The following is a 57671-nucleotide window of genomic DNA, read 5'->3' as shown; positions in this document are numbered from 1 at the left end:
CGAGCGGAAGGGTGGTCAGGGGCCCCACGTCCACCTTGGCGTTGGGCGTCAACGGGAACCGTGCCAGGGCCACGGCGCGCGAGGGGACCACGGGGCCGGGCAGCCAGGCCCGGCTGCGCCGCACGGCCTCCGCCGCGGCGGCCGGGGCCGCCGTCGTGAACGCCACCAGTCGCGGTTGGCCGGGAAGGTCCTCGCGGACGACCACGCGGACGTCGTCGACCTCGCCGGAGCGCCGGACGGCGGCCTCCACCTCGCCTAGTTCGACGCGGTGGCCGCGCAGCTTCACCTGCCGGTCGGCGCGGCCGAGCAGCACCATCTCGCCGTCGGCGGACCAGCGGGCCAGGTCGCCGGTGCGGTAGAGGCGTCCGCCGCCGAGGGGGTCGCGGACGAAGCGGTCGGCGGTGAGGTCCGGCCTGCCCCGGTAGCCGCGGGCGACGCCGTCGCCGCCGATCAGGAGTTCGCCGACCGCGCCGAACGGCACCGGGGCCAGGTCGGGGCCGACGGTGCGGAAGACGGTGTTGGCGAGCGGGGTCCCGACCGTGACCGGCCGGTCGCGGCGCACGCGCTGCGCGGAGGACCAGATGGTCGTCTCGGTCGGGCCGTACATGTTCCACAGTTCGCCGCACCGGTCCAGGAGCCGGTCCGCCAGTTCGCCGGTGAGCGCCTCCCCGCCGCACAGCAGCCGGTGCACCCGCCCGGCCCAGCCCGCGTGCAGCAGCATCCGCCAGGTGGCGGGCGTGGCCTGGACGATCGTCGCCCCGGACTCGTCGAGGAGGTCGGCGAGGGCGAAGGCGTCGCGCGTCACCTTGGTGGGGGCGATGCGGACGGTGGCGCCGCGGGTGAGCGGCAGCAGCAGTTCCAGGCCGGAGATGTCGAACCCGGCGGTGGTCACCGCGAGCAGCGTGTCGTCCTCCCCGCAGCCGGGACGGACCGCCGTCGCGGTGAGCAGGTTGACCAGGTTCCCGTGGGTGACCTCGACGCCCTTGGGTTCGCCCGTCGAGCCGGAGGTGTAGAGGACGTACGCGAGATCGGTGTCGCGGCGGGCGACGGGGGCGGCCGGCGTCGCGGCGTCGAGGCCGGTCAGCGGGATGCGGACGCCCGGCGCCCCGGCGGGCAGCCGGTCGGTCAGGCCGGGGTCGACGACCACGGCCGCGAGGTCCGCGTCGCCGGCGATGTGGGCGAGCCGGGCGGCGGGGAAGTCGGGGTCGAGCGGCACGTAGGCGGCCCCCGCGGCCTGTACGGCGAGCAGGGCGACGACGAGGGCGGCGCGCCGCTCCGCCAGCACGCCGACCAGGTCGCCCGGACGCACGCCGTGCTCGATGAGGAGGCCGGTGAGCGCCCGCGTCCGCCGGGCGAGTTCGCCGTAGGTGACGGATTCCGTCTCGTCGATCACGGCGGTGCGCCCGCCGGCCCGGCGGGCCCGCGCGAGGACGAGGTCGGCCGCGGTGACGTCGTGGGGGCGGGGCGCCGCGGTGGCGTTGGCCCGTTCGGTGAGCCGGTGTTCGGCCGGGGTGGCGAGGGGGATGTCGCCGAGGCGGCGGGACGGGTCGGCCGTGAAGGCGTCCAGCAGCAGGCGGTAGTGGTCGGCGAACCGCTCCGCGGTGGCCCGGTCGAACAGCTCCGGGTCGTACTTGACGTAGACCAGCGCGCCGCCGCCGCGTACGACCACCTCGACGACGAGGGGGTTCTCGCCCTCCTGGGTCAGGTCGAGCGCGTCCCGGAAGACGGTCTGGCCGGCGGCCATGTCCTGGTCGCCGCCGACGCCCTGCTGCATGTAGAAGCCGATGCCGAACGCGGCGTCCTGCCCCGGCCCGCCGGGTTCGCCGTCCGGCGTCCGGCGCAGGTCGTCGACGACGGAGGCGAACGGGTAGGCGCCGTGGTCCTCGGCCTCCGCCATCCGCGCCCCGGCGGTGGCCACGAGGTCCGCCGCCCGCAGGTCGGGGGTGCACTCCAGGCGCAGGACCACCGGGTTGATCAGGTAGCCCACGGTGCGGTCGAAGCGGTGGGAGGGGCGGCCGTCGGTCGGCACCATCACGCTGATGTCCCGGTGGCCGGAGTGCCGGTGCAGCAGGGCGGCGAAGGCGGCGAACACCACGCTGAACGGGGTGGCTCGGGCGGCGCGGGCGGTCTCGCGGACCGCGTCCCAGGCGGTCTCGGACAGCCGCAGCCGGACCGTCTCGCCGCGGGTGTGCGCGGCGGGGCCGGTCGGGGGGCGGTCGGCCAGGGCGTCCAGGACCGGGGCGGTGGAGGCGCCGGCCAGCCGGTCGCTCCACCAGCGGCGGTGCTCGGCGGCCTCGGGGCCGTCGAGCATCGCCCGCTGCCACCGGACGAACTCCTCGTAGGGGGCGGCGGCCTCCGGGGGCGGTGGCGGGTGGCCGGCGGCCAGCGCGTCGTGGCAGGCGACGATGTCGCGCAGCAGGAGGTGGCTGGAGACGCCGTCGGTGATCAGGTGGTGGAAGACCAGGAGGAGGAGCGTGCCGCCGTCCGGCGCGGTGATCAGCCACATGCGGTGCAGCGGGTCGTGTTCGAGGTCGAAGGGGCGGCGCACCAGGTCGCGGACCCGGACGGCGAACTCGCCGTCGGTGACGTGGCCGAGGTCGAGCCGGACCACCTCCGGGGGCCGGTCGGTCACCTCCTGCACCGGCCCTTCGTCCGTCAGGCGGAGGGCGACGCGCAACTGCGGTCGGCGTCGCACGACGGCGGCCAGCGCCTCGGCGAGCCGGTCCGGATCGATGCCGTGCCCCAGCCACAGGCCCAGCGGCAGGTTGTACGACACGGCTCGCGGGTCGTCGGCGTGGATGGCCCACAGCGCGGCCTGGCCCCGGCTGAGGGGGTACGGGCCGCAGGGCACGGGGGCGGCGGTCTCCGGGGCCGCCGCCAGCGCGCGCAGCAGCGGCTCGGCGGTCTCGTCGGGCACCTGGCCGGCGGCGATCGCCTCCAGCAGCGCGCGCAGGTCGCCGTCCTCGCTCATCGGGCGACCCCTCCCTTCAGCGCGGCCAGCGCGTCCTCCACGCGGAGGCTGCCGTCGCGCAGGCCCGCGAGGAGGGCGGCGATGCCGTCCGGGGGCGGCGGGGTCGCGGTCCGCTCGGCGGGGGGCGCGAGCTCCGCGCCGGCGGCCTCCGGCCCGTCCGCCGGGCCCGTTCCGTCCGCCGGGCGTGGGCCGGGCGTGTCCGGCGGGGCGGCCGGCAGGGGGCCGTACGCCGTGAACACCGCGTGCGCCAGCGACCGTACCGACTGGGCGACGCTGAACATCCGGGTCGGGATGTCCACTCCGTAGGCCGCGCCGAGATGGCGGCTGAGCCGGCGCAGGCCCAGGGAGTCGACGCCGGCGTCGGACAGCAGCCGGTCGGCGGGCAGCCGCTCCGGCCGCATCCCCAGGTGGGCGGCGACGAGCCCGCGCACCCGGTCGCGGACGGCGGCCTCGGGGTCGCCGTCGGGCGCGTCCGACGGCGGCCCGTCCTCGGGTCCCGGCACGGCGGGCGGGGCGGCGGCCTCCCGCGCCGGGCCGGGCGCGGTGTGCTCCCGCTCCTCGTGCACGGCGCCGTCGAGCCCTGTGCCGCCGTCCGCGCCGGGGTCGGGCCCGCCGCCGGGGAGGAGTCCCGCCTCGTCGGCCTGGACGGCGTCGAACCGCTCGCCGGGGGTCAGCCAGTAGCTCTCCCGCGCGAAGGCGTAGGTCGGGGCGGGCACCCGCCGGGGCGTTCCGCCGGGCCACAACGAGGACCAGTCGACGGGCGCGCCGCCGACCCAGAGCCGGGCGATCTTGTCGAGGCGGCCGGCGTCCACCACGGCCCGCAGGTAGCCGCGCCCCTCGGGGCCGTCCAGGAGCAGGGCGGTGGTGGCGTCCCTCCCGTCACCGCTGAACGCATCGGGCGCGGTCCCGCCGGCCAGCCAGGTCTCCAGGGCCTCCGCCAGCGCGCCCGCCGAGCCGGCGACGACGGCGAGGCGTTCGGCGAACGCGTCCCGTCCGGCCTGCAGGGTGTGGGCGAGGGCCGCGCCGTCGATGTCGCCGTGGGCGGGGAGCCATGCGGCGAGCCTGCGCGCCTGGTCGCGCAGCCGGTCGGGGTCCTTGGCCGACAGGACGAACAGCCACGGGCCGGCCGGGCCGGGCGCGGGCTCCTCCCGGTACTCCTCCACGACCACGTGGGCGTTGACCCCGCCGAGGCCGAAGGAGCTGACCGCTGCGCGCAGCGGCGCCTCGGTCCCGTCGGCCGCGCGGACCCGCCGCCACGGTTCGCGTCCGTTCGGCAGCCGGAACGGACCGCCCTCCAGGCGCAGATGGGGGTTGGGCGTGTCCAGGTGCAGGTTGTCCGGGATCTCCCGGTGCCGCAGGGCCAGCAGGACCTTGATCAGCCCGGTGACGCCGGCCGCCGCCTCCAGGTGGCCGGTGTTGGTCTTCACCGCGCCCAGGACGACGCGCTGCCCCGCGGGGGCGGCGCCGTGCTCCTCGTACAGCCGCGCGAACGCCGTGGTGAGTCCCTCGACCTCGACGGGGTCGCCCAGTTCGGTGCCGGTGCCGTGCGTCTCGACGTACGTGACGGTCGCCGGGTCCACCGCGGCGCGGCGGTGCGCCGTGACGATGCAGGCGGCCTGCGCGTCCGGGTTGGGCGCGGTCAGCGAGTGGGTGCGGCCGCCGTGGTTGACGGCGCTGCCCCGCAGGACGGCGTGGATGACGTCGCCCTCGGCGATCGCGGCGTCGAGGCGTTTGAGGACCACGACGCCGACGCCCTCGGCGCGGGCGATGCCGTCGGCGCGGGCGTCGAAGGTGCGGCAGCGGCCTTCCGGGCTCAGCATGTCGGCCTGGCTCATGTCCACGTACAGCGTCGGCGAGGCGATGACGTTGACGCCGCCGGCCAGGGCGACGTCGCAGTCGCCCGCCCGTATCGCCTCCGCGGCGCGGTGGACGGCGACCAGGGAGGAGGAGCAGGCGGTGTCGGTGGTCTCGCTGGGGCCGTGCAGGTCCAGCAGGTAGGAGAGCCGGTTGGAGAGGAGGGCGTGCGCCCTGCCCACCGTGCCGTAGCCGTCCTGCGGGACGCCGAGGGCGTGCTGGAGCTCGAAGTAGTCGTAGGTGCTGCTGCCGACGAAGACGCCCGTGTCCGTGCCTGACAGGGAGGACGGCGCGATGCCGGCGTTCTCGATCGCGGCCCAGGACGCCTCCAGGAAGAGCCGGTGCTGCGGGTCCATCGCCACGGCCTCGCGGGGCGAGATGCCGAAGAACCGCGGGTCGAACAGGTCGACCCGCCGCAGGAACCCGCCGTGCTTCGCTCGGGTCCGGAACGCGCCGGGCTCCGGGTCCCCGTACAGCCGGCGCCAGTCCCAGCGGTCGGCCGGGATCTCCCCCACCAGGTCGTCGCCCGCGGCCAGGTGCTGCCAGAACTCGTCGAGGTCGTCGGAGCCGGGCAGCAGGCCGGCCATGCCGACGATCGCGACGGCGACGGGTTCGCCGCCGTGCGGCGCGGGGGCGGACGGCGACGCGGCGGGGGCGGAGGCGGGCGACGGCACGGGGGCGGACGGCGACGCGGCGGCGACCGGCGCCGGGGCGGGGGCGGTCAGGCGGGCCGCGAGGGCGGGCCCGTGCCCGCGCAGGACGCGCTCGACGAGGTCGTGCGCGGTGGCCGCTCCGAAGAACGAGGCCGGGGTCAGGTCGAGGTCCCAGAGCGCGTTCACCCGGTGGCTCAGTCTCGTGTACATGATCGAGTCGAAGCCGTAGCGGCTGAGCTGCTCGTCCGGCGCCAGCTCGCCCGGCCGGACCCCGGCCACCTGGCGCACCAGGGCCAGCAGTTCGTCCGCGGCGGCCGCGCGCCATTCCCCGCCCGCCCCTGCGCCGGGGGCGGGTTCGGGCTCCGCGCCTCCGGTCGCCGCGCCGATGCGGGCGAGGAAGTCGTCCGTGCCCGAGACCACTGCCACCTGAACCTCCTGTCGGCCGAGCACCTGGCCCAGCGCGTCGAACCCCGCCTGCGGGGTGAGCGGACGGACGCCCGCGGCGGCCAGCCGGTCGCGGTGGCGTTCGGTGAGCGCGGAGCCGGACCAGGCGCCCCAGTTGACGACACGCACGGGGTAGGGAAGCCGGGCGGCGAGGTCCCGCCCGATGGCGTCCTGGGCGGTGCACCCGGCGGCGTAGGCGGCCTGTCCGGGGTTGCCGAGGAAGGACTGGACGGACGAGAACACCGCGAGGAAGTCCAGCCGCCGGTCGCCCAGCGCCTCCGCGAGCGCCGCGGTGGTGCGGCTCTTCGCCGCCATGACGCGGGCGAACCAGTCCTCGTCCATGGCGGCGAGCGACCGGTCCCCCGGCACGGTCACCGAGTGCACCACCCCGTGCACGGCGCCCGCCCGGTCCAGGACGGCCCGCAGGGCGGCCGGGTCGGCGGCGTCGGCCGCCTCGACCCGGACCAGGTCCCCCGAGGGATCGATGGCCCTGATCCGGGCGGCCCTGGCCGGGTCCGGTGCGGACCGCCCGACGAGGACGGTGCGTGCCCGGTGCCGCCGGACGAGGTGTTCGGCCATGTCCAGGCCCACGTCGCCGGTCCCGCCGACGAGGACGTACGTGCCGCCGTCGCGGAACACGGGAGCGGCGGGTCCACCGGCGTCCAGGGGCCGCAGGACCTGCCGGTGCCAGACGCCCGCGCGCAGCGCGTAGTCGCCGGGGGCGGTGAAGGGGACGGCGGCGGGGTCGTCCGGGCCGGTGTCGACGGTGGTGACGCGCCAGCGCTCGCACTCGTGCCGCAGTGACCGGGCCAGGCCCAGCGCCCCGGCGGCGGACGGGTCGGCGGGCGCGCCGCGCACGCCCAGCGCGTCGCGGGTGATGACGGTCAGCGCGAGTTCACCGGCCGCGCCGGGCCGCTCCTGGAGGTGCCGGACGACGCGGAAGAGGGCCCGGACCCCGGCCTCGCCCCCCTGGACCTCGGCGTGAACCGCGCCGGGCGTGGGCAGCGCGTCCAGGCTTGTGCCGTCGACGCGGTGGACCTCGGCCCCGGCGAGGTGGCGGGGGGCGCGGCCGAGGACCCAGACGGGGCCGGCGACCGCCCCGAGACCGGCCGGGGCGGCGACCGGTTCCCAGCGCGGGGCGTACATCCCCGGCGGGGCGGGGGGCGCGGGCTCGGCCGCCGGTGCGGGAGGCGGAGGCGCGGGCTCCGCCGCCGGTCGGGTGGCGGACAGCGAGAACCGCGCGGACGGCCCGGCGGTGGCGGGCTCCGTCGCCGGTACGGAGCCGGAAGGCGCGGGCTCCGCCGCCGGCCCGGACGCGGGACCGACCCAGCACCGGCGGCGCTCGAAGGGGTAGGTGGGCAGGGGGATCAACACACCGCCCTCCGGCCACGCGACGTCCTCCCCCGACACCCAGCGGTCGGCGGGAGCCGGACCGCCGGCCCGCGCCAGGGCGGGGTGGTCGGCCCCCTCGGCGGCGGCGGTCAGCGCGGCGGCGAGGGTGTCGCGGTCACCGGCGGTCACCGCGAGCCGTTCGGCCATGGCGTCCCGGCCGTGCTGGAGCGTGTGCGCCATGTCGGCCAGGTCGGGGACCCGGTCCACGGCGGCGCGCAGTGCGGCGGCGTACCGGAGCAGGGCCTGCGGGGTGCGCGCGGAGAGCGGGAAGACCCAGGGGCCCGTCGGCCGGGGGACCGCCGGGGCGGGCCCGGCCTCCTCCAGCACGACGTGCGCGTTGACGCCGCCGTAGCCGAAGGAGCTGACGCCGGCGCACCGCCGCCGGCCGGCCGGGCGCGGCCACGGGCGGGCCGTGCGCAGCAGGTGGAACGGGCTGCCGTCCAGGCGCAGATGGGGGTTGGGCGTGTCGAGGCCGGCCACCGGCGGCAGCACGCCGTGTTCCAGGGCGAGCAGGGTCTTGAGCACTCCCGCGATGCCCGCCGCCGACTCCAGGTGGCCGATGTTGGCCTTGACCGCGCCGAGGCCGCAGTACGGCTCGGTCGGGCGGGGGGCGCCCCGCCGGTCCAGCAGCGTGTCGAAGGCGAGCCGCAGGCCGTTGACCTCGACGGGGTCGCCGAGTTCGGTGCCGGTGCCGTGGGTCTCGATGTGGCCGACGTCCGCCGGGTCGACCCCGGCGCGCTCGTACGCCGTCGCGATCATGGCGGCCTGGGCGGCCGGGTTGGGGGCGGTCAGCGAACGGGAGCGGCCGCCGTGGTTGACGGCCGAGCCGCGCAGCCAGGCCCGGACGCGGTGGCGGCGGGCCCGGTCCGCGCCGGTCAGCACGACGAAGCCGTACCCCTCCGAGCGGACGAACCCGTCGGCTCGGGCGTCGAAGCTGCGGCACCGCCCGGTCGGGCTCAGCATTCCGGTGGCGCTGAGCAGGTGGTGGTCGCCGGGGGTCAGGACGAGGTTGACGCCGCCGGCGACGGCGATGTCGCACTCGCCCGAGCGGAGGGACTCGGCGGCCCGGTGGAGGGCGACCAGGGAGCTGGAGCAGCCGGTGTTGACCGGTTCGCTCGGGCCGCGCAGGTCCAGCAGGTAGGAGATCCGGTTGACGAGGATGGAGTGGGTGGTGGCGGTGGCCGCGTGGGCGTCGGCCGGCACGCGGGCGGCCCGGCGCACCTCGTCGTAGTCGTGCGAGCCGGCTCCGATGAACAGTCCGACGTCCGTGCCCGCGAGCGCGCCCGGCGCGAGTCCGGCGTCCTCCAGCGCCGCCCACACGCCCTCCAACGCCAGCCGCTGCTGCGGGTCCATGCCGTCGGCCTCGTGCGGTGAGACGCCGAAGAACAGGGGGTCGAACCGGTCGACGTCGTGGACGAAACCGCCGCGGCGGGCGTGCACCCCCGCGGGGAGCGTGCCGGGGTCCCACCGGTCGGCGGGCGCTTCGGTCACCAGGTCGTCGCCCGCCACCAGGTGCCGCCAGAACGCGTCCAGGTCGCGGCTGGCGGGCATCCGTCCGCTCATCCCGACGACGGCGACGCCCTCGGGAGGCGTGGCGCGCTCGGGAAGCGTGGCGCGCTCGGGAGGGGCGGGCGGGGGCGCGTCCTGGGCCGAGGGGCCGGGGGCGGTGGGCTCCGTGCGGTCGGGAGGCGGGGCGGCGCCCTCCTGTCGGAGCCGGTCGGCCAGGGCGCGCAGGGTGGGCGTCTCGTAGAAGAGGGCCGGGGTCACGTCCAGGCCGAGCTCCTCGTTCAGCCGGGTCGCGAGCAGGCTGTAGCTCACGGAGTCGAAGCCGTAGTCCCCGATCGGCCGGTCGGGGTCGAGGTCGGCCGCCGGGATGCCGGAGGCGTCCGACGCCAGGGCCGCCAGCGCGGCGGCGAAGTCCGTGGCGGGGTCTGCGGCCGCGGCGGTGGCCGCGACGACGTGCTGGAAGTTGCGGGTGGTCTCGTCGGGAGCGGGCAGGGCGGCCACCGCGGCGAAGCCCGCGTCGGTGAGCAGCCGGTTCCAGCCGGGCACGTCCAGCAGGGGTGATCCGGGCAGGCGCCGGTCGGTGTCGGCGTGGGCCCACCAGCCGTCGAAGAGCCCGTAGGTGACCGTGGCCGGCAGGGTGACGGTGGTCAGCTCGTTCAGCAGGAGTTCGCCCCCGTGGCGGAGGACCGTGCGCAGGTGCCGCACGGCGCGTTCCAGGTCCGGGGCGGCGTGCAGGACGTTGGCGCCGACCACGAGGTCGAAGCCGCCGGCGGGGAACCCCTGGGCGACGGGGTCGGCGTCCAGGTCGAGGCGTCGGAAGCGCACGAAGGGGTGCCGCGCGCCGAACGTCCGCCTGCCGTGGGCGAGGAAGGCGGCCGAGAGGTCGGTGTACCAGTACTCCACCCGCTCGCCGTACGGGTCCAGGGCGTCCAGCAGACCGGCGGAGGTGCCGCCGGTGCCCGCCCCGACCTCGAGGACCCGGACGGTCCGCTCGCCCCGCGGGTCGGCGAGGCGGCGGCGCACGTGGTCGAGGAGGCGTTGGGTGAGCAGGCCGTTGTAGAGGTCGCTGATGGCGTTGGACCGGTAGACGCGCTCCATGAGGGAGGTGCCCGACGCGGGGAACAGCAGGTCGGTGGCGAGGAGTTCGCCGCGCAGCAGCCGGGGGTAGTGCTCCAGGCACAGGGCCAGCAGCCGGACGAAGACCTCGGCCCGCGGGTGCGCTCCGGCGAGTTCCCCGAGCCGGTCCAGGTGCCCCCCGGCGCGCGCCTCGGCCAGTGCGTCCGGGGCGGGGAGGTGGCGTCCGCCGCGGACCTCGGTCAGCCCGAGCCGGCGGAGCACGTCCAGCAGGGTGCGCAGCAGGCGGTCGTAGCGGGGGGTGAGCCCGATGCGGCGGGCGATCTCGTCGGCGTCCGGGTCCGGTCCCCGCCACGCGCCGAGGTCGTCGAGGAGGACCAGGAGGGCGCGGGAGGCGTGCTCCGTCATGAGCCGGTCGAGGGCGTGGAACTCGTCCACCACCTGGAGGCCGGCGGCGTCGAGCCGATCGGGCGCGGGGGCGTCGTCGGCGGTCGGCGGCAGCGGGTCGGTCGTGGCGCGCGGCACGGGGGCGGTCGGCGGCACGGACGTGGCGCGCGGCGCGGGGTCCGCCGCCCCGATCCGTGCGCGCAGGTGCGCGGTGCCGGGTGCGACGACCGTCTGGGGGTCCGGGCCGCCCAGGGCGACGGCGAGGGCGGCGAAGCCGGTCTCGGGGGTGAGGGAGTGGAAGCCGGCCGCGGTCAGGCGCGCCCGGTTGGCGTCGTCGGCGACCGCGCCGACCGTGCCCCAGAAGCCCCAGTCGACGGTGCGCACCGGGTAGGGCAGCCGAGCGTCGAGGGCGTGGGCATAGGCGTCCAGGAAGGTGGAGCCGGCGGCGTAGTTCGCCAGACCGGGGTCGCCGGTGAAGGACTGGGTGGAGGAGAAGAAGACCAGGAAGTCGGGGCGGCGGCCGCGCAGGGCGTCGGCCAGGGCCGCCGCGACGCCGGACTTGGCGGCCAGGCTCCGGGCCAGGTCCTCGTCGGTGAGGTTGCGGACCAGCCGGTCGCGCTGGACCAGGGCGGCGTGCACGACGCCGTGCACCGGGCCGACGTCGTCGAGGAGGGCGGCCAGAGCGCGGGCGTCGGTCGCGTCCGCGCTCAGGTAGCGGACCCCGGCGGCGAGTTCGCAACCGGGCGACTCGCGGCGGCCGACGAGGACGACGCGGGCGTCCAGGTCGGCGACCAGGCGGCGGGCCAGGGCCGAGCCGATGCCCCCGCCTCCCCCGACGATGACGTACGTGCCGCCCCGGCGCAGCGGCACGGGGCCGGTGGCGGCCGGGGCGGGCCGCAGGACCTGGGTGTGGCGGACGGTCCCGGTGAAGGCGGCCCGTGTGCCGCGGGGGGCCGGGGAGAGGAGGTCGGCCGACTCGTGGTCCGGGTCGAGGTCGAGGACGGCGACCGACCAACCGGTGTGTTCGTTCTCCAGGACCCGTGCGAAGCCCGCGACCCCGGCCGCGTACGGGTCGGTGACCCGGCGGCCGGGCGGGGCGGCGGCCCCGCTGGTGACGACCGTCCAGTCCAGCTCCCGTACGCCGGACCACTGGCGGGCGTACCGCAGCAGCGTTTTCACCCCGTCCGCCTCGGCACGCGCGACCCGTTCGGCCTCGGTGGGGGCGGGCGGGGTGCGGCCGGTCAGGACGTACACCAGGCGCGGGGTGAGGTCGACCGGCTCGCCCAGGCGGGCGAGGACCGCCCGCGGGTGGCGGGTGGCGAGCCGGGCGGCGAGATCGGCGCGGTCGGCCGCGTGCAGGACGAGCACCGGGCCCGCCGCCGGGTCCGGCGGCGTGAGCCGCGGGGCCGGTTCCCAGACGGGGACGTCGACGGGGGCGGGCGGGTGCGCGGCCGGGGCGGACGCCTGCGGCGACACGGGCTCCCCGGCGGTCGCGGGCTCGCCCCGGTGCGCGGGTCCCACCGGCGGCGGGACGTCGACCCAGCACCGCACGCGGGCGAACGGGTAGAGCGGCAGGGCCACTTTGCGGGCATCACGGCCTCGGTGCAGGGCGTGCCAGTCGGGGGCGGCGCCGTCCGCCCAGGCGCGGGCCAGCTCGTGGGGGTCGGTGGTGCGCACGGCGGTGGCCGAGGGGTGCGCCGCCGTGCCCCGGTGGGCGGCGGGGGCGGGGTCGCCCGCGAGGAAGGCGCGCAGGGCGCGGCGCAGTTCCTCCAGGTCGGAGGCGACCACGGCGAGGCGCTCGGCCATCGGCTCCCTGCCGGTCTGCGTGGTGTACGCGAGGTCCGCGAAGGGGGCGTCCGGCCCGGAGCCCGCGGGCAGGGCCTCGGCGAGGGAGGCGAGCGTGGACCGGGCGTCGACGTGGGGCGCGGCGTCGGGGAAGCGTGCGGCGAGCGCGCGGTTCAGCTTGCGCAGGCCGTCCGCGTCGAGCCCGAGTTCGTCGAGTCCGGCGTGCGGGTCGGCGTCGGGGAGCCCGGCCAGGGCGGCCAGCTCCGCGACCGGGTCCCCCGCGGGCAACCGCGCGTAGCGCTCGGCCAGTTCGCGCAGCGCCTGCGGGGTGCGGGCGGACAGGGTCACGACCTGCGGCCCGGCCGCGGGGGCGTCGGGGACCGCCGGGCGGTCGTACTCCTCGACGATGACGTGGGCGTTGGCCCCGCCCGCGCCGAACGCGCTGATGCCTGCGCGGCGGGGGGCGTCGGCTCCGGGCGGCCAGGGGGCGTTCTCGCGCTGGACGCTGAGCCCCGTGGCGGTCCAGTCGATGTCCGGGTTGGCGGGGTCGGCGTGCAGGGAGGGGACGAGGGTGCGGTGGCGCAGTTGCAGCAGCACCTTCGTCAGGGAGGCGATGCCCGCGGCCGGTTCGAGGTGCCCGATGTTGGACTTGACCGATCCCAGCGCGCGGCGCGCGCCGCCGTAGGCGCGGGTGAGGGCGGCGATCTCCACGGGGTCGCCGAGCGCGGTGCCCGTCCCGTGCGCCTCGACGTAGCCGATCGAGGCGGGGTCGACGTCGGCCCGCTCCAGTGCCCGTCCGACCACGTCGGACTGCGCGGTGGGGTTCGGGACGTAGAAGCCCCCCGCGCGCCCGCCGTGGTTGACCGCGCTGCCCTTGATCACACCGAGGACGCGGTCGCCGTCCTCCAGGGCCCGGTGAAGCGGTTTGAGGACGGCGACCCCGACGCCCTCGCCGGGCACGTAGCCGTCGGCGTCCGCGCCGAAGGCCCGGCAGCGGCCGTCGGCGGAGACGAAGCCGACCTGGCTGAGGTGGAGGTACTTGTACGGGTGGACGATCACGTTGACGCCGCCGGCCAGCGCGGTCTCGCTGTCGCCGTTGCGGAGGCTGTCGCAGGCCAGGTGCAGGGCGGTCAGGGAGGAGGAGCACATGGTGTCCAGGGCCAGGCTGGGGCCGCGCAGGTCGAGGAAGTGGGAGACCCGGTTCGCGACCGCCGAGGAGAAGGAGGTGGGCAGCACCGGAAGCCGGTCCTCCACGCCCTGGCCGAGCATCTGGTACTGGGTGAACATCACTCCGGCGAAGACGCCCACCGGCCGCCCGGCGACATCGGACCGGGTCAGCCCGGCGTCCTCCAGGGCGTGCCAGGAGGTCTGCAGGAACAGTCGCTCCTGCGGGTCCATGGCCTCGGCCTCGCGCGGGGTGACGCGGAAGAAGGCGGGGTCGAACGCGTCGACGCCGTCCAGGAATCCGCCCCACTTGCTGTACGAGCGGCCCGGTGCGCGCCGGGGCGCGTAGAACCCCTCCTCGGCCCACCGCCCCGCCGGTATCCCGGTGACGCAGTCGCGGCCCGCCCGCAGGTTGGTCCAGAACTGGTCGAGGTCGTCGGCCAGGGGGTAGCGGCCGGCCATGCCGATCACGGCGATGTCCTGTGCACGGCCCTGCGCCGGGCCGCGACGGGACGGGGAGGGTTCGGGGGCGGGGGCGGCGCGGGGTGTTTCGGCCGCCCGGCCCGCCTCCACGGCGCCGGGGGCGTCCGGAGCGTGGGACGCGTCCGCGGCGCGGTCCGCCTCGGCGGCGACGGGCGCGTCCGCCGCCATGAGGCCGAGTGCGTGCCGGGCCCGGTCGGGGTCTCCGTGCAGGACGACGACCTCGGCGCCGGTGAGGGCCAGCGTCCGTTCGAAGACGTCCAGGCCCTCGGCGGTCGGCAGCGGGGTCTGGCCCTGGCGGTGGAAGTGGGCCTCGGCCGCCGGGTCCGTGCGCATCCCGCCCTCGGCCCACAGGGGCCAGGCGAGGGAGAGCAGTCCGCGCCGGCGGGCGTAGGCGTCCACGAAGGCGTTGGCGGCCGCGTAGTCGCTCTGCCCGGCGTTGCCGGCGACGCCGGTGACCGAGGAGAACACCGCGAAGAAGTCGAGGTCCAGGTGGCGGGTCGCCTCGTCGAGCAGGACCGTGCCGCGCACCTTGGGCGCCAGGACCGCCGACAGGTCCTCGGCGGACTTCGTCCGGAAGAGGCCGTCGCGCAGGACTCCGGCGGCGTGCACGACCCCGTCGAGCCGGCCGTGCCGTTCGACGACCCGCGCGACCAGGGCCTCCACCTCGGCCCGTACGGTCACGTCGGCGCGCGCGTACGGTCCGGCCATCGGTCCGGGGTCCGGTGTGCGTCCTGCCGACACGGCCGTGGCGCCCCGCTCGGCCAGCCGGGCGGCGATCCCGCGGCCGAGGCCGCCCGCCCCTCCGGTGACCAGGTAGACGCCGCCCCGGCGGATCGGGACCGGGGCGGGGAGTACGGCCTCGCGGTAGCGGCGGACCAGGCGGCCCTCCGGGGCGTGCCGGACCCACGGCTCGGCCGGGTCGGCGCACTCCGCGAGCAGTGCCCCGGCCTCGGGGGCGCCGTCGCACTCGACGGCCGTGATCGCCAGGCTCGGCTGCTCCAGGCGCACCGTGCGGGCGAGCCCGGCCACCGCGGCGGCGACGGGCGGCGGTCCGGCGTGCACGAGCGGGGCCGGGTCGTCCGCGAGGACCCGTGCCAGGGCCAGCACCTCGCAGCAGGCCGTCCGAACGGCGTCGGGCAGGTCCGCGCCGCTCTCCGCCAGGTGCACGACGGCCGCGGGTCGCGCGCCGAGGTCGGCGAGAAGGAGTCGCAGGTCTCCGGTCTCGTGCGGGCGCGCCTCGTACGCGTCGTGCGCGAGCCGCCGGAACGCGGGGCCCCGCCGCACGGTGGTCTGCCCGGGCCGCACCGGCAGGTCGCCGATCACCAGGAGCGTGCCGGCGGGCGGGGGCGCGGCGGGCCGGGGGGCCGGCTGCCAGGCGCCGGTGAGGCAGCGGGTCGCGGCGGGAGGGGCGTCGCGGGGGGCGGCCGGGCGGGGGCTCGGGCCCGCGGGCAGGATCTCCCGGAGGTGGGCGGCCACCGCGTCGACCGTCGGGTGCTCGAACAGCAGGGTCGGGTATAGGCGTACGTCCCAGCGCTCCTCCAACGTGCGCACCAGGGCGAGGAGGTGGGCGGAGTCGAGCCCCAGGTCGTAGAAGGCGCGGTCGGGGTCCACGGCCAGTGCGGGGTCGCCGGCGGTCCGGCGGACCAGTTCGACGATCTCGGCCCGCAGGTCGGCCGGTTCGCCGGTCGCGCGTCCGGCGGGGCGGCCCGCCGGGGCGGTCGCCGTCACCGGCGGCTGCTCGTCGGTGAGCCGGGTGATGGCCGCCGCGGAGCGGACCCGCTTGAACGTCAGGCCGGTGAAGCGGGCGGCGGCCTCCCCGGCCGCGTCGTACAGGTCGATGTCGGCCTTCACCACGTCGTCGCCCGTGGCGGGGCGCAGGGCCAGGTCGACGGTGCAGGTGTCGCCCAGGGTGCGGGACGCGCGGAAGGAGGCGATGTGCAGGGGGATGAGGGGGCGTCCGTCGGCGTCGGAGCCGTCGAAGGCGAGCGCGTACGCCTGCATGGTCGCCCCGTCGAGGAGGGCGGGGTGCAGCAGGAAGTCGTCCACCGCGGACCTGGCCTCGTCGCCCAGCGCGAGGGTGGACCGCACCCGCTCGGCCGTGGCCACCAGGGTGCCGGTGCAGCGCATGAACGCCCGGTGCTCGACGCCGGCCGCGCGTCCGGTCGCGTAGACCTCGCCGACGTCGCGCGGGGCGCCGGGCTCCACCGGCTCGGGGGATCCGTGGAGCGGGGGCAGGCCGGTGCGCAGGGTGGCCCGCAGGTGGGTGGTCTCCGCGTCGTCGAGGGGGGCGCCGTCGTGCGTGCGGCGGCTGGTCACCGTGGTCCGGTAGCCGGTCTCCTCCGGTTCGAGCGCGACGGCCAGTTCGCGGTCGTAGGCGTCCGTGGTCACCACCGGCCGGACGAACAGCACGTCGCTGAGTTCGCTCTCCTCGGGCGGGATGCCGCGGGCGGCGAGCAGGCGGCAGACCACGTCGAGGAGGGTCACGCCCGGCAGGGTGCGGACGCCGTGCACCCGGTGGTCGTCGACGATCGGGTGGTCCCGCTTCAGGTGCAGGACGCAGCGAACGGGCCGTCGGTGCACGTGTTCCCTCCCGGGGGTCGGTGGTGCGGCGGGGCGGGCTCGGGCGGCTCCAGGGGCGGCGGGGTGTCACGGGGCGGGCGGGGGTCAGGTCAGGATCAGGTCGAGCCGGGCCGTGCGGGCGGGGGCGGGGGCCGTGGCGGGCGGGTCCCGCCAGAACCGCGCGCGTCGGTAGACGGGCGGGGGCAGCGGGGGCCGGCCGGGTTCGCCGGGCGTGCCGGGCCCCAGGACGACATGGGCGTTGGTGCCGCCGAAGCCGAACGCGCTGACGGCCGCCCGGCTGCCCGGGGGCAGTTCGGTGACCCGCGTGACCGGGAAGAAGGGCGACTGGTCGAACGCGAAGCGGGGGTTGGGCCGGCGGCAGTGCAGGGTGGGCACGAGCAGGCCGTGCCGCAGGGTCTGGACGGCCTTGATGAGCCCGGCCACACCGGCGGCGCTGAGCAGGTGGCCCGTGTTGCTCTTGAGGCTGCCGATGCCGCAGTAGCCGCGGTCGTCGGTGTGGGTCCGGTGCACGGCCGTCAGCGCCTGGAGTTCGATCGGGTCGCCGATCATGGTGCCGGTGCCGTGGGCCTCCACGTATCCGATGGTGCGGGCGTCGATCCCGGCGCGGTCCAGCACTCCGGAGACCAGCAGCCGCTGGGCGCGGCCGCTGGGCGTGGTGTGCCCCATGGTCCGGCCGTCGTTGTTGACGCCGGACGCCTCGATCACCGCGAGCACCCGGTCGCCGTCGCGGTGGGCGTCGTCGAGGCGTTTGAGGAGGACCATCCCGGCGCCCTCGCCCGGTACGAGGCCGTCGGCGGACTCGTCGAAGGCGCGGCACCGGCCGCTGGGCGACAGGGCCCGGCCCGCGGTGAGCATGAGGTAGGGCTCCTCGTCGAACAGCAGGTCCACTCCCCCGGCCAGCGCCATGGACGTCTCGCCGCAGGCGAGGCTCTGCGCCGCGAGGTGGAGGGTCACCAGGGAGGACGAACAGGCGCTGTCGACCACGAGGTTGGGGCCCGTCACGTCGAGGAAGTGCGAGATGTGCGCGGCGACGAAGTTCTGGTTGACGCCCGCGAGGTACGGCCGGGCCGGCGGCTGCAGATGGGCGCGGTGGTTCCCGGTGCGGGTCCCGACGAAGACCCCGACGGGCCTGCCCCGCACCTCGTCCTCGTGGTAGCCGGCGTCCCGCAGGCACTCCACGGACACCTCCAGCGCCTTGCGCGCCAACGGGTCCAGGTGGCGGGCCTGCTCCTCGTCGAAGCCGAAGAACTCCGGGTCGAACAGGGCGGCGTCGTCCAGGAATCCGCCCCATCTGCTCTGGCTGCGTCCCGGACCGCCGTCCGGGTCGTAGAGGGCGCCGACGTCCCAGCGGTCGGCCGGCACCTCGGTGACCAGGTCGCGCCCGGCCAGCAGGTTCTGCCACAACTGCCCGGCGTCGGCCGCGCCCGGCAGCCGGCAGCCGATGCCGATCACGGCGATGGGCGTGGGCCCGCGGTCCGGGGCCGCCTGCGGGGCGGCGGCGGTCGCCGTGCGGGCGTCCGGCCGGGGCGCGGGGGCCTCCGGGTCGCCGTCCGGACCGGTGGTCCGCCGGTCGGCGGGGGGCGGTGGGGGTGCGGAGGGCTCCGCCGGTGCGGCGAGCGCCGCGGCGAGAGCGGCCAGGGTGGGTTGTTCCTGGAGGAGGCTCGGGTCGACCGCGCGGTCGAGTTCGGCCTCCAGCTCCCGGACGAGTTCGACCATCAGGAGGGAGTCCACTCCGATGTCGCCGAGAACGGTGCCGGGCCCCAGCAGGGCCGGCTCGACGCGGGTCGTCCGGGCCACCAGGTCGATGAGCCGGTCGAGGTCCACCGGCGCGCCGGCCGGCGCGGGGCGGGGCGTGGAGTCGGCCGCCGCTCGGCGGGCGGGCGGCGGTCGGGGCGGCTCGGGGGCGAGGAGCAGTTCGTCCGTCCGCGGAGGGACGCCGTCCGCGCGGCGGGGCAGGAGCACGGGCGTGCCGGGCACGCGCAGAGCGAGGTCGAGCAGGTCCAGGGCGTCGTCCGCGTCGAGGTCGGGGAGGCCCAGCGCGCCGCCCGCGCTGGTGCGGTCGAGGCCCATCCCCACGCCCCGCCACAGCGGCCAGCGCACGGAGCGGACCACGCGGCCCCCGTCCCCGTCGTGGGCGGCGGCGAAGTCGTCGAGGGCGGTGTTGGCGGCCGCGTAGTCGAGGTGGCCGGCGGCGAGCCGGGGGACGGCTCCGGCCACCGAGGAGAACAGCACCAGCAGGCGCGGCGGTTCGCTGCCGAAGGCCGACCACAGGACGTGGAGGGCGTCGGTCTTGGGGCGCAGCACCCGAGCGATGTCGGCCGCCGAGCGGGCGAGGAAGGACGTGGGCGGGTCCATGACCCCCGCGCAGTGGAACACGGCGTCGATGCTCCCGGCCTCCTTCCTGACCCGGCCGATCAGCCGGCGCAGGGAGGTCACCTCGTCGAGCGCGTGGGTCCGGACGGTGAGGGTGACGCCCCGTTCGACCAGGGCGAGCAGGGCCGTGAGCCGCTGCCGCAGGGCCCGGTCGGCGCCGGGGGCGGCGGCGAGGGTGGCCCACTGGTTGCGCACCGGCATCCGGGAGCGGCCGACGAGCACGATGTGCCGGGCCCCGCGGTCGGCCAGCCGGGCCGCCAGGCGCAGGCCGATGCCGCCGAGGCCGCCCGTGATCAGCACCGCGCCCCGGCCCAGGCCGGCGAGCGGGTCGTCGGTGGTGGGGGCGGGCGCGCGGGCGGCCACCGCGCGGCGGCGGCGGGCGCCGTCGTAGCGGATCTCCGTCTCGCGGTCGGAGGCGGCCGTCTCGGCGCGGACGGCGGCGGCCAGGTCGCCGGCCGTGCCGTCGACCCGCACGGTCCGCCCGTGGAGCGCGGGGAACTCCCCGGACAGGGACCGGTAGAAGCCGGCGACCGCGGAGCGCTCGGGGCCGCTGACGTGCACGCAGCGCAGGCCGGTACGGGGGTTGGCGGCGAGCACCCGTTGCAGCAGGGCGATCCGTTCGGCGGTCCGGGCGCCGGGCGCGGACCGGTCGACCAGGTCGACGATCCCGGCCAGGCCGTTCACCTCGGGCGCGGGGTCTCCGGGAACGTGGGGGACGGCGTGTCGGCCGAGCACGGCACGGGCGAGCGCGGGGTCGGTGGCGACCACCAGGAACCGGCCGTCCGCGGTTCCGTCCGGGGCGGGCGCGTCCTCCCAGGCCGTGGTGAGGAAGTCGGCGGCGGGAGCGGGCACGGGGTCGGGGGCGGCCCAGTGCTGGTCGCGGCTGAACGGGTAGGTCGGCAGGGAGACCGGCGGGGGCTGGGGCGCCGCGGGGTGGGCGGCCGCCGCCGGCGGCTCGGGGGGACCGGCCGGTTCCGGCGGGGCCGCCGCCGGTCCGCCGTCGAGCACCGAGGAGAGCCCCGCGGCCAACTCGTCCAGGTCCGCCGCCCGCACGGCGACGCGGTGCGCGAGGGCGGCGCGGCCGGTCCGCAGGGTCCGGGCGATCGAGGCCAGCGGCGGGGGGTCGGGCGAGCGGACCACGTCCAGCAGGTCGGCCACGGCCTGCCGCAGGGCCTGCGGGGTGCGGGCGGAGAGGGGCACGGTCAGGGGGCCGGGCGGGGGCTCGTCCGGCGCCCGGACCGGCGGGGGCTCCTCCAGGACGACGTGCGCGTTGGTGCCGCCCATACCGAAGGAGCTGACGCCCGCCCGGCGCGGGCCGCCGCCCGCGGGCGGTTCCCAGGCGGCGCGTCGGAGTTGGAGCCGCAGGGGGCTGCCCTCGGTCCTGATCATCCGGTTGGGCCGGCGCACGTTGCGGCCGGCGGGCAGGGTGCGGTGGCGCAGGGCCAGGATCACCTTGATCATTCCGGCGACGCCGGCGGCCGCCTCCAGGTGGCCGATGCTGGTCTTGACCGATCCGACGCCGCAGTGCGGTTCCTCCGGCGGCGGGTGCCCCCAGCTCTCGTACAGCCGGCGGAAGGCCGTGACCATGCCGGATACCTCGATCGGGTCGCCCAGGCGGGTGCCGGTGCCGTGGGCCTCCAGATAGCCGACGGTCGCCGGGTCGATCCCGGCCTCGGTGTACGCGGCGACCAGCAGGTCGGCCTGGGCGTCCGGGTTGGGCGCGGTGAACGAGCGTGCGCGGCCCCCGTGGTTGACGGCCGCGCCGCGGATCACCGCGTGCACCCGGTCCCCGTCGGCCAGCGCCCGGTCCAGCGGTTTGAGCAGCAGCGCGCAGACGCCCTCGCCCCGGACGTAGCCGTCGGCGTCGTCGTCGAAGGTGTGGCAGCGGCCGCGCGGGCTGAGGACGCCGGTGCGGTGGTAGGCCCGGTGGCGGGCGGGGTCGCACAGGACGTTCACCCCGCCGGCGAAGGCCAGTTCGCACGCGTCGGCGCGCAGCGCCGCGACGGCCTGGGCGACGGCCACCAGGGAGGAGGAGCACAGGGTGTCGACGGCGACGCTGGGTCCGCGCAGCCCGAGGGCGTAGGACACCCGGTTGGCCACCAGGGACGGGGAGACCGCCACGCTCAGGTGCGGCTCGTCGGCGTCGGCGTGCTCGGCGAGGACGGCGGCGTAGTCGGAGTGGCACACGCCCGCGTAGACGCCCGTGCGGGTGCCGGCCAGGGATGTCGGGTCCACCCCCGCGTCCTCGGCGGTGGCCCAGGCGACCTCCAGGAGGAGTCGCTGCTGAGGGTCCATCAGGGCGGCCTCGCGCGGGCTGACGGAGAAGAAGTCGTGGTCGAACCGGCGGATGTCGTCGAGCAGCGCCGCCCTGGGGACCGGTCCGGGGTGGGCGGCGGTGTCCCAGCGGTCCTGCGGGATGTCGCGGACGGCGTCCTCGTCGCGGCCGAGCAGGTCCCACAGGTCGTCGACCCCCGGAGCGCCGGGGAACCGGCCCGCCATGCCGATGACCGCGATGGGCGCGTCCGCGCGGGACGGCGGGGCGGGGCGGGGCGGCGGCGACGCGCCGGAGGCCGGGGGCCCGGCGGCCGCCCGCGCCCCGCGCACCACCTCCGCCATCGCGGCGACGGTGAACGACTGGAACATCGCGCCGGGGTCGATCTCCAGCCCGAACTCCTCCCCGGCCCGGACGACGGCCTCCGACAGCGAGAGGCTGTCCAGTCCGCGCGGGCGCAGGTCGTCGTCGGGGCCCAGTGATCCGGCCGGTTCCTCGAGGACGCTCTCGAACAGCGTCAGGAGCCGTGGTACGAGGTCGTCGGGGAGCGGCGGACGCGCCGGCGGGGCGGGGAGCCGGGCCGGGCCCGGTCCGGGCGTCGAAGGCCGGGCGGCCGGGACCCGCTCCCGGCCGAGGGCGGCGAAGGCGGCGGGGCGGAGGAGGCGTTTGACGGTGGTGAGGCGGGCCAGGGGCCTGCCGTCGCGTTCCCGCAGCAGGAACGAGGTCAGGGTGACGCGGTCGTCCGCTTCCCGGCGGCACGCGTCCAGGCGGTAGCGGACCGCGTCGTCGAGGTCGCAGTTGCCGAGGTAGACGATGTCCCGGCTGAGGGTGACCGCGTCGACGGCCCATTCCGCGTCGGGCGCGAGCGACTGCGCGTAGCGGCGTTCCGCCCGGTCGTTGATGTGCGGGTACGAGGCGAAGTACAGCAGTCCGGCCGCGTTCACGTCCGCGAAGGGGTTGAGCTCGCACGTCTCCCCGTACAGCCCCGGCCCCTCGGGCACGGGCACGGCCCCGGCGCGGGAGTCGCGGTGGAAGGCGAGGTGCCCGGCGGTGGGCGGCGACGCCGGGGCGGGGCCCTGGTGGTGCGGGGCGCCGGGGGTGAGCCAGTTCCCGGCGCCGCGGCGGACGAAGACGGAGAGCAGCCGGACGTCCACGTGCGCGCCCGCCGTGGCGAACCGGACGTCACCGGCGAAGGCGTGGTCGTCGATCCTGGTCAGCGCTCCGGCCAACTCCCCCTCGTCGTGCTCCTCGAAGGACCGCAGGGAGTCGGAGGCGGTGAGCCGGACGCGGACGAAGGCGGGCAGCAACCGGGTGCCGTCGGCGGCGGCGAGTCGGGCCACGGGGCGTTGGAAGTGCTCGCCGAGGAGCGACCAGTGGAGGTCGCCGGCCTCGCGCAGCAACCAGTTCTCGGACAGGCCGCCGACGGAGAGCGTGGGCAGCCCCAGGACGACGGGCCGGTTCAGCATCCGGGCGTCCCCCCTGGGGCGGCGGGGCCGCGCCTGCCGCCGTCCGGGCGCACCCGTGGCGAACGCCGGAACCGCGTCATCACGTCCTCCTCGCGTGCCCTGTCGTCGCATCCGGGCGGAGTCCGGTGATCTCCGCCGGTCGTGCACGTACTTGAAGGAATTGTGGTCGCGCGGCGGGATTCCCCTGCCGCGGAGCGAAATGCGCTCCGGCACGCACAGCACACTGGTCGATCACCAGCGCGACCGCAAGACAGCAATGCGTTTTTGACGAGAACGACGACAACACAGAACCCTCGCTCCCGTCCAGGGCCGCCCGCTCTGTGCACGTGGGGCGGCCGGAGGCGGGCGGCGGGGACCGGCCAGGGCGTCGGCGGAACTGTCCGGAACTATTCGCGCGGGCTGCTGGAAATCGAATACCCCCCTTCGCCATAAACACTGGAGCGCTCACGAGCGGCGGAAAGCGCGATCATGCACCGGGACCGCGCCGCCGATTGCCGGGAGAAGCGCCGCGCGCCGCCAGAAGTAAAAGAAACGCAATATCTCACGGCTCCGGAAAAGGGCCTTCCCCGCGCGATCGGAGGGGCGGAGGCGAGCGCGCCGCGGCGCCCCGCGCGGGCGGTGCGGGGCGCGGCTCCGGGCCGGGCCGACCCGTTTCGGATACACCCTCCCATTGGGATACAGTCTCGTATCCGAACGACTCGTCAAGGGGGCGATCTTCATGGCCAAGCGGCTCAGCCGGCAGGAGAGCCGGGAACTGACCCGTGAGCGGTTGCTGGAGTCGGCGGCCGAGCTCTTCGCCCAGCAGGGCGTCAGCGGCACGTCGGTCGAGCAGATCGTCGAGGGTGCCGGGTACACCCGCGGCGCGTTCTACGGCAACTTCGACGGCAAGCACGAACTCGTCCTGGCCCTGCTGGAGAAGCGCACCCAGCACGAACTGGAGGAGTTGCAGGCGATGACCCTGCGGGCCGGGACCTTCGACGAACTCCTCGGGCGCCTGCGCTCCTGGCATCGGCGGCGCGACGAGAACCTGGTGAGCTGGCTCGCCCTGCGCACCGAACTCTGGCTGTACGGGCTGCGCGACCCGGAGCTGCTGCCGGTGCTGGCCGAGCGGGAACGCCGCTCGCGGGCGGCCCTCGCCCAGGGGCTGGCCGAGGGCTTCGCCGCGCGGGGGGTGGCTCCGCCGGCCCCGGTGGAGCTGCTGGGTTTGATCGTCCACGCGCTGGACGACGGACTGTCCGTGCAACGCGTGCTGGCCCCGGACGACAGCACCCAGGACACGCTCGTGGACGTGGTGGAGCTGCTGATGAAGTCGTGGGCCGCCCTGGCCCAGAGCACCCCGCCCGCGGCGGAGGCCGACGCCTCCGCCGGGGAGCCCGCGCGATGACCGCCGCCGCGGCGCAGACCCGCCGCCCCTCCCGCGCCAGGCCGGCCACGGCCCGGCGCGCCTTATCAGAGAACCTGGAGAACCCGTCATGAGCAAGGCAGGACAGACGGACCGTCCGGCGTCCGCCGGACCGCCCGTCGTCCCCGACGCACCGCCCGCGCCGCACCCGAAACGGTGGCTCGCGCTGGGCGTCCTGCTGGTCGCCACCTTCATGGACCTGCTCGACGCCAACATCATCACGGTGGCGATCCCCAGCATCCAGCAGGATCTGGGCGCGTCCGCCGTCGCCATCCAGGCGATGACGGCCGGCTACACGCTGAGCTTCGCGGTCCTGCTGATCACCGGCGGCCGACTCGGCGACATCTTCGGCCGCAAGCGGATGTTCCTCGTCGGCGTCGGCGCGTTCATCGTCGCCTCCGCCCTGTGCGCCGCGGCGCCGAGCACCGAGCTGCTGGTCGTCGCGCGCGTGCTGCAGGGCCTCGCGGCCGCGGTCATGGTGCCGCAGGTGCTGGCGATCATCCACGTCAGCTTCGCTCCGCAGGAGATCGGACGGGTCGTCAGCCTGTACGCGAGCATGATCGGCCTGGCCATCGTCTCCGGCCCGCTCCTCGGTGGCGCGCTGGTCGAGTGGAGCCCTCTGGACCTCGGCTGGCGCAGCATCTTCGTGGTCAACCTGCCGGTGGGCGTGGCGGCCCTGATCGGCGCGTGGAAGTGGATGCAGGAGTCCAGCTCCCCGCACGCCAAGCGGCTGGACATCGGCGGCATGACGCTGGTGATCGCCGGGCTGCTGCTGCTCATGCTGCCCCTGACGCTCGGCCGTGAACTCGACTGGCCGCTCTGGAGCATCGCCTCCCTCGCCCTCGCGCTCCCCGTCCTGGCCCTGTTCGTGGCGTACGAACGCGTCAAGACCCGCAAGGACGGCTCACCGCTGGTGACCCTGTCCCTGTTCAAGGTCCGCGCGTTCGGCGCGGGCATCGGCGTGCAACTGCTCTTCAGCGCCATCCCGGCGGGCTTCTTCCTCAGTTGGACGCTGTACCTCCAGGGGGGCCTGGGCTGGTCCGCGCTGCACACCGGTCTGACCGCGATCCCGTTCTCGCTCTGCGTCCCGATCGTCGGCGGCCTCGCCGTGCGCAAGCTCTCCCCCGCCTACGGCCGGTACTGCCTGCTGGCCGGTGCGCTGATGATGCTGGCGGGCATCGCCTCGTACGCCTGGGCGGCCCAGGCGGCGGGCACGGACATCACCTCGTGGCACGCCGTCCCGTCGATGCTGCTGCTCGGCTCCGGCATGGGCCTGCTGATGCCCCCGCTGACCGCGCTGGTGCTCAGGGAGGTCCAGCCGCAGGAGGCCGGCGCCGCCTCGGGCATCATCAACGCGACCGGGCAGCTCGGCGCCGCCCTCGGCGTGGCGGTCATCGGCGGTCTGTTCTTCTCCGCGCTGGCCGGCAACGTCGCCTCCCAGGCCGACCAGGTCGTACGGGCCTCCCAGGTGGCGCCGGAGCAGCGGGCCGCGGTGCGGACCTGTGCGACGGACGCGCTCAGCCAGGACGACCTGGCCGAGGTGCCGGGCAGTTGCGCCGCGCTCGTCCGGGAGACCGGGCCCGGCGGCCGGGACACCGTCACGGCCGCGCTCGACGAGATCCGGGGCCGGACGTTCGTCTCCGCGTACGGCGAGGCGCTGTACTGGACGGCCGGGGCCCTCGTCCCGGTCGCGGGGCTGCTGTTCCTGCTGCCGCACCACCGGGTACGACGGGAGGGGGCCACGGCGGTCCCCCAGCAAGCACGATCGGAGAGCCAGTCATGAGCGGCAGGACCTACCAGGTCATGACCCACGGCAAGTTCGCGCCCCTCGACGACGGGCAGCGCGCGGCGCTGCGCGCCCGTGCCGGGCAGCACGACGTGTTCAGCGCGCGGTTCACCGAGGAGGGCACGGTCACGTACGAGCCCGCCCTGGCGGGGTTCACCTTCCGGGTGCTGATCCCCGCGACCGACGAGGACACCGAGTCGCTGGTCCTCAGGAAGGCCGAGGAGCTGGCCGCGGCCGCCGTGCGGGAGCTGGGCGCGGACTGCCGCGACCTGCGCTCGGTCTCGACCGACCTCACCGCCATCAAGATCCGACGGAAGGGACGCTGATCCCTCGGCCACGGTCCGCCCGGCGCGAGGCGCGGGGCGGACCACCGGAAAGGACGCGAACACGACGATGACACCCGACGAACTCACTCTCCTGCTGTCCGAGCCGCCTGTCCGCCGCGTGTTCTGCGCGGTGGCCCTGGGGGCGTCCACCTCCTCCGAGATCCTGGCCGCCTCCGGGCTCGGCGCGCCGGAGGCCGCTCCGGTCATCGGACGGCTGACGCGGGCCGGGCTCCTCGTCCCCGAGGGGCGCGGCCGACTGGTCCTCGCCGAGGACACGCTCAAGGAGGCGGCGGACGCCGCCGCCCTCCGCCGGGACGAGCAGGCCGCGGCGGAGCAGCCCGATCCCGCGCTGCGCGGCTTCGTCCGCGGCGGCGTCCTCGTGGAACTGCCCACGGACCGGGCGGCCCGCCTCACGGTGCTGCGGCACGTGGCCGGGGCCGCGTTGGAGCCCGGCGCCGCGTACGACGAGCGGGCCGTGACGGACCGGCTCCGCCCGTGGTCCGAGGGCGGTGCGCTGGACGTCGTATCCCTGCGGCGGACACTGGTCGACCTGGGCCTGTTGGACCGGGCGTCCGGGCAGTACCGGCTCGCCGCGGCCTGACCGCCCGGACCCGCGTCACCGCCCGGCCTCCGCGGGGGCCGGGCGGGGCAGCCGTACGGCGTCGAGCACCGCGGCCTGGTACGGGGTCAGGCCCCGCTGCCGGGCCGCGGGCGCGGACAGGGCCGCCCAGTCCGGGTCGCGGCCGCAGGTGTACAGCGCGCCGAGCGAGGAGAGCATCGACCGGCGCTCCGACCGGCGCCGGCCCGAGGGCAGCACCCAGCCCTGCCGCTCGCCGTGTTCGAGCGTCTGCCGCACCGGACTGAGCAGCACGGGGTGGGTGCTGACCTCCACGAAGACCTCGTGCCCGGCCGCGTGGAGGTTCTCCACCGCGCCGGAGAACCGCACCGGCTCGCGGAGGTTGCGCATCCAGTACGCCGCGGAGAGGTCCGTGCCGGACACGGGTTCGGCCGTCACCGTGGAGTACATCGGCAGTCGGGCGGGCGAGGGCCGCAGGCCGCCGAGGGCGGCCCGCACGTCCTCGCGCAACTCCTCGACGTAGGGGCTGTGCGAGGCGACGGTGCCCTGGATCACCCGGCAGTAGACGTCCCGCCGCTCCAGTTCCTCCACGAGCCGGGCCAGCGAGGCGGCGTCGCCCGCGAGGACGGTGGAGCGGGGGCTGTTCTCCCCGGCCACGCTGACGGTCACGCCCCCGGCCTCCGCCGCGGCGCGCGCCTCGGCGGGTGAGAGCTCCACCGTGGCCAGCGCGCCCTTGCCGGTGATCCGGCGCAGGAGGGCGCTGCGCCGGCACGCGACCGTCAGCGCCTGGCGGGTTGTCAGGGCCCCGGCGGTGTGGGCGGCGGCGATCTCCCCCATGCTGTGCCCGACCACGGCGTCGGGACGCACGCCCCAACTGCGCCAGAGCGCTGTGAGGGCGATCTGCAGGGACACCATCGTCGGCTGGAGGACGTCCAGTTCGCCGAGCCGGGTCCGGTCGGCCGCCAGGTGCAGTTGCTCCACGGGCGAGAAACCGGCGAACCCGCGCACCAGTCGGTCGCAGTGGTGCAGCGCGGCGGCGAACACCGGCTCCGCGGCGCTCAGTTCACGACCCATGCCGTGCCACTGGGCGCCCTGCCCGGCGAACACGAACACCAGGCGGGGGCGTCGGGCCGTGACCGCCGCGGGGACGCGTTCCGTCTGCCCGGCGCACTCCTGCGCGAGCCGTTCGGCCAGCTCGGCGTACGACGCGACGGCGAAGGCGGCCCGGTGGGCGCCGGCGGCGGCCGTCGCGGCGTCGTGGCAGTAGCGGGGCAGCGGGGGCAGGGGCCCGCCGGAGCGGATGCGCTCCAGGTGGCCCGCGAGCAGGGCCCGCAGGCCGCCCTCGGTGTCGGCGGCGGCGGCGAACAGCCGGGTGGCGGGCTCGCCCTCGGGGCCGGGGCGGGGCGTCATCGGCGGACGGCGATCTGGTGGCGGTAGCTCTCCATCGGCAGTCCGCTCATCCACGGCACGACGCCGAGCCTGCTCAGCGCCCTGATCACGGGGGGCGGCCGGTAGCTGGCGAACATGCCGCCGAACATCAGGATCTGGCCGTGCGCGGCGATCTGGCGCATCAGCGGGTTCATCCGCTGCCTGGCGAGCATGGACCGGAAGTGGCTGTCCGGGGCCATCCTGCGCCGGACCGCCGCGCGGACCCGCGGGGAGAGGTCGTGGTCGGTGATCCACTCCAGGTGGTCGACCGTGGCGGCCGCCTGCCGCATGGCCGCCAGCCGCTGCCGGGTGAAGACGTCGATGTGGCTCAGGTAGCCGCCGGGACGCAGCACGCGGGCCGCCTCGCGCAGGAAGGCGCGGAGGTCGGGGTAGGTGTGCGAGCTCTCGATGTTGACCAGGACGTCGACCGAGCCGTCCTCGAAGGGGAGGTCCTCGGCGTCGCCCTGGACGAAGCGCAGCGCCTCCCCCCGGGCCAGGGTGGCCGTGGCGCGTGCGACGGCCTTGGGCGACAGGTCGAGGCCGGTCATCCGGGCCTCCGGGAGGAGTCTGGACAGGAAGTTCAGGCCCTCCCCCATGCCGCAGCCGACCTCCAGGATCTCCCGGCCCGCCGGGCCGTCGAGGCCGGAGGGGAGGTCCCGCAGGGCCAGGAAGTACAGTTGCTCGCTGAATCCGTCGGTCCAGGGTTCGCCGAAGCCGGGGGCCCGCGCCCGGATCTCCTCGGCCAGGGCGGCGTCGTACATGCCCCAGTTCCACAGGGCGCCCTTGTCGGACAGGGCTGCCGCCATGTCGTAGATGGCGGAGCTGGCCGTCTTCATGCGGTCGGCCTTCTCCGCGCCGTGCGGGGTGTCGGCCCCGTCCAGGTTGAGGTCGGCGAGGCCGCTGGTGAAGGCGGTCATGACGTCGGGGGTGGAGCTCATCGGGGTCTCCGATCGGCGGGCGGGGTCGGGCCGGCGGCGTCGCCGCGCAACAGGCCGAAGCCGGCGGGCGCGTCGGCGGGGTCGGAGCCGATCCGGAGGGGGCGGTTGTCCGCGTCGACGAACACGACGCGGGGCTCGAACGTCCGGGCGCGCTCCTCGCTCATGGCGGCGTAGGAGATGATGATCACGAGGTCGCCGGGGCTGATCAGCCGGGCGGCGGCCCCGTTGACGCCGATGGTTCCGCTGCCGGCCTCCCCCTCGATGACGTACGTGCTCAGCCGGGCGCCGTTGTCGATGTCGACGACGTCGACCTTCTCGCCGGGCAGCAGGTCGGCGGCGGCCATCAGCGTGGCGTCGACGGTGAGGGAGCCGACGTAGTGCAGGTCGGCCTGGGTCACCGTCGCCCGGTGGATCTTGGACTTGAACATCTCCCGGTACACCGCGTCCTCCCCGTTCACCAGGTCACCGGCAGTGCGCGGACGCCGTAGATGATCATGTCGTCGCGGGTGCGGATCTCCTTCGCCGCCACCGCGAGGCGCAGTCCCGGCAGCCGGGTCAGGAGTGTCGTGAAGGCCACGCGCAGTTCGAGGCGGGCGAGCTGCTGCCCGACGCACTGGTGGACGCCGTGTCCGAAGGCCAGGTGCGGCACGGGTGCGCGGGTGACGTCGAGGGTGTCCGGGTCGGGGCAGAGCGCGGGGTCGCGGTTGGCCGCGGCGAGGGAGAGCGAGACCGCGTCACCGGCGGCCAGTCGGTGCCCGTCGAACTCCACGTCCTCGGCGACCGCCCGGATGGAGCCCGCGTGCACGACGGTGAGGTAGCGCAGGAGCTCCTCCACGGCGTTGGGGACCAGCGCCGGTTCGGCGGCGAGCGCGGCGAACTGGTCGGGGTGCTCCAGCAGGGCGTAGGCCCCGAGGGCGATCATGTTGGCGCTGGTGTCGTAGCCGGCGATCAGGAGCACGCTGCCCACGGTGACGAGTTCCGCGTCGGTCAGCTCGCCGTCGGCCACGAGGGCGCCGAGCAGGTCGTCGCTCGGTTCGGACCTCTTGGCCCGGATCAGCCCGGCCAGCAGTCCGCCGACCGCCTGCCATCCGGCGATGGCCTGCTCGGCGCTGGAGTCCACGGTGAACAGGGCCTTGACGGCGTCGGCGAACTCCTCGCGCTGTCCGACGGGTACGCCGAGCAGTTCGCAGATGGTCGAGGCGGCCATCGGTTCGGCGAAGTCCGTCAGCAGGTCGGCGGGGCGTTCCAGGGCGGTCAGCGCGTCGCAGTGCCGTCCCGCCAGCTCGGTCAGCCGCGGTTCGAGCGTCCGGGTGCGGCGGGCGGAGAACCAGGAGGCGACCTTGCGCCGGTAGCGGGTGTGCTCCGGCGGGTCCATGGCGGTGAACATGCCGGGCGCCACCTCGGTGCGGTCGTCGGCCATGGGCAGCGGGATGGGCGAGCGCAGCGCGTCGCCGCGCGAGCTCATCGCCCGGTGCTCCAGCAGCCGGCGGACCTGGTCGTATCCGGTGACCAGCCAGCCCAGGTGGCCGTCCGGGAAGACCATCCGGGCGACGGGGTGCTCGGCGCGCAACCCGGCGAGACGGGCGGAGGGGGCGAACGGGCAGCCGCCCCGCGTCATCGGCAGGCCCTCCACGACGGGCGTGTTCCCGGTCATCGCTCCTGCCCTTCCCGCGTCGGGGCGTCCGGGGTGAGGTGCACCGGGAACCGCTGCATCGCGAGGAGGTAGCGCGGCGCGATCTCCGCCGGGTCGACGGCGGGCCGCACGTCGGGGAACCGCTCGAACAGCGCGGTGAGGGCCACCTCCGCCTCGATCAGGGCGAGGCCGGCGCCCAGGCAGTAGTGCGCGCCGCGGCCGAAGCCCAGGTGCGGGTTGTGCTCGCGGGTGAGGTCGAGCCGGGCCGGTTCCTCGAAGACGGCGGGGTCGCGGTTGGCCGCGGCCAGCACCACCTGGACGGCTTCGCCGGGCCGCACCACCACGCCGCCGATGCGGACGGGCTCGGTGGCGAAGCGCCGGAAGGCGTGCTTCACGGGCGCGGTGTGCCGCACCAGTTCGGCGACCGCCCGCCCGGCGGCGGCCGGATCGTCCTTGAGCAGCTTCACCTGGTCGGGGTGGTCGAACAGGGTGAACGCGCCGAGGGCGACGAGGTTGCGGACGGTCTCGTGGCCGGCCTGGACCAGGACCATCGCCAGGGCCACGAGTTCGTCGTCGGTGAGGCGGTCGCCGTCCTCGGCGTGGACCCGCACCAGTTCGGAGATGAGGTCGTCGCGGGGGGCGGCCTGGCGTGCCGCGACGAGTTCCCTGGTGATCGCGGCCATGCCCCGTACCGCCGGGGCGAACTGCTCGGGGTCGGGGCGCAGCGCCTGGGCGAGCGTCTCGCTCCAGTCGCGCCACTGCTCCCGGTAGCCCTCGTCGACGCCGAGCAGTTCGCAGATGACGATGATGGCCAGCGGATGCGCGTAGTGCGCGATCAGGTCGGGTTCGGGCTGCTCGGCGAGGTCGTCGAGCAGCCCGTGGGCGACGCGGGTGATGGCCGGGGTCAGTGCCCGCATCCGGCGGGCGGACAGGGCGCGGGTGACGAGCCGCCGTACGCGCATGTGGTCGGCGCCGTCCATGGTGAGCAGCGTCGAGTCGAACATGTCGACGATGTCCTCGGGGACGCCCCGGCTGATCATGCTCGCGCGGTGCGAGTCGCCGGGCGGGCGGCTGCGCAGGGTCGGCTCGGCCAGCACGGTCCTGACGTCGTCGTAGGCGGTCGCCACCCAGACGTCGCTGCCGTCGGCGAACTTGCCCCGGCACACCGGCCGGGGTCCGGAGAGCCAGCGTTCGCCCGCCGCCGGGTCGGTGATGAACGCCGGGTCGGACAGGTCGAACTCGCTGAGCGGCTCGTCCGGTCCGGTGGGCGGCTCCGCGGAGGAGATGTCGGTCATGTCGGGCAGCCTCGCTTCTCTGCACGGTGTCGTGTTCCCGCTCCGGTCGCGGGAGGGGTTCCGGTCGTCGGCGGTGCGTTCAACCGGCCCGCCGCAGGAGCGGGGCGGCTTCGGCCATCAGGCGGTCGGCCAGTTCGTCGGCGTGCCGGTCGCCCCAGTCGTTGAGCGCGGTGCCCGCGAGCCAGCCGTTGCAGGCTCCGAGCGCCGGGCCGCAGGGGATGCGGTAGTCGGCGACGCGGTCCGGCGTCCCCTCGATCGCCCAGGCGCCCGCCTGCGCGCAGTACCAGCGGAAGACCAGGGCCATCCGCCGCTTGGGTTCGGGACTCGCCCCGCCGGCGGGGGCGAGCCGGGCGTGGACGGCGTCGAAGGAGGCGCCCAGGTAGTCGCGCTCCACCTTGGCCCGTACGGCGGCGGGCACGGCCTCCCACGCGTCGTGGTTGCGCCACAGGTCGTAGAGCTTTCCGGCGCGGGCGTGGAAGAGGACGCCCTTGCGCAGCACCCGTGCCCGGCCGCCCAGTTCGAACAGGTCGCCGTGGGGTGCGAAGGCGGTGTCGTGCACGTCCGCGCCCTGGAGCAGTTCCTTGGCCCGGACGCTGATGCCGCTCTCGGCGGTGCACAGGTTGACGGAGCCGGTGAGGACGAAGTCGGCGCCCAGGACGAAGGCGGCGGCGACCGACTCGGGGGCGCCGATGCCTCCGCCCGCCCCGACGCGCACGGCCTCGGCTACCCCGCCCAGCTCGGCGCGCAGCCGGAGCAGGGCGGGCAGGAGCGCCCACAGGGCGGCGAGGTCGGAGTGGTCGCCGGCGTCGCCCACCGCGCAGACGTCGTCGGCGAGGGCGATGTGCTCCCCGGCGGCGGCCTCCTCGGCGGTGATCAGCCCCTCGGCGGCCAGCCGCCGGACCAGCGCGGGCGGCGGCGGCGAGAGGAAGAGGCGGGCGGCGTCGGGCCGGGTCACCTTCGCCAGGAGCTTGCGGGGGGCGTGCACGGCGCCGCCGGGGAGCAGGCGGGCGCCGGTCAGGCGGTGCCGTACGAGCGCGGGGGTCACCTCCACGTGGGTGGCGGCCTCGGCGAGGCGGACGTCGAGGCGGATGAGGAGGTCCACCAGGTCGGCCTCGGCGCGCGGGTCGAAGGGGTCGTGCGTGATGTTGACCCCGAACGGCGCGTCCGCGGGGACGCGTTCGCGGATGCCGGCGACCGCGGCGGCCACCTCGCCGGTGGTGAGTCCGGGGGCGCCGAAGTACGCCAGCAGGCCGGCGCCGGCCATCCTCGCGACCAGGTCCACCGAGCCGATGCCCTGGCGCATCCCGCCCGCCGCGTAGGCGAGGCGGACGCCGTACTCCCGCCGGAAGGCCGCCGAGCCCAGATCCTGCGGCCGGGGCGCGGTGGGCGCGGGGGCGGGGCGCGAGGCGGCCGGTGCGGGAGCCTGGGGCACGGCCGGCAGGGGCGGGGCGCTCGCGGGCGGCAGGGGCGTCGACTCGGCGCGGATGCGGGCGATGAGCTTGGTCAGCACCTGGCCGGGGCCGAGTTCCCGTACCCGGAGGTCGCCGAGGCCCATCAGCAGTCGGATGCTGTCCGTCCAGCGGACGGGGGAGGCGATCTGGCGGCGCAGGGTCGCGGCGACCTCGCCCGCCTCGTACGGCCGGGCGTCGGCGTTGCCGATGACGGGGATCTTGGGGGCGGCGAACGGGGTGGCGTCGAGCATCCGCCCGAACTCCTCGGCGGCGGCGGCCATGTACCGGCTGTGGAACGGCGCGCTGACGTTGAGCGGGGCGCAGCGGGCCCCGGAGTCCTTCAACAGGGGCAGGGCCCGGTCGAGGGCGTCGGCGGGGCCGGCGATCACCGTCTGGGTCGGCGCGTTGTAGTTGGCGATGTCGAGGTCGGTGATGCCGTTGTCCCGCAGGACGCGTTCGACGTGGGCGGCGTCGACGCCGGAGACGGCGGCCATGGAGCCCCCGGTGACCCGGCCCATGAGCCGGCCCCGCTCGGCGACCAACCGCAGTCCGGTCTCGAAGTCGTGGACGCCCGAGGCGAACAGGGCGGCGAACTCGCCGAGGCTGTGCCCGAGCACGTAGTCCGGCAGCCGGCCGCCCTCGCCGAGGGCGGCCAACCAGCTCAGGGCGTCGACCACGTACAGGGCGGGTTGGGTGTACCGCGTGTCGCGCAGCTTGCGGTCCGGGTCCTCCAGGCAGAGTTCGCGCACGGAGTAGCCGAGCACGGCGTCGGCGCGGGCGACGAGGTCGGGGAAGCGGTCGAGGACGTCGCGGCCCATGCCCTTGACCTGCGCGCCCTGACCGGGGAAGACGTGTACGTCGAGGACCGGGGGCCGCCTCCGGGTGCGGGCGGGCGCGCTCGCGGGCTCGGTCCGCCGCGCGGGGGCCGGTGCGCTGACGAGGGGGCGGGCGTCGAGCAGCGCCCGGTAGAGCGCCTCGTCGCGGGCGTACGGGGAGAGCAGCGGCAGGACGCGGTGGCGAGCGGACTCCGGGAGCGCCGCCCGCACCACGTTGGCCAGCGAGCCGGACGGCCCCAGGTCGAGGAAGAGCAGGTCGTCCCGGCACAGGAGCGGTTCGACGGCCTTGGCCAGGTCGAAGGGGTCGCGCAGGACCCGCCACAGGTGGGCCGGGTCGGGCTCGGGGATGGCGGCTCCGGTGGTGCAGGAGATCAGGGGGATCGCGGCGGGGCGGGTGGCGAGCGCGCCGACGAGCTCCTTGAACGCGCCTTCCAGCGGGTCGATCAGGGGCGAGTGGAAGGGGTACTCCACGGGCAGCCGCTGGCAGAGCACGCCGGTGGTGTGCAGGTGCCGTTCGACGCGGTCGAGGACGGGGGCCGTCCCGGCCAGGACGAAGTTGTCCGGGGCGTTGACCGCGGCCACGTGGGCCGCCGCCAGGGCGGGGTCGCGTCGGGCGAGGCCGACGTCGGCGAGCACGGCGAGCATCCCGCCGCGCGGGCACTCGGCCTCGAACAGCTCGACCTGGCGCAGCAGGGAGCGCAGGCAGTCGTGCGGGTCGACCACCCCGGCGACGGCCGCCGCCGCGATCTCCCCGAGGCTGGCGCCGAGCACCGCGCCGGGGGTGAACCCGTGGGCCGCGGCCATCTGCGCCAGGGCGTACTCCACCATGAAGATCGCGGGCTGGGTGAGGGCGAGCCGTGTCATGGGGGTCTCGGGGCCGGGGCGGTCGGCGTGCAGGGCGGCGATCACCGAGTCGCCGCGCACCTCGCGGACGGTCGCGTCCAGGGCGTCGAGGGCCTCGCGGAACGCGCCGTCGGCCCCGTACAGCCAGGCGCCCATGCCGTGGTACTGGGAGCCCTGGCCCGGAAAGAGGAAGACGGGCGTGAGCATCAGGCGGCACGCAGGGAGCACTCGAGCACCTTGTGCCCGGTGGGCAGCGGTGCGACGGACTCCACGCTCAGACCGGCCTCGTCCACCGCGCGGCGCAGGGCCTCCTCGTCCAGGCCGAGCGTGCCCTCGTCGCAGGCGACGGCCTGGAACACCGCCCGCCAACTGTCCAGATCGCTCTCCACCAGCGGCTCGATCACGAGCAGCCGGGCGTCTGCGGGGCTGTCGGCCAGCGCGGTGGCGACCGTGCGCAGGACGCGGACGCAGTTGTCGTACGTCCAGTCGTGCAGCACGTTCTTGAGCAGGTAGCGGTCGGCGCCCGAGGGGACCCGGGCGAAGAAGTCGCTGGGGGCGAAGTCGATCCGGGCGCGGACCTCCTCGTCGGCGACCCTGGAGAGGTTCCGCCGGCCGCGCTCGCAGACGCTCGGCCGATCGGCCACGGTGCCCCGGAGGCCGGGGTGGGCGGCGAGGAGGCCGGGGAGCACTCCTCCGCTGCCGCCGCCGACGTCGACCACGGTCCCGGCGCCGGTGAAGTCGTGGACGGACAACAGGCACCGGGCGACCGGGGCGGCCAGGTCGACCATGCCCCGGTCGAACAACTCGGCCCATTCCGGGTGGTGTTCGAGGTAGTCGTAGAGCGTCTCCCCGAACACCTCCTTGAATCCCGAGCCGCCCGTGCGGACGGTGTGCATCAGGCCGGCGAAGGCGTCGTCGTACAGTTCGGCGGCGAGGATGGTGAAGTGCCGCTGGGTGAAGGGGTGGTCGGCGCGCAGGGGCGCGAACTCCTCGCCGAGGCGGAACTTCTCGCCGTCGCGGACCAGCACGCCGGGCACGGTGAGCATCTGGAGCAGCCGGTGCAGGACCTCGGGGTCGGTCTCGGTGCGCTCGGCGAGTTCGGCGCAGGACATCGCGTCGTCGCCCAGGATGTCGGCGATCTCCAGCCGGGCGGCGACCGCGAGGGCGCGGGCGAACCATCCGCTGACGGCGAGTTTGAGGATTTCCATGGAGGTCTCTCTCTTCCGTGTCCGTCAGGGGCTCCGGCGCAGCCGGTCGGCCAGGGCGGCGGGGGTGGGGGTCTCGAACACGTCGGACAGCGCGAGCCGGACGCCGGTGCGCTCCTTGATCCGCTGGGCGAGCGCGGCCGCCATCAGGGAGTGGCCGCCGTTGGCGAAGAAGTGGGAGCCGGCGTCCAGGTCCGGGCGGTCGAGCAGTTCGGCGAAGAGGCCGACGAGGGTCGCCGTCAGGGCGTCGTCGTCGGGCGACGGGGTCGCGGCGCCGAGGGCGGGGCCCCGGTGCCGGGCCGCCCGGTCGGCGAGGGCGAGGTGGTCGACCTTGTCGCTGCCGGTACGGGGGAAGGCGTCCACGGCGATGAACCGGTGCGGGACGACCGAGCGGGGCAGCCTGCGGTGGGCGTGGTCCCAGAGTTCGTCGACGGCCTCGGGGCGCTCGGGCACGCGGACGAAGGCGGCCAGCGAGCCGTCGCCGCCGGGATCGCCGACGACCACGACGGCCGCGGCCTCGACGTCGGGGTGGTCGAGCAGGACCGCCTCGACCTCCGCCAACTCGATCCGGTTGCCGCGCAGTTTGACCTGGCGGTCGACGCGGCCGTACAGGTCGATCCGGCCGTCCGGCCGCCAGCGGGCCACGTCGCCGGTGCGGTGGAAGCGCCCGAACTCGACGTTCTCACCGAAGCGTTCGGCGGTCAGCTCCGGCCGCCGGTGGTAGCCGGAGGCCACGCCGACTCCCGCGACGCACAGTTCGCCCCGCACTCCGACCGGCAGCGGCCTGCCGCGGTCGTCGGCGACGAAGACACGGGTGTTGGCGATGGGCGCGCCGACGTGCACCCGGCCGCCCCGGTCGGCGTCGACGCGGCCGGCGGTCGCCCAGACGGTGCTCTCGGTCGGCCCGTAGACGTTCCACAGCTCCGCGCCCGCCGCGCACAGGGTGGCGGCCAGTTCGGCGGTCAGGGGTTCGCCGCCGGAGAGCAGGGTGCGTCCGGCGAGGGCCGCGGCGGCTTCGCGGGCGACGAGCCGCCAGGTGGTCGGGGTGGCCTGGAGCAGACCGATGTCGTGGGCGGCGACGGCGTCCGCCAGCAGCGCGCCGTCGGTGCGCGCCTCGTCGGGGAGGACGACGGTGTGCCCGCCGTGCAGCAGCGGCGTCATCAGTTCGAGCGTGGAGGTGTCGAAGCTGTAGGTGCTCAGCCACCCCGTGGGGCGGGCGGAGCCGGCCACCTCGAACCGGTCGGCGTAGTCGGTGATGTGGTTGACGAGGCTGCGGTGGCGGATGGGGATGCCCTTGGGCCGACCGGTCGACCCCGAGGTGTAGATCACGTAGGCGAGGGAGTCGGGCTCCGCGGCCTCGGCCGCCGCCACGTCCACCGGCGTCTCGGGCACGGCGTCCGGGTCCGCGGCGGTGAGCCCGGCGCGCCCCGCGGGCGCTTCGGTCCCCTCCCCCACGATCACGGTGCGCGCGTCCGCGTCGTCGAGCTGGTACGTCAGCCGCTCCTCGGGATGGTGGGGGTCCAGGGGGAGGTAGGCGGCGCCGGCCAGCCAGACGCCGAGGACGGACGCGGCCAGGGCCGCACCGCGCGGCAGCAGCAGTGCGACCACGTCGCCGCGCCCCACCCCGGCCTCGGCCAGCCGGGCCGCGGTGGCGGCGGCGGCGGACCAGAGCCGGCCGTACGTCGTGGTGCGCGCCCCGTCCACGACGGCCGGGGCCGTGGGCCGCTCGGCGGCCCGGCGGGCGAACCCGGCGAGCACGGAGGGGAGTGCGACGGCCCGGTCGGTGGCGTTGGCGGCGTCGATGGCGGCGTGGTCCTGCGGCGACCAGACCCGCAGGGAGGCGAGCGGGGCGTCGGGGGCGTCGCCGAGCGCGACCAGCAGGGCGTCGTAGCGGTGGACCATGCGCTCGACGTCCGCGCGGTCCAGCACCCCGGTGTAGAAGACGGCGCGCACGGTGGCGGATTCGCGGTGGGCGGAGACGAAGAACTCCAGGTCGAACTGGCTGAACCCGTTCTCCACGACGAGGAGTTCGGCATCGTCGCCGGCGATGGTGAAGGCGCGTTGGCCGTCGGTGTAGGGCACGTAGTTGAAGACGTGCCGGAAGAGGCCGTTGCGCCAGCCGGTGCTGTCCCGGACGACCATGTCGAGGACGTCGTCGGCGGGCACGTCCTTGTGTGCCATCGCCTCCATGAAGGTGCGTCGGGTCAGGGCGGTGAGGTCGCGGAAGGTCGCGTCGGGGCCGGTGCGCAGGCGCAGGGTGACGAGGTTGCTGTGGTAGCCGACCGTGTCGACCGCCTCGCGGGGGCGGGTGTTCACCGGGGAGCCGATGGCGAGGTCGGGGCCCGCCCCGTGGCCGAGGAGGAGGGTCGCGTAGGCGGCGAGGAGCACCGCCGACTCCGGTGCGCGCAGTTCGCGCTGGAGGCGGCGCACCACGGCGTGGGCCTCGGGCGACAGGACGTGGGTGACCTCGTCGCCGCGCAGGGTGGTGACCGGGTCCTCCCGGCGCCCGCACCCGAGTTCGAGGTCGGTGGGCCGGAATCCGGCCATCTGCTCGCGCCAGTGGCGGCGGCTCTCGGCGGACGGTTCGGGTTCGTGCCAGGGCGGCACCGGGGCGGCGTCGGGGCGCTCGCCGGCGAGCAGGGCCTCGTACAGGGAGACGAAGGCGGCGCGCAGGATCGCCGTCGACTGGACGTCCGACACGGCATGGTGCAGGGCCAGGCAGAAGGTGTCCGCGTCCGGTCCGCGCAGGACGAGCGCCCGCATGAGGGGGCTGCCGTCCGGGGTGAACGGCCTGGCGACGAAGGCGGTGAGGAGGGCCAGTTCCTCGGCCTCGTCGCCGGGGCGCGCGACCTCCTCCGGATCGACGGCGAGGGCGGGGAGCACGGACCTGGTCAGCTCCGCGCCGTCGCGGTGGAAGACCGTCCGCAGCACCGCGAAGCGTTCCGGCAGCAGGTGCAGCGCCGCCTTCGTGGCGGTGGGGTCGAGGCGGCCCCGTACGCGGAAGGCGAGGGAGAGGTTGTTCGCGCCGCTGCCGGGGACCAGGTCGTCGAGCAGCCAGAGCGTGCTCTCCTTGCGGGTCGCGGGGACCCGCCCGGCGGGGCGGCCGGGGGTCACGCCGCGGCTCCTGGCCGCCCGGCCAGGAGGCCGGCCACCGAGGCGGCGACGGCGGGCGTGCGCAGCAGGTCGCGGTGCTCGACGTCGAAACGCTGCTCGTCGGCGACCTCGATGGGGGCGATGCCGGGCGTGGTGCGCATCCGGTTCAGCCCGCTGCCCTCGCTGGCGGAGGTCATGACCGTGGCGCGCTGCCAGCCGGGGCGCGGGTCGAGGTCGGCGGCGGTGGCGAGGTAGGCCATGAACGAGCCGACGAGGGCCACCAGTTCGCTGGCGTAGTCCTCGTCCAGCCCCGCCCGCCGCAGGGCGGTGGTGCCGACCTGCCGGAAGGCGCGGTGCAGTCCGGCCGCGAACGCGCCGGGGGTGGTGCCGGGCTCGGCGGCGAGCCGCCGCGCGGTGTCGGACAGGCCGCCGGCCTCTTCGGGGGTGAGGACGGCGGTCATGTTGCCGATGACGCGCCCGAACTGGAGGTGGACGGTCGGGACGTCGACCAGTTCGGGGTCGAAGACCACCACACGGGGAGGGGCCGCCTGCCGGGCGGCGATGCGCTCGGCGAGCACGCCGGCGAACACGGAGCCGGCGCAGTAGCCCAGCACCGCCCGGACGCCGCGCCCGCTGGCCTCGACCTCCGACAGCCAGGGGTGGAGGTAGCGCTCGTCCAGGGCCTCGTGACCGGGGCTGCGGAGCGGGGCGACGGTCTGCCACAGGGCGCAGTCGAGGTCCAGACCGGCGACCAGATCCGCGAATCCTCCCTCGTTCCGTCCGGTGACCGGGAAATCGGCGGCGAGGACGATATCGCTGTCGTCTCCCGCCTCGCGCACGACGTTCCACACGGTGGGGTTGGGCATACGTCTCCCTCGGACATCAAAGGGTCTGAATACCGGGTCTGCTGGGCGATCCGATGGCGGAGAGGCAGCCGCCGCATTCGTCTCACCGGCCCCTCCCCTTCAGGCAAGGCTGGATACTACGGACGGATGATCTGACTGTCTACAGCCCCCATTCGCCTGCCCCGACGCCTTGTTCCCCTGCATATCGGAATGCGCTCGCAGGCCCGTGGAGAATTCTGGACAGCGTCAGGAATTTCCTCGCGGGGACGATTGATTTCCCGTCGTGCACCGCGCAGTTCCGGACAGGTACGAAGTCGGGTACGGGCAGCTTTTCGGCCCATGCCCGTCCGGCCGCCCGGCCGGGCGATCCCGCCCGAACCGCTCCGGCCCCCTCCCCGGCACGGGGCGCCGTATCGCCCTTCGGGGCCCCCATCCCTTCCGGGCCGTGCCAATGGCGGGAATCCGTCCGATCCCCTGGACCGCGTTCCGGCCCCGGATAGGGTGATCCACATGCTGCAAGTGGTGAAAGGCACCCGATATCTGACCGCCCTGCGCGAGGGAGGGTCGCTTCCGGGCATCATCGAGGCCGACGACGAGGGCACCTACGTGGTCAAGTTCCGGGGCGCCGGGCAGGGCACCGCGGCCCTGGTCGCGGAGATAGTGGTCGGCGAACTCGGCCGGCGCCTCGGCGTCCGCGTGCCCGACCTGGTCCTCCTCGACGTGGGGGGCAAACTCGCCCGCCAGGAGCCGGACCAGGAGATCCGGCAACTGCTGGGGGCCAGCACGGGCCGGAACCTCGGCATGGACTTCCTGCCGGGTTCGGTGGACTACGACGGCATGGGGTGGCGGGCGCCCGCCGAGGACGCCGCCCGGATCTACTGGCTGGACGCCCTGACGGCCAACGTGGACCGCACGTGGGCCAACCCCAACCTCCTCGTCTGGCACCAGAAGGTGTGGGCGATCGACCACGGGGCCGCGCTGGTCTTCCAGCACTCCTGGCCCCCCGTGGAGGTCTGGGCCGGCCGGGACTACGGCCTGGACTCGCACATCCTCTCCGACCAGGCGGCCGATCTCGGCGCGAAGGCCCTCAAGGAGCTCGACGCCGAGCTGGCGGACATCGTGACGGCCGAGACCCTGGACGAGGTCCTGGCGCTGGTGCCGGACGACTTCCTGCTGGCCCTGGACTCCGCGAACGGCGCCGACGCGGCGACCCTGCGCGGCCGCTACCGCGCGTACCTGCTGGCTCGTCGCGCGGGTGGTCGGGACTGGTGGCCGCACTCGGCCGCGTGACCGCCCGGCCGCCGCGCACGACCGGTCCCCGGCGCTCGGACGGCGTCGACGGGCCCGCGCCTCCGCCCCGCTGACGATGCGTCGCCCATCGCCCTCGCCGGCACACCCACTAAGGTACGGCAGCGTACTGGGATACAATCCTGTATCCCGAATGATCGGCGGAGGAGGGGATCACCATCGGCAGGCGGCCCACCCGCAGCACGATCAGGTGCTCACCGCCGACAACCGCGCCCCTCGCCGGGCACGGGGCGAGCGGACCCGGACGGGGCGACCCGCCGAAGACCCCGGCTCACCCCGCATCGCGCACGGGCCGCTCGCGGCGCCCTCCGCCACCCCACCACGAAGCACGTCTGGAGACCCCGGCATGAGCCGTACGTCGTATCAGGTCATCACCCAGGGCAGGTTCGCCCCGCTGAACGAGGAGCAGCGGGCCGCCCTCATCGCGCAGGCCGACGACCACGGCGTGCTGGCCGCCCGCTTCACCGAGGAGGGGACCGTCACCTACGACGTGCCGTTGTACGCGTTCACCTTCCGCGTCCTGATCCCGGCCGGTCCGGACGACACCGAGCGCCTCGTCCTGGCGAAGGCGGAGGAACTCGCCACCGCCGCGATCCGCGGACTCGGCGCCGACTGCCAGGACCTGCGTTCCAGGTCCTCCGACCTGGCACGGATCAAGGTCCGCGGCTCCGCGCGCTGACCCTCCGGCGCGCTCCCGCGCACGGGCGGGACCGCGCCGGACCGTTCCACCGGCATCGACCCGAAGCCGGACGGCACCGGCCCGCCGTCGCGCCGCCCGGCCGGGCGCGAGCCCGTCACCTCTCGGCCACCGCCGGGGTCGGCCGCCTCCCCTTTCCCCGTGATGCAGACGAACGATGGAAGATCGCCCGCCAGCTCCTCAATGACGACTCCTTCGAGACCAAGGACCGCGTCGCCGGCCTGATGGTTCTGCTCTGCGGCCAAACTCCCGCCAGGACCAGCCGCCTGACCACCGACCACGTCCTGCACGACGACGACGGCGTCGCACTGCGTATCAACAAGACGCCGCTCCGGCTGCCACCGCCTCTGGACGCCCTTGTCCTGCAACTCGTCGACATCGCGCACAGCCACGAGCAGACGGTCAACAGCAACGAGACAAATGCGCCCTGGCGTTTCCCGACCCAGCGTCCCGGACGAGCGCTGACCAGCACCCGGCTCGCGCCCCGTCTGCGGAATCGGCCTCCCGTCCGAAGCCGGACGATGCGCCGCGCTGCTCGACCTTTGCACACAGATGCCACCGGCCGTACTGCAACGGCTTCTCGGTATCAGCCCTATGGCGGCCGAGCGATGGTCTGCCGGCGCGGTCAGGATGGCCTACGCAGCCGAGGTGGCCCGTCGAGCGTGAGCTGCCCGCCTTCGGCCGCTATCAGGTTTCGATGCGAAGCCACGTGTCGCCGGCGCGAAGCCATAGAAGACCGTCGCGACCCTGACCGCAGCGCATGACCACCCGTCCGGGCACTCGAATCTTGCGCCGCTCGGTCACACCCCAGGCATCACCATCCAGCTCGGCTCGCACCACTTCGGTTGACCGCTGGTTGTGAACGCGTTTGGTCAGGACCGCTCGATGGTCGCGCACGGCGAACCCGTCCGGGTCACGTACGGGGCTGGGCCAACTGGTCACCTCACCGGTCGACGGGGTGATCCGCGTCAAGAACGTGCCTCCCCGCCGACTGCCGGAATACCAGACCAGCCAGACCCGGTCCCCCTCGGTGGCAGCAGTGCATCCCTCCAAAGGCACGTCAGGAAGGCGACCTCCTGGAGCCCAGGTAGCCCGGCCATCGGCACTCCAGCCGGCAAGACCGGCTGCAGACTCCGGATGCCCTCCGTAGATGCCTTCGTCTCCGTAAGCCGTCCAGATTGATCCCCCGCGATCGGTCACCAGAGCAGGGATGTCGTCGCCGATGCAGAAGGTGGCCTCTTGGTCGCCACTTTCCAGCGAGAACACCACGGCGTTCGGGCTCCACGCCCCCGACTCCTCCTTTCCCGCCCGACCCCCCGCGACGAGAAGTCGGGCCTCCGGGAGAAGAGCGATGTGGCTCGGCCTGACCGGGACGTCCTTGATCGGTCGCCGTTGAAACGAACCGTCAGCCTGGCGCATCACGAGCACCGCATCGAATGGGACCTGCGGGCCCCAGCCCACCCAACCCTTCACGTAACGGCTTCGGCGTAGGCACTGCCGATGGACGAGCAGAACAGCCAGCTCCCCCGTCGGGCCAACGGTCCACCACAGGGGGCGTCGTCCCGCCCAGAGTTCCGCTACGGACGGCTTCCAGACCCTCTGCACGTCGACCGTCGACACCACATCCCCCCTGCTTTCGGCTGCAGCACCCGAACGCGAGCGCTGACGAGAGGAGTCTATTGATGCCAGAACCAGGCACCGGCCCTCCGTCGTTCGACTCGTGGCTGGTCCTGTCACCAGCAGCAGTCAATGTCGGAAGCGGGCCGTCTCTCCGTTGATCCGGATTAGGAAATCGGTGATGGGGTTGCCGCCTTCGTCGGGGACGAGGATGAGCCCCTCAGCATGGATCGCCTCATCGGCTGCCAGGGCGGCCTCTTCATCACCCCGAACCCACGCACCCCGCGAAGCGGCGAAAAGGGGGCGGAGGTCGTCCCAAGCGGGAGCAGGCTCGAAGTGACAGTCCGACCAGAACATGTCGATCTCTTCAAGGGTCAACGTCCCTACGAGGCGATCATGCTGCCTGAGCTGCCAGCTCTTCTCTGCCATGTCACTCCCTCCCCCCGATGTGAAGGGCACTCTCGTGCCCCGGCGACAGCCGGATACGTCGCATGGGAGGGTCGACCTCTGCGATCCGCACGGTCATCACATCACCGACGCGGACTTCCCCGCCTGGCGCTGCTGCTAGCAGTTCGGAGTTATGAATCAGCCCTGCGATCCCGTCATCAAGACCGATGAAGGCGCCGAAGGGGACGAGCTTCGTCACGCGGCCACTGACGACGCTGCCCACGCGCTCAGCCCAGACGAGCCATGGATTCTCCTGCAGGGCAATCAGGGACAGCACCGCTTGCCCACGCCTCTCGGTGTCCAGAGCCAAGACCTCGGCGCTCACACGCTGTCCCAGCGACACCGCTTCATGACAGGAGGAGAGCCATCTCCACGAGAGCTCGGGCGGAGGGATGAACCCGACCGAAGTCTCCGGCGTCCCGTCGAGATCGACGAACACGCCAACGTTCTCAATGCGGGTCACCAACCCGGCCACGACATCTCCTGGGCGGAGCGACACGAGGAAGTCTCTCAGGGCCTTGGAGGGGAGCGGATACGTCACGCTCAGACCCTATTCCGCACGTCCGCACAGCCGAACCTACCGATACTCGGCCTCCCCGTCGTTCCCGGCATCGCCTGTCCGACTGACAGCATCCCGAGCGGGTATGGCTGGAACACGCCCTTGATACCTTCCGGACGAATCCGCGCCACTGTCGCCCTGTGCCGCTGTGCGAGATCACCGATGCCCGCCCGCCTGGTCGGAAGCGTGGGACGGCCCCCGGTACGCACGGGAGCATGACGGGATGCGAGCTGTTCGGGACGGGAACGGCTCCCCTGTCGACAACCCGGTGACAGGGCTGCGCAAGCGCCCTCCGAGCAGGCGGGGCGAAAGGCCATGCCCCTTTTCCCTTTCCTCATGCGGTCGAATTTTCCCAGCCTTCCGCTTGGCTGGAACAACCACCGCACCCTTGTGGGGGGAGAAGGGCGTTGCCTAGTGTGCGGCCGATCAGTAGCCCACCGCGCGCCCGGTCCCTCGCATCGCCGGAACAGGCACGCGCCCTCCGCCTTCACGAGAAAGGCGCAGAAGGATTGGTCCGACCTCCGCGTGCCGCGACGCCGTCCCGTCGGCGCGGTTCCGCTCCGGCTTTCGGCCCCCGCCCGTCGGGCCGGGCGGCGGGGCCCTGTCGGCGGGTGGGGGCGCCGCTGCCCGGCCGTACAGGACAGGGCGGACGCGCCGCCCTCCGGAGGCGTGCCGAGCGCGAGCGGGAGCACGCCCCGGTCGGCCATGCCGCCCTCCCCCGGTGCCCCCGCCCGGCCAGCGACACCCCCACCACCTCCCGAGAGGGGAAGCCCATGCCTTTTCTCGCCGACCGCTGGAACATCCAGCCGACCCACCCGTGGCTGCGGGGACGGCACCCGGAGCGGCCCGTCCGCTACGACGAGCAGACGGGGATGTGGAACGTCTACGGATACGCCGAGGCCGTCCAGGTCCTCAGCGACCCGGCGACCTACTCCTCCGACGTCACCAAGCACTTCGTCCAGGACGACATCGACGTCTCGGCTCTGGAGGGCAACCTGGTCCGGATGGACCCCCCGGACCACGGCCGGCTGCGCAGGATCCTCGGCCACGCCTTCACCCCGAAGATCATCTCCGCTCTGGAGCCCCGGATAGCGGAGATCACCCACCAACTGCTGGACGAGATCGCGGGCAAGGAGCGTTTCGACCTCGTCGAGGACCTCGCCTTCCCGCTCCCCGTGATCGTCATCACCGAACTGCTGGGTGTGCCGAGCAGTGACCGGCCGTTGTTCCGGGGGTGGGTGGACCAGATGTTCTCGAACGACACCACCGTCTCGCTGATCGCCAACGAGGAGGAGCGGCGGCGGATGGCGGAGGAGGGGCTCGAGCTGAACGCCCGGATGCAGGCGTACATCCACGAGCACGCCACGGAGCGCCGGTCCAGGCCGCGGGAGGACCTGCTGACCCAGCTCGTCCAGGCCGAGGTGGAGGGCGAGCGGCTGACCGACGCCCAGGTCGCCAACTTCACCTCGCTCCTCCTCGCCGCCGGGCACATCACCACCACGATGCTGCTCGGGAGCACGGTGCTCTGCCTCGACGACGAGCCGGAGCAGATGGCACGGGTCCGGGCGGACCGGGGGCTGCTGGCCGGGGCCATCGAGGAGTCGGTGCGGTGCCTGGCGCCCCTCTCGTCCGTCTTCCGGGCCACCACGTCCGAGGTGCGTCTCGGCGGGGAGCGCATCGGGGCGGGGCAGGTGCTGGCGGTATCCCTCTCCGCCGCCAACCGCGACCCGGCGCAGTTTGAGCGGCCGGAGGTCTTCGACGCCGCCCGCGACCCGAATCCGCACCTCGGCTTCGGCCGGGGCGTCCACTTCTGCCTGGGAGCGCCGCTGGGGCGGCTGGAGGGCCGGGTCGCCCTGAACATCCTGCTGGACCGCCTGCCGGAGTTCCGTACGGACCCGGAGGACCCGCCGGCCTTCATGCCGTCCCCGGAGATGACCGGCGCCCGCTCCCTGCCGCTGCGGTCCTGGGAGGGTGTGCCGGCCCGGTAGCGCGGAGCCGTACGGACCCGCGGGTCGCCTGTCGGCGCGCCGGGACACCCTGCTGCCGTCCCGGCGATGCGCGCCATGCCGGGACGGCAGCAGGCCGTAGGGATGTCCGCGGGGCGTTGAGGTGAACGGGCGCACCCCAGGACCGAGTGAGGTGCCAGGGCGCCCCACCTCTGCTAATTTCCCCTTTATGCGCCTTTTGGCCATTATCGCCGTCTCCACCGGTACCGGTGGGTGAGGCCGGGATGGGCGTGCTGCGCGACCATCCGGAACTGGCCCTCTTCCTCTGCCTGGCGACCGGCTACCTCGTCGGCAAGCTCCGCGTCGGTCCGATCACGCTCGGCGGCATCTGCGGCACGCTGCTCGTGTCACTGCTGCTCGGCACCCGGCACGTCAGCGTCGACGACGACGTCAAGACGGTGTTCTTCGCGTTGTTCATCTTCTCGCTCGGCTATATGGCCGGGCCGCAGTTCTTCGCCAATCTCAACCGCGGGAGCCTGCGTTTCTTCGCGCTCTGCCTGATCGAACTGGTCTGCGTCCTCGGCATCGCCTTCGGACTCGCCAAGGTCTTCGCCCTGGACGTGGGCACGGCCTCCGGAATCCTCGCGGGAGCGGCCACCGAGTCCGCCGTCGTGGGGACGGCCACCGAGGCGATCGGGAAACTCAGCGACCTGTCCTCCGAGCAGATCACCCGGTACCAGGGCCACGTGGCCACCGCCTACACGGTCTGCTACCTGTTCGGCCTGATCACCGTCGTCCTCTTCACCAGCCAGGTCCTGCCGACGCTGCTGCGCATCGACCTGGCGGACGCCTCACGCCAGTTGTGGGAGAGGATGCGCGGCGGACAGGCCGGGCTGGGGCCCGACGAGCGCGAGGCGCTGCCCGGCATGGTGGGCCGCACGTACCTGGTGACCCTGGCGGACGGGAGGACCGTCGGCGACGTGGAGAGCGCGATGGGCGGGCGGATCACCGTCGAGGGGGTCAAGCGCGGCAGCAAGCTGCTGACGCCTTCGCCCGGCCTGGAGCTGACGCTCAGCGACCTGATCCAGGTGGTCGGCCTGCGATCGGCGATCATCGAGGCGGGCCGGGAGATCGGCCCGGAGACCCCCGCCGTGCCGGGGCTCGACACCCCGCTGGCCACCTGCCAGGTCGCCGTCACCGAGAAGGGGACGATCGGCGCGACCATCGACCGGCTGGAGAAGCGCCATCCGGAGTTCCGCGAGGACGGGGTCTACGTCACCGACGTGCTCCGCAACGACCAGCACCTGCCGGCCAGCGGGGAGACGGTCCTCGCTCGGGGCGACGTGTTGACCCTGGTCGGCGCCCGAGGCGGGCTGCACCGGCTCGTCGCGAAGCTCGGCGCGGTGGTGAAGAACGACGCCACCGACTTCGTCTACCTCGGCTTCGGCATCGTGGCGGGATCACTGCTCGGCCAGATCGTCGTCGAGCTCGGAGACGTCCCGATGTCGCTCGGCACCGGCGGCGGCTGCCTGATCTCGGGGCTGGTCTTCGGCTGGTTCCGCTCTCGCCGCCAGACCTTCGGGGCGTTCCCGCCGCAGGCCGCCGGCACGCTCAAGGACATGGGCCTGGCCGTCTTCATCGCCTGCACCGGCTTGGCCGCAGGACCGCAGGCCTGGCCGCTGCTGAAGGAGTACGGGCTGTTGCTGCCGTTCGCGGGCATCGCCATGGTGCTGGTCCCGGCGACGATCTCCCTGGTCGTCGGACGCAAGCTGCTGAAGATCGAGAAGCCGCTGCTGATCGGCGCCATCGCCGGGCAGCAGTGCTCCACCCCGGCGATCACCGCCATCACCCAGGTGGCCCGGAGTTCGGTGCCGCTCCTCGGCTACACGATCACGTACACGCTCTCCAACTTCCTCCTGCCGCTGACCGGCCCCCTCCTCGTCGGCCTCCTGGGAGCCTGACATGATCGACTTCCTCGACCGGAACATCTTCCAGCCCCATCCCGAACTGCTCGTCTTCCTCGTGGTCGCGTTCGGCTTCCTGCTCGGGAAGATCCGCTACCGGGCGATCGCCCTGGGCGCGGTGACCGGCTGCCTGGTGGCCGGTCTGCTGCTCGGGGCCCAGTTCGAGGTGCGGATCGACGACACGGTGAAGAATCTGTTCTTCATCATGTTCCTGTTCGCGCTGGGTTACCGGGTCGGCCCGCAGTTCTTCCGGGGGTTGAAGAAGGACGGGTTGCCGCAGGTCCTCAACGCGGTGGTCGTCTGCGTGACCGGGCTGCTGGTCTCCTGGCTGTTCGCGCACCTGCTCGGTTACGGGTCCGGGCTCGGCGCCGGTCTGATGAGCGGGGCCCTGACCCAGTCGGCCGCGATCGGCGTCGCCCAGGACGCGATCGGCGCCCTGCCCGGCCTCTCTCCCGCCGAGGTGAAGTCGCAGGAGAATCTGGTCGCCGTCGGATACGCGTTGACGTATCCGCTGGGCACCATCCTGTGCGCGATGCTCCTGGCCAACGTGCTGCCCTGGCTCTACCACCGCGACCTGGCGAAGGAGAGCGCGGAGCTCGCGGCGGAGATGGACGCGCCGAACGAGAGCCCGGACGAGGGCGAGGGCTACTACGAGGTGGTGCTGCGCGCGTACACCGTGCAGCGTCCGGACCTGGTGGGCCGTTCGGTGGCCGACTTCGAGGAGCAGCAGAAGGCGCTGGGCCGCCGGGTCTACCTCACCAGGATCCGCCGTGACGGCACGGTGCTGGAGCACGACCAGAGGCGCACCCTCCGGCTCGGCGACACCGTCGCTGTCAGCGCGGTCCGGGGCGACCTCGTGAAGTTCGACGCCCGTACGCACATCGGGTCCGAGGTCGACGACGTCGGACTGCTCGGCTACCGCACCGAGACGCTGCACGTCGTCGTCTCGGAGAGGGCGCAGTTGGGCCGGACCGTGGAGGAGGTGCGGCGGGAGCCGTTCATGGTCGGCGTGTACATCGAGAAGCTGTACCGGGCGGGGGCCGTCTTCCCCCACCGCCTCTCCACGCGGCTGGAGCGCGGCGACACACTGATCCTCACCGGCCCCGAACGCCTGGTCGGTCCAGCGGGGAAGGCCCTGGGCAAACCCGTCCCGACGAGTTTCGCGACGGACATGGTCTGGATCGGCCTCGGCATCTTCCTCGGCGGCTGCATCGGCATTCCGGCGCTGACCGCGGGCGGGGTGCCGATCTCCCTGTCGACGTCGGGCGGCGGCCTGATCATGGGGCTGGTCTTCGGCTGGATCCGCGGCAGGTACCCGACGTACGGGAACGTGCCGCCCGGCGCGCAGTGGTTCATGGACACCCTCGGGCTCTGCCTGTTCGTGGCCGTCGTCGGCATCAACGCCGGTCCGAGCTTCACGAGCGGGTTGTCCTCGGCCGGCTGGGGGCTGCTGCTCCTGGGGGCCGTCGCCACCGTCGTCCCGCTGATCGTGGGCTTCCTGACGGGGCACTACGTGCAGAAGATCCGGTTCCCGATCCTGATGGGCGTCCTGGCGGGCGGCCAGACCACCACGGCGGCGATCGGCGCCGTCAACGAGATCTCGAAGTCGCAGATCCCGACGCTCGGATACACCACCCCGTACGCGGTCGGCAACGTCCTGCTGACGGTATGGGGCGCCGTGATCGTCCTGCTCAACCACTGACCCGCGAACGAGTGGACACCACCATGCCCAAGAGCAGTCTCAGCCGTGAAGAGATCCGGTCCCTCGCCCGGCTCTCCCCCTTCGAGCTGAAGGACAAGTTCATCGAGATCGCGACGGTCGCGCAGAGCGGCCGACCGGGTCAGAAGGGCAAGTCGACCCGGACCATGCTCAACGCGGGCCGCGGCAACCCGAACTGGGTGGCCACGGGCCCCCGTGAGGCGTACCACGCGCTCGGATACTTCGCGATCGAGGAGTCCCGGCGGGTGTGGACGGCCGACGACCTCGGCGGTATGCCGGAGCGGTCGGGGTGTGCGGAACGCTTCGACCGGTTCGTTCGTACGCATCCGCAGTTGCCGGGCATCGAGCTGCTGAAGGCGAGCGTGGACCTGGCGGTGAAGCGGTTCGGCTTCGACCGGGACGCGTTCGTGCACGAGCTGGCGGACTCCTCGATCGGCGACAACTACCCCGTGCCGGACCGGATCCTGCACCACACCGAGGAGATCGTGCGCGGGTACCTCGCGGACGAGATGTTCGACCACCGGCCGCCGGAGGGGCAGAAGTTGAGCCTGTTCGCCACGGAGGGCGGCACGGCGGCGATGTGCTACGTCTTCGACTCGCTGATGAAGAACGGCATCCTGGAGAAGGGCGACCGGATCGCCCTGATGGTCCCCGTGTTCACCCCGTACGTGGAGATCCCGGAGCTGGACACGTACGACTTCGACGTGGTGCGGGTGGAGGCGAGCCTGTTCGCCGAGACCGGCGTGCGGCAGTGGCGCTACCCGCCGGAGGAGATCGCCAAGCTCGCGGACCCCTCGGTGAAGCTGGTCTGCTGTGTGAACCCGAGCAACCCGCCCTCGCTGGCGCTCTCCAGCCGGGTCTCCGAGCAGATCGTGTCGATCGTCGGCGAGCAGAACCCGAACCTGATCATCGTGACCGACGACGTGTACGGCACTTTCGTGGAGGGCTTCCGCTCCCTCGCGGCCGACCTGCCCCGCAACACCCTGCTGGTCTACTCCTACTCCAAGCACTACGGGGCGACCGGCTGGCGTCTGGGGGTGATCGCGCTGCACGACGACAACGTGATCGACGCGATGCTGGCCGCACAGGACCGGGAGCAGAAGCAGCGGCTCGACAGGCGTTACGGGGTGCTGTCGTTGGAGCCGGAGAAGATGCGGTTCATCGACCGGATGGTGGCGGACTCGCGGCAGGTGGCGCTGAACCACACGGCGGGCCTCTCGTTGCCGCAGCAGACGATGATGGCGCTGTTCTCGCTCTTCGACATGTTGGACGAGGGCCAGAGGTACAAGCACCGGATCCGGGCGATCGTCCAGCAGCGACTCGACCTCCTGCTGGAAGGCGCGCACATGAAGGTGTCGGAGGATCCGAAGCGGGCCGCGTACTACATCGAGCTGGACCTGCTGGCCGAGGCGGAACGCACCCACGGAAAGCCGTTCGCCGACTTCCTGGAGCGGAACTACGAACCGATCGACCCGCTGCTCCGGCTGGCCGAGCGGACCTCGGTGGTCCTGCTCAACGGCGGCGGCTTCGACGGCCCGCAGTGGTCGGTGCGCGTGTCGTTGGCCAACCTGGACGACTTGGACTACCTGAAGATCGGGCACCATCTGCGGGCGCTCTTCGACACGTACGCCGAGGAGTGGCGGACGCAGAGCGGATGAGGACGCGTCGCGGCCCGAGCCGCGGGCGAGCCGACCGGGGCGGCGGTGGGGCAGGGGCGGTCCGAGGCCAGGGGGTACGGGCGAGCCGGCCCGCGGGGCGCACGGAGGCGGCCCGCCGCGCGGGGAGCGCGACGGGCCGCCTCGTGTGCTGCCGAGCGGACATGCCGGGGGGAGGTGTTCAGGCGGGGATGCCGAAGCCGATCTCGGCCAGGCATTCCCGGATGAGCTGCTTCAGGTATTCCGGGCAGGGCGGCTCACCGGGTTCGCCCTGGGGGCCGCGGGGCCCCCTGGGGCCTTCCGGCCCTTCGGGGCCTGGATCGCCCTTGGGCCCCTGCGGCCCCCTGGGGCCCGCCGGTCCGTCGCGGCCGTCGGCTCCGGGCAGCCCATGGGCACCAGGATCCCCGTCCCTGCCGTCCCTGCCCGGTTGTCCTTCACGGCCCTTGGGCCCGACGGGGCCTTCGGGGCCGGGCGGGCCGCAGGCGCCCTCCGGGCCGGCCGGCCCCTCGATGCCGCGCGGCCCGTGGGGGCCGACCGGCCCGCACGGGCCGGGAGCCCCTACGGGGCCCGTGGGCCCCGGCGCGCCCGCGGGGCCCGTGGGCCCGGCCGGGCCCCTGCAGCCTGTGCGGCCACTCGGCCCCTGGGGCCCCGCGGGTCCCGGCGGACCCTGAGGTCCGACGGGCCCCTGCCCCCCGTCGGGCGGGCAGCACGTCCAGGCGGGGCTGGACTCGGGATCCGGGGCGCGGGGTCGGTCGGGTACGCCCTGTGCGGGTAAAAGCGCGTCTTGGGGTGGGGGATCGGATGCTGCGGCCATGCCGTCTCCAGAGGTTCTTCGCACCCGCGAGGTGCGACGGGTGGGCACCGTTCCGTCCTGGGCGTGACGGGGCGGCTTGACGGGAGCGGGGAGCCTGCGGCCATGCATGTGCCGGATCGAAATCCGACCGCGGTGGCCGCCTGTCGTCTTCCACGCCCACTCGGGAATATGCCCCGTCGCCTCTGGGGATAACTCCACGCAAGGGTGACCGCAAAGTATTACTAGATAGGGGAATTCTTGCCCCGGAACGAAATTCCGCTTTCATGAATATCCTTGCGCAAGGCCGGTATTGACGAGCGTCAATGGCCTCGTTCGCGCTGGGCGCCACCGTAGCTCGGCGACGGGCGCCGTCGCGATGGCCGAGCCGTTCGCCCGCACGGGCACCGCGAGGAAGGGGCTGAGGCGGCGACGAACCCTTCGGCCGCTCGGCAGGCCCGAGAAGACGGCCTCCGCCGTGCTCAGACGCCGCTCTCCCCACCCCGGCGCGGCACTCGTCGTCGACGGCGGCCGGACCTCCCCGACCGCCTCTTCGCTCAGCGTTCGGGCGCCGGGGCGGGGATGAGGCGGGTCCAGCCGGCGGGCGGGGCCAGGAGCGTACGGACGTGCGGCCTGCGGGTCCGCAGCCGTACAGCTCCCCGGTGGCCCCGGAGGATGAGGAGGGCGAGGTGTTCGAGGGCCTTGAGGGCGAAGCCGTTCGCCGGGCACATGCCCTCGCCGCGGCCGAAGGGGAGGTAGGAGCGCCGCTGGGCGTCGGTGGGCTGCTCCCAGCGCGCGGGACGGAACTCCAGGGGCCCGTCCCACACGGCCGCGGACCGGTGGAGCGCGTGCGTGGCGATCAGGACGTGCTCGCCCGCGCGGACCTGGACGCCGGCGAGGTCGTGGTCGGCGGCGGCGACCCTGATCAGGCGCCAGGCGGTCGGGTAGAGCCGCAGCGCCTCCTTGACCAGGCGGTGGACCTGCTCCGGCCGCACCGCCGGGGTGGCGTGACCATGCCTGATGCCGAGCATCACCACCCATTCGAGGGTCACCCCGGTGAAACCGACCGTGGACAGGACGAGGCGTTGCAGCAACTGCGCGCGGTCGGCCGATGTCAACTCCCCCGGCAGGCCCAGCACCAGGTCGACCAAATCCCGCGCGGCGCCTTCCCGCCGCGACAGCCGGTCGAGCTGTTCGGCGAGCCCGGCCCGCACGGCGGGGACCGTGCGGTGCGAGCGCCGCACCAGATGGCCGACGATGTCGTCGGCGACGACGCTCGACGTCACGTAGGCGTCCACGAGCGCGTTGACGTCCGTGCGGCTCCGGTGCGCGATGACGGGGGCGAAGTAGCGTCGGACCAGCTCGACGCCCCAGCGCTGGTGCCGCAGGCGGCCGCGGCGGTCACTCACCTCCCCGAGGGCGGCGGCGAGGTCGAACGAGGCCGCGAGGTCGTGCCGGGCCAGGACCCCGAGCAGCTCGCGGGAGGCTCGGCCGCGCACCGCCGGGGGCAGGGACGCGGGTCCGAGGCCCATGCCGAGACGATGGCTGCGAAGAAGGCCGCCGAGCTCGCCGACGAACCGCGGAAGGCTCGGGGTGAATTCTCGGACGAGAAGGAGTGACGATGGCGGTTGACACACTCGACCCGGGGTCGGACGGGGATCAACCGTACTTCCCCCGTGACGGGAACGGGCGGCCCGTGTGGGCCGACACGGCAACACGCACAGAGGCCGTGATGCCGAGGGAAGTTCAGCACGTGAGGCACGCTGGCCGGCTCACGGCTATCGATCTCACACCCCGCCACCCGGACGGAACCCCGATTGACCCCCCGGTCATCCCGCCGAGTAGGCCAGACGCGATTGAGGTCTGTGCACCCCTGTCCTCCCCGTTCATCGGAAGGGCAGGGGCTCGGCCTGGTGCGACTGGCGCTTGGGTGACTTCCCCGCGCACGGGGTGGACGTGGACCACGTACTCCCGCTGTCCCTCGGCGGTGAAGACGTGGACACCAACGTCCAGGTCTTGTGCCACGACCGCCACGGGCTGAAGACGCGTACGGAGTTCGGGGCCGCTGTTGTGAGGGGCTGGTTCCCTGAAGAACCCGCCCCTCACGCCGTGCCCGCCCTGCTGTTCAAAGTTTCCGGCCGGCTCTGGGACTCGGCCGCCCACCCACCACCCAGGGTCTGGTCCCGCTCACCGGTACACCGCCACGCTAGGGCTCTCGGAGTCCAACTCGATGAGGCCCTGCGGTCCGCCGTCTCCTTGTCGGTCCCGGGTGCCGGAGTTCTCCTGGCGGCTGATCGACCATTCCACGTGGTACTTGCCGGAGTCGGTGGCGATTTCCTTCCCCGTGGGGAAGGTGCCTCGGTATGAATACGAGGTATCTTGCACGGTCTTGAACTCGGCGACCGGGGTGACTGTCATGGTCGTTTTCTGTTTCCACTGTTCAGCCGTGTAGACAGCAGCGAACAGGCCAAGCTCCTGCCCTCCTCCCAACGGTACCGCTGTGCGTGGTCGGACGGTTGCCTAGGCACTGTCCGGCGGATCTTATGGTTCTGGGTGATCGGTTCGTTGCGGTTGACCCGTCGGTTGCACTGTCAGCTCGGTTCGCTAAGGTCTGCGGCCATGACTGAGAGCACAACAGAAGCTTGGCCGGAACCTCCCCTCGCCGGCACCGAGGCGGCAGCCGTCCTCGGTGCCCTCGAACGGCAGCGGGCTACCCTGGCCTGGAAGTGCTCCGGCCTGGACGCCTCCGGCCTTCGCGCCACACTCGGCACGTCCACCGTCACTCTGGGCGGCCTCCTCAAGCACCTGGCGCACGTAGAAGACAGTCACTTCGCCCGGCTGTGGCTCGGCTCCCCTGTCGGGGCCCCCTGGGACGGCGTCGACTGGGACAGCACCCCCGACTGGGACTACCGCTCCGCTGCAGAGGACGCCCCCGAGCAACTGCGCGCTCTCTGGCAGGAATCAGTCGCCCGCTCCCGTGCCATCGTCGACAAGGCGCTCAGCACGGGCGGGCTGGACCAGCTCGGTGCCTACGTCACCCGTAGCGGCGAACGCCCCAACCTCCGCCGCATTCTCCTTGACCTCATCGAGGAGTACGCCCGCCACGCAGGTCACGCCGACCTCATCCGTGAATCCGTCGACGGGCTCACGGGCGAGGACCCGCCGAGGTGAACTGATGTACGCCGTGGGGGGATGGTCAGCCTTCATCATGCTCACCCCTGATAAGGGGCGAGTTCCTGTCGAGTGATCACGGCCGGAGCCAGGCCGGATCGCGGCGATGGTCACGGTCCCGTGGAAGACGAAGGCCCTCTTGTCGTAGCGGGTGGCGACGGCTCGGAAGGTCTTGAGCCGGTTGATCGTCCGTTCGACCTCGTTGCGACGTTCGTAGATCTCGCTGTCGAAGCCGGCGGGTCGGCCGCCCTTGCTGCCGCGCCGTTTGCGGTTGGCCCGCTGGTCCTTCGACTCGGGGACGGTGTGCTTGATCTGGCGTCTTCTCAGGTAGCACCGGTTGCGGCGTGAGCTGTATGCCTTGTCGCGCCGCCCAGGTGGTCCGGCCAGGTCCAAAGACGGCCGCCCTGCGGGCGGGGAACGCGGATGCGTTCGAGGACCTCGATCACCTGTGGCGCGTCGCCCCACTGGCCGGGCGTGACCAGGAACGCCAACGGGCGGCAGCCGCCTTCGCCAGCAAGGTGAATTTTGCAGGTCAGGCCGCCCCGAGACCGCCAGGGTCCTTCCTCGGCGCGGTGGTGCCGGGGCGTTGTCCTCTTTTCGGGACACGCGGTTTCTTCTTCCGGGCCCCGCCCGCGTGCTGGTGGGCACGGCAGGGCGTCGAGTCGACGCTGACCATGCTCCAGTCGATCCGGTCCCCGAGGTCGGCGTCGGCTTGGACGGCACGCAGCATCCGGTCCCACGTGCCGTCCGCCGCCCAGCGTCGGTGCCGTTCATAGACGGTCTTCCAACTGCCGAAACGCTTGGGAAGATCCCGCCACGGTATGCCCGTCCGGACCCGGAACAAGATCCCGTTGATCACCCTGCGATGGTTGCTCCGTCGGCCGCCAAGGGGCCCTGACGTTGGCAAGTACGGCTCCACTCGGCATTCGTCAGATACCCAGCCCCATGCCGGACACAACGAGCCAATAGTCCGACAGTCACATGATCCGCCGGACAGTTCCTAGTAGTTCTGAAGTGGCAGCATAGTGGCATCGATCCTGGTTCAAGCCCGGTGACGGGAATCGGTCCGTCTTTCCCGAGGGGATGACGACTCCCACGAGGAATTTGCTCGCGGGGACGGTTTACACCACGGTGCGTACGCCAGTCCGTCCTGACCGACGAGACCACCAGCCCTGAGCGGCAATGCGAGGCCGACTACCTCGTTACGGCAGAACTCAACATCGACTTTGGGTCCGGTGACGCACTCCGCGAAGCCGTAGACCTTGACGTGAGCGCTTCCACGTTCGGACCGTTCGACCGTCCGGAACTCGGCGGGTGGCTCGCTCGCCCCGACGAGTTCAAAGCACACCGAGGGCCGTTGGGGCTCAACCCGGTTGAAGCTCTCGCCGTGGCAAGTGGTGTGGGTTGCCGCCCCCGTTTTCGGGTGGCTTGCCCATGATTCCGAGCTAGGCCGTGCGGTGCGCGGCGTCCACTCGGCGTGGACTGCAGTTCCGAGGAAGAACGGGAAAACGACCCTATCCAGCGGTATCGGTCTTGTGCTGTTGCTCGCGGATCGGGAAATCAGGGCGGAGGTATACGCGGCTGCTGGCAGCCTGTTACTCCAAGACGCGCGGCGTGGACGTGATGCCCATTACACAGACCTATTGATCAGAAACTCATGGGGTTCTCGTCCAGGACGTAGCGGACATGCGGGCCGCCGAAGTAGCCGCGGACGATGTGCGGTTGTCGCTGGCGT

28 protein-coding genes and 2 pseudogenes (1 of these 30 running past the window's edge) are annotated in these 57671 nt (G+C 74.1%); 12 read left to right on the top strand and 18 right to left on the bottom strand.

Translation table 11 applies throughout. From position 1 onward, the window contains the following. The 3 genes from ACZ6EJ_RS05450 to ACZ6EJ_RS05440 form a co-directional block, all read right to left on the bottom strand. Positions 1-2971, bottom strand: the 5' portion of a protein-coding gene (locus ACZ6EJ_RS05450) for an amino acid adenylation domain-containing protein (protein ID WP_469264813.1). Its footprint begins 1670 nt before the window's first position; only the first 2971 of its 4641 coding nucleotides appear in the window; the start codon lies at positions 2969-2971; the stop codon falls past the left edge of the window. Further along, complete coding sequence (locus ACZ6EJ_RS05445; protein WP_469264812.1) at positions 2968-16293, bottom strand: SDR family NAD(P)-dependent oxidoreductase; 13326 nt, start codon at positions 16291-16293, stop codon at positions 2968-2970. Before ACZ6EJ_RS05445 ends, ACZ6EJ_RS05450 begins: the two co-directional genes overlap by 4 nt. An 84-nt stretch (positions 16294-16377) precedes the next feature. After that, the gene (locus tag ACZ6EJ_RS05440) at positions 16378-22404 is read right to left on the bottom strand and encodes a Pnap_2097 family protein (protein ID WP_469264811.1); all 6027 of its coding nucleotides are present in this window, start codon (positions 22402-22404) and stop codon (positions 16378-16380) included. Between the two features lie 670 nt (positions 22405-23074). Here ACZ6EJ_RS05440 and ACZ6EJ_RS05435 point away from each other — a divergent pair. The 4 genes from ACZ6EJ_RS05435 to ACZ6EJ_RS05420 all read left to right on the top strand — a co-directional run bounded on the left by ACZ6EJ_RS05435 (position 23075) and on the right by ACZ6EJ_RS05420 (position 26519). After that, positions 23075-23788: a TetR/AcrR family transcriptional regulator gene (locus ACZ6EJ_RS05435; RefSeq protein ID WP_469264810.1), complete on the top strand. Its 714-nt coding sequence runs from the start codon at positions 23075-23077 to the stop codon at positions 23786-23788. An 88-nt stretch (positions 23789-23876) separates the two neighbouring features. Then, the gene (locus ACZ6EJ_RS05430; protein WP_469264809.1) at positions 23877-25589 is read left to right on the top strand and encodes an MFS transporter; all 1713 of its coding nucleotides are present in this window, start codon (positions 23877-23879) and stop codon (positions 25587-25589) included. Further along, entirely contained in the window at positions 25586-25918 is a 333-nt protein-coding gene (locus tag ACZ6EJ_RS05425; RefSeq protein WP_469264808.1) for a DUF6204 family protein, read from the top strand. The genes ACZ6EJ_RS05430 and ACZ6EJ_RS05425 overlap by 4 nt, the downstream gene beginning before the upstream one ends. 67 nt (positions 25919-25985) lie before the next feature. Beyond that, on the top strand, positions 25986-26519 hold the full coding sequence (locus ACZ6EJ_RS05420; RefSeq protein ID WP_469264807.1) for a DUF2087 domain-containing protein: 534 nt from the start codon (positions 25986-25988) through the stop codon (positions 26517-26519). Positions 26520-26534: 15 nt separating this feature from the next. On the opposite strand, the gene ACZ6EJ_RS05415 is transcribed toward ACZ6EJ_RS05420, so the two are convergent. The 9 genes from ACZ6EJ_RS05415 to ACZ6EJ_RS05375 form a co-directional block, all read right to left on the bottom strand. Next, positions 26535-27905 carry an acyltransferase domain-containing protein gene (locus tag ACZ6EJ_RS05415; RefSeq protein WP_469264806.1) on the bottom strand — a complete coding sequence of 457 codons (1371 nt, stop codon included), beginning with the start codon at positions 27903-27905 and terminating at the stop codon, positions 26535-26537. After that, on the bottom strand, positions 27902-28861 hold the full coding sequence (locus ACZ6EJ_RS05410) for a class I SAM-dependent methyltransferase (protein WP_469264805.1): 960 nt from the start codon (positions 28859-28861) through the stop codon (positions 27902-27904). Before ACZ6EJ_RS05410 ends, ACZ6EJ_RS05415 begins: the two co-directional genes overlap by 4 nt. Beyond that, a complete protein-coding gene (gene panD, locus ACZ6EJ_RS05405) occupies positions 28858-29301 on the bottom strand; it encodes an aspartate 1-decarboxylase (RefSeq protein WP_469264870.1) in 444 nt (147 codons plus the stop codon). Before panD ends, ACZ6EJ_RS05410 begins: the two co-directional genes overlap by 4 nt. Before the next feature lie 14 nt (positions 29302-29315). Continuing rightward, positions 29316-30515 carry a cytochrome P450 gene (locus ACZ6EJ_RS05400; RefSeq protein WP_469264804.1) on the bottom strand — a complete coding sequence of 400 codons (1200 nt, stop codon included), beginning with the start codon at positions 30513-30515 and terminating at the stop codon, positions 29316-29318. Further along, entirely contained in the window at positions 30512-31789 is a 1278-nt protein-coding gene (locus tag ACZ6EJ_RS05395) for a cytochrome P450 family protein (RefSeq protein ID WP_469264803.1), read from the bottom strand. The genes ACZ6EJ_RS05400 and ACZ6EJ_RS05395 overlap by 4 nt, the downstream gene beginning before the upstream one ends. Before the next feature lie 79 nt (positions 31790-31868). Further along, complete coding sequence (gene fabD, locus ACZ6EJ_RS05390) at positions 31869-35147, bottom strand: ACP S-malonyltransferase (RefSeq protein WP_469264802.1); 3279 nt, start codon at positions 35145-35147, stop codon at positions 31869-31871. Then, complete coding sequence (locus tag ACZ6EJ_RS05385) at positions 35126-36127, bottom strand: methyltransferase (protein ID WP_469264801.1); 1002 nt, start codon at positions 36125-36127, stop codon at positions 35126-35128. The genes fabD and ACZ6EJ_RS05385 overlap by 22 nt, the downstream gene beginning before the upstream one ends. Positions 36128-36151: 24 nt before the next feature. Then, on the bottom strand, positions 36152-39238 hold the full coding sequence (locus tag ACZ6EJ_RS05380; protein WP_469264800.1) for a non-ribosomal peptide synthetase: 3087 nt from the start codon (positions 39236-39238) through the stop codon (positions 36152-36154). Then, the gene (locus ACZ6EJ_RS05375) at positions 39235-40083 is read right to left on the bottom strand and encodes a hypothetical protein (RefSeq protein WP_469264799.1); all 849 of its coding nucleotides are present in this window, start codon (positions 40081-40083) and stop codon (positions 39235-39237) included. The genes ACZ6EJ_RS05380 and ACZ6EJ_RS05375 overlap by 4 nt, the downstream gene beginning before the upstream one ends. Before the next feature lie 501 nt (positions 40084-40584). Between ACZ6EJ_RS05375 and ACZ6EJ_RS05370 the strand changes: the two genes are divergently transcribed. After that, a complete protein-coding gene (locus tag ACZ6EJ_RS05370; protein ID WP_469264798.1) occupies positions 40585-41352 on the top strand; it encodes a HipA family kinase in 768 nt (255 codons plus the stop codon). 364 nt (positions 41353-41716) lie between these two features. Continuing rightward, positions 41717-42049: a DUF6204 family protein gene (locus ACZ6EJ_RS05365; protein WP_469264797.1), complete on the top strand. Its 333-nt coding sequence runs from the start codon at positions 41717-41719 to the stop codon at positions 42047-42049. Positions 42050-42754: 705 nt separating this feature from the next. Here ACZ6EJ_RS05365 and ACZ6EJ_RS05360 read toward each other — a convergent pair. The 3 genes from ACZ6EJ_RS05360 to ACZ6EJ_RS05350 form a co-directional block, all read right to left on the bottom strand. After that, positions 42755-43336 carry a hypothetical protein gene (locus tag ACZ6EJ_RS05360; protein ID WP_469264796.1) on the bottom strand — a complete coding sequence of 194 codons (582 nt, stop codon included), beginning with the start codon at positions 43334-43336 and terminating at the stop codon, positions 42755-42757. 477 nt (positions 43337-43813) lie between these two features. Then, positions 43814-44113: a hypothetical protein gene (locus tag ACZ6EJ_RS05355; RefSeq protein WP_469264795.1), complete on the bottom strand. Its 300-nt coding sequence runs from the start codon at positions 44111-44113 to the stop codon at positions 43814-43816. A 1-nt stretch (position 44114) separates the two neighbouring features. Beyond that, complete coding sequence (locus ACZ6EJ_RS05350) at positions 44115-44672, bottom strand: S1 RNA-binding domain-containing protein (protein ID WP_469264794.1); 558 nt, start codon at positions 44670-44672, stop codon at positions 44115-44117. Between the two features lie 791 nt (positions 44673-45463). Here ACZ6EJ_RS05350 and ACZ6EJ_RS05345 point away from each other — a divergent pair. The 4 genes from ACZ6EJ_RS05345 to ACZ6EJ_RS05330 all read left to right on the top strand — a co-directional run bounded on the left by ACZ6EJ_RS05345 (position 45464) and on the right by ACZ6EJ_RS05330 (position 51978). Beyond that, on the top strand, positions 45464-46678 hold the full coding sequence (locus ACZ6EJ_RS05345) for a cytochrome P450 (RefSeq protein ID WP_469264793.1): 1215 nt from the start codon (positions 45464-45466) through the stop codon (positions 46676-46678). 242 nt (positions 46679-46920) lie between these two features. After that, on the top strand, positions 46921-48597 hold the full coding sequence (aspT, locus tag ACZ6EJ_RS05340) for an aspartate-alanine antiporter (RefSeq protein WP_469264869.1): 1677 nt from the start codon (positions 46921-46923) through the stop codon (positions 48595-48597). 1 nt (position 48598) lies between these two features. Further along, positions 48599-50302, top strand: coding sequence for an aspartate-alanine antiporter (gene aspT / locus ACZ6EJ_RS05335; RefSeq protein ID WP_469264792.1), 1704 nt, complete (start codon positions 48599-48601; stop codon positions 50300-50302). A gap of 23 nt (positions 50303-50325) precedes the next feature. Continuing rightward, positions 50326-51978 (top strand): bifunctional aspartate transaminase/aspartate 4-decarboxylase, encoded by a 1653-nt coding sequence (locus ACZ6EJ_RS05330; RefSeq protein WP_469264791.1) that lies wholly within the window; start codon positions 50326-50328, stop codon positions 51976-51978. Between the two features lie 1344 nt (positions 51979-53322). Here the strand turns inward: ACZ6EJ_RS05330 and ACZ6EJ_RS05325 are convergent. Both ACZ6EJ_RS05325 and ACZ6EJ_RS05320 read right to left on the bottom strand, forming a co-directional pair. Then, complete coding sequence (locus tag ACZ6EJ_RS05325; protein WP_469264790.1) at positions 53323-54297, bottom strand: cytochrome P450; 975 nt, start codon at positions 54295-54297, stop codon at positions 53323-53325. A gap of 655 nt (positions 54298-54952) precedes the next feature. Beyond that, positions 54953-55183 carry a hypothetical protein gene (locus ACZ6EJ_RS05320; protein ID WP_469264789.1) on the bottom strand — a complete coding sequence of 77 codons (231 nt, stop codon included), beginning with the start codon at positions 55181-55183 and terminating at the stop codon, positions 54953-54955. Positions 55184-55384: 201 nt separating this feature from the next. Here ACZ6EJ_RS05320 and ACZ6EJ_RS05315 point away from each other — a divergent pair, with 201 nt between their 5' ends. Then, positions 55385-55936 (top strand): DinB family protein, encoded by a 552-nt coding sequence (locus ACZ6EJ_RS05315; protein ID WP_469264788.1) that lies wholly within the window; start codon positions 55385-55387, stop codon positions 55934-55936. 76 nt (positions 55937-56012) lie between these two features. On the opposite strand, the pseudogene ACZ6EJ_RS05310 reads toward ACZ6EJ_RS05315, so the two are convergent. Then, a pseudogene (locus ACZ6EJ_RS05310) lies at positions 56013-56894 on the bottom strand (IS5 family transposase). A 125-nt stretch (positions 56895-57019) separates the two neighbouring features. On the opposite strand from ACZ6EJ_RS05310, the pseudogene ACZ6EJ_RS05305 reads away from it, so the two are divergent. Continuing rightward, positions 57020-57281: pseudogene (locus ACZ6EJ_RS05305) on the top strand (recombinase family protein); the annotation flags it as partial. Positions 57282-57671: the final 390 nt, after the last annotated feature.

The organism is Streptomyces sp. NPDC041970, from assembly GCF_055588985.1.
Note: the sequence above shows the minus strand (reverse complement) of the source record. Positions and strands in the feature narration are given on the sequence as shown.

Excerpts from the sequence above, each read along its gene's own strand:
- ACZ6EJ_RS05415 (WP_469264806.1), bottom strand. The coding sequence starts at position 27,905 with ATGACGCCCCGCCCCGGCCCCGAGGGCGAGCCCGCCACCCGGCTGTTC.
- ACZ6EJ_RS05315 (WP_469264788.1), top strand. The coding sequence starts at position 55,385 with ATGACTGAGAGCACAACAGAAGCTTGGCCGGAACCTCCCCTCGCCGGC.
- ACZ6EJ_RS05345 (WP_469264793.1), top strand. The coding sequence starts at position 45,464 with ATGCCTTTTCTCGCCGACCGCTGGAACATCCAGCCGACCCACCCGTGG.
- ACZ6EJ_RS05385 (WP_469264801.1), bottom strand. The coding sequence starts at position 36,127 with ATGGAAATCCTCAAACTCGCCGTCAGCGGATGGTTCGCCCGCGCCCTC.
- ACZ6EJ_RS05375 (WP_469264799.1), bottom strand. The coding sequence starts at position 40,083 with ATGCCCAACCCCACCGTGTGGAACGTCGTGCGCGAGGCGGGAGACGAC.
- aspT (WP_469264792.1), top strand. The coding sequence starts at position 48,599 with ATGATCGACTTCCTCGACCGGAACATCTTCCAGCCCCATCCCGAACTG.
- ACZ6EJ_RS05430 (WP_469264809.1), top strand. The coding sequence starts at position 23,877 with ATGAGCAAGGCAGGACAGACGGACCGTCCGGCGTCCGCCGGACCGCCC.
- ACZ6EJ_RS05425 (WP_469264808.1), top strand. The coding sequence starts at position 25,586 with ATGAGCGGCAGGACCTACCAGGTCATGACCCACGGCAAGTTCGCGCCC.
- ACZ6EJ_RS05395 (WP_469264803.1), bottom strand. The coding sequence starts at position 31,789 with ATGACCGACATCTCCTCCGCGGAGCCGCCCACCGGACCGGACGAGCCG.
- aspT (WP_469264869.1), top strand. The coding sequence starts at position 46,921 with ATGGGCGTGCTGCGCGACCATCCGGAACTGGCCCTCTTCCTCTGCCTG.
- ACZ6EJ_RS05325 (WP_469264790.1), bottom strand. The coding sequence starts at position 54,297 with ATGGGCCTCGGACCCGCGTCCCTGCCCCCGGCGGTGCGCGGCCGAGCC.
- ACZ6EJ_RS05440 (WP_469264811.1), bottom strand. The coding sequence starts at position 22,404 with ATGCTGAACCGGCCCGTCGTCCTGGGGCTGCCCACGCTCTCCGTCGGC.
- ACZ6EJ_RS05320 (WP_469264789.1), bottom strand. The coding sequence starts at position 55,183 with ATGACAGTCACCCCGGTCGCCGAGTTCAAGACCGTGCAAGATACCTCG.
- ACZ6EJ_RS05410 (WP_469264805.1), bottom strand. The coding sequence starts at position 28,861 with ATGAGCTCCACCCCCGACGTCATGACCGCCTTCACCAGCGGCCTCGCC.
- ACZ6EJ_RS05365 (WP_469264797.1), top strand. The coding sequence starts at position 41,717 with ATGAGCCGTACGTCGTATCAGGTCATCACCCAGGGCAGGTTCGCCCCG.
- ACZ6EJ_RS05355 (WP_469264795.1), bottom strand. The coding sequence starts at position 44,113 with ATGGCAGAGAAGAGCTGGCAGCTCAGGCAGCATGATCGCCTCGTAGGG.
- ACZ6EJ_RS05420 (WP_469264807.1), top strand. The coding sequence starts at position 25,986 with ATGACACCCGACGAACTCACTCTCCTGCTGTCCGAGCCGCCTGTCCGC.
- ACZ6EJ_RS05400 (WP_469264804.1), bottom strand. The coding sequence starts at position 30,515 with ATGACCGGGAACACGCCCGTCGTGGAGGGCCTGCCGATGACGCGGGGC.
- ACZ6EJ_RS05330 (WP_469264791.1), top strand. The coding sequence starts at position 50,326 with ATGCCCAAGAGCAGTCTCAGCCGTGAAGAGATCCGGTCCCTCGCCCGG.